The following is a 42,400-nucleotide window of genomic DNA, read 5'->3' as shown; positions in this document are numbered from 1 at the left end:
AAAATATGCAGCTATCTGTTCTCGACATTGTGATCATCCTCTCATACCTTTCGGCCACGGTGGTGATCGGACTGGTGATGAAGCGGCGTGCGCAGCAGGGCAAGGAGGCCTACCTGCTGGGAGGGAAAAAGCTTCCGTGGTATATGCTCGGACTGTCGAATGCCTCGGGCATGTTCGATATTTCGGGCACCATGCTCCTGGTGACATGGGCATTTGTATACGGGTTCAAGAGTATCTGGATACCATGGCTCTGGCCCACCTTTAACCAGGTGTTCCTGATGATATACCTTTCGATGTGGCTGCGCCGGTCGGGGGCGACTACAGGTGCCGAGTGGATAGGCACCCGTTTCGGGACGGGGCGGAGCGGACTGATGTCGCACAACATTGTGGTTGTCTATGCGCTGGTGTCATGCCTCGGGTTCCTTGCCTACGGGTTTATCGGACTGGGGAAGTTCATGATGCTGTTCATTCCGTGGGAGTACGTTTCGGTAATTGTGCCTTTTCATGTGCCTGAAGCCTACATACCTCATGTGTATGGTATCCTTTTCACACTGTTCGCCATGTTTTACACAGTGCTGGGCGGGATGAGCTCCATAGTGTGGGCCGATGTGCTGCAGTATATTATTATGACGGTATCGGCTGTTGCCGTTGGCATAATCGCGATGAATGCGCTGAGCGCAAATCCTCTCGTGGTGCCGGAAAGCTGGCACTCACCATGGTTCGGGTGGAGGCTTGACATGGACTGGAGCGGGATCATCGCGGGTGTTAATGAGCATATCAGGAGTGACGGCTACTCGCTTTTCAGCATATTCATGGGGATGGTGCTGTTCAAGGGGATACTGGTAAGCGCAGCGGGTCCTGCGCCCAATTACGATATGCAGAAGATACTGTCATCAAAGAGTCCGAAAGAGGCATCGCTGCTTAGCGGGTTTGTGTCGGTGGTGCTCTTCCCGGTACGCTATTTTATGGTTGTGGGGTTTGCCATACTCGGACTGCTCTATTATGATGAACTTAATCTTCTCGTGGGGGGAGTCGTTGATTTTGAGCAGATACTGCCGGCAGCCATCAGCAGCTTTGTGCCGGTCGGACTCCTGGGATTGCTTGTGGCGGGCTTGCTGGCCGCGTTCATGTCGACTTTCGCCGGAACGCTGAATGCCGCACAGGCCTACCTGGTAAACGACATATACCTGAAGTACGTTAAGCCTGATGCGTCCAACAGGACGGTGAGCAATGTCTCATACCTGTTCGGCATCCTGGTGGTCGTGATAAGCATCGGGTTCGGCATATTTGCAGAGAATGTGAATGCTATACTTCAGTGGATAGTGTCGGCGCTGTACGGCAGCTATGTGGCGCCAAACGTGGTGAAATGGTACTGGTGGCGGTTCAACGGCTACGGGTATTTCTGGGGTATGGTTTCGGGACTGCTGGCGGCCATGATAGTTCCCTTCTTCTTCCCGGGCGTGCTGCATCTCTACCTTTTCCCGATATTCCTGGCGGTTTCTGTCGCGGGATGTATCTGGGGTACCTATGCTCATCCGCCGACTGAGGAAAAGGTGCTGGTCGATTTCTACAGGAACGTCAGGCCATGGGGCTTCTGGAAGCCCGTACATGAGAAGGTCGTTGCAAGGGAGCCCGGTTTCAGGAAGAACAATGATTTTAGCAGGGATATGATAAACATAGTTGTTGCCACCACCGCGCAGGTATTGCTGGTGCTGATCCCGTTCTATATCATTCTTGGCAGGTACGGCTGGCTGGCTGCAGTCCTTGGCGGACTGGCGCTGTGCGGTTTGTTCCTGAAACGGTTCTGGTATGATAATATGGATAAGCACGAGGCTGAGTGGCAGAGGGAGAGGACCGAGGGCATCCACACGGGGAGGTAGGGCGCTGCATTGCCCCCTGCCCTGAAATACCGTGGTTTGCCGGATTGGAGTTGATGCGGCCGGCTGCCTTGAGTTGATGCGGCAGGCTGTCATTAGTTGGTGCGACCTGCTGCCTTGAGTTGATGCGGCAGGCTGTTATGGCATGCCGGGGCCGGCTGTAAACCGTTCGTATAATAATAAAACTACGTGATATGCAGGAAAAAGGTTTTGAAACGAGGCTTAAGGAGCTTTATGAGAGGTACAGAGAACTTGTTGAAAGGAAAAATGAACCTCTGGATGAGTATAACGGGCTTTTTACCAGGTACAGGTACCCGGTACTGACAGCCGGGCATATACCCGTATTCTGGAAATATGACCTGGACCCCGGGAGAAATCCCCTGCTGATACAGCGCTTCGGGATAAACAGTGTGTTTAATGCCGGTGCGATCAGGCATGAGGGTAAAGTGCTGCTTGTTGCAAGGGTCGAGGGATACGACCGGAAATCCTTCTTTGCTGTTGCTGAAAGCAGTGACGGGATAAACGGATTCAGGTTTTGGGACAGGCCGGTTGTTCTGCCCCCGGCACATCCTGACGAGACGAATGTTTACGATATGCGGCTTACCCGGCATGAGGACGGCTGGATCTACGGACTTTTCTGTGCCGAGAGAAAGGACCCTTCGGTGCCGGCCTCAGACACATCATCGGCGCTGGCTGCCTGCGGTATTGCACGCACCAGGGATCTTAAGGAATGGGAGCGTCTGCCTGACCTGGAAACAGCTTCGGCGCAGCAGCGGAATGTCGTTCTGCATCCGGAGTTTATTGATGGTAAATATGCCCTGTATACCCGGCCACAGGATTCCTTTATCGAAGCGGGCTCGGGAGGCGGCATAGGCTGGGCGCTGACTGAATCGATGGAAAGCGCCGGGATAGATGAGGAGAAGATAGTTGACGGGAGGGTTTACCATACTATAAAAGAATCGAAGAACGGACAGGGCCCCGCACCGATAAAGACAGACAAGGGATGGCTCCATCTGGCCCACGGGGTTCGGATGTGTGCTGCAGGGTTACGCTATGTGCTCTATGTTTTCATGACCGGCCTGAATGACCCGTCGGAGGTCACGCACCGTCCTGCCGGCTATTTTCTTGCTCCGGAGTACGAAGAGCGTGTAGGGGATGTTTCCAACGTTGTCTTTTCGAACGGCTGGGTAGAGATGGATGGCGGAAGGGTGCTGATATATTACGGATCGTCAGATACCAGGATGCATGTTGCTGAAACCACCGTGGACAGGCTGGTTGACTATGCGGTAAATACACCGGAGGACAGCCTGACTTCGGCTGGAAATGTTGAAATACTGAATGGGATAATTGACCGCAATATGACTGTTGTGTAAAAGCGCATACAGGTTGTGTTCCCGGGTGAACCACGGATATGCTGTGGAAGGGTTAAAAAATGTTAGAAGTAAATGGCTTTACACCGGTTTTTTTCATAAATTTACAGGTTGCAACATTGCTGAAGTTACTAACTTAAATATCTTAAAAACAAAAAACAGTATTATGAAAAGAATCACTTATTTATTCGGATTTATTCTGATAGCCTGCTTTATGGCTGCAGGCATGGTTTCGTGCGAAGCTCCCGCCGAGGAGAAGTTCATAGGGATACAGCTCTGGTCAGTGCGGGGCGATATGAATGCAGATCCTGAAGGAACTATCCAGGCGCTTGGCGAAATGGGATACAGCTTTGTTGAATCGGCCGGATATCAGAATGGCCAGTTTTACCGTATGTCTCCTGAAGATTTTGGTGCACTTGTCGAGGCCAACGGAATGAAACATCTCAGCACCCATGTATACCGTCCGCTTCCGCAGGAAGATGGATGGGATGAAGCAATGGAATGGTGGGATCAGGCCATTGAGGCCCATGTCAGGGGAGGAATTTCCTATATGATAGCTCCCACGATGGACCGCTCAGCTTTTGAAAGCCTTGAGAATCTCCGGAAATGGGTAGACTATTTCAACGAAATCGGCAGAAGGGCGAGCGAAAGGGGAGTTAAGTTCGGGTTCCACAACCATGCGATTGAATTCTCAGAAGTAGAGGGGGTTGTTGCAATGGATTATATGCTGGAGAACACCGATCCAGAATATGTATTCTTTCAGCTTGACCTTTACTGGATAGCTGAGGGCGGCAAGGACCCCGTTGATTATTTCAGGAGATACCCCGGCCGTTGGCTCATGTTCCATGTCAAAGACAGGGAAGAGATAGGAGCAAGCGGTACAATGGACTTCAGGCCTGCATATGAGAATGCCGAACTTGCAGGTATGAGATACCACGTCGTAGAGGTTGAACAGTACAACTACGAGCCCATCGAGAGCGTAAGGATCAGCCTTGAGTACCTGCTGAACGCCGACTATGTAAAGGCAGACTACAGGTAATACAATGTTTCACCGGCGGCTTCTGGCCGCGGTCAGTCAGAGCCGGCTGTGAAAGTTAATTTCACAGCCGGTTTTTACAATTAACGGTACAAGTGAGTTTTAAACCCGGAATGCAGGGTTCTTTAGCGGGTCGGGAGTATTCAGGTAATTGAATTTTAAAAATTAGAATATGAAGCCAATAATATCATTTCGGACCCAGGGTATGAGATACCTGCTTCTTTTACTGTGCTTCCCGGTGGTTTCATGCAGCTATTCCGGAGACGAAGGCCAGGAAGCCGATATATTTGCCATGGATAACCTTGTTGCATGGTGCATAGTTCCATTTGACGCACTTGAGAGAACATCCGTTGAAAGGGCTGAAATGCTTAAGCGACTGGGTTTTGAGAAGATGGCGTGGGACTGGCGGATGGAGCATATTGAAACCCTGCCGGCAGAGATAGAGACCCTTGGGAATTATGGCATTGAGCTGACGGCAGTATGGTTCTGGATTGACCATGAAGTGGAAAACGGGTTTTTACCGCACCAGGAACGCATATTCGATGCGGTAAGGGACAGTGGTGCTGAAACCGACTTCTGGGTTAGTTTCAGGAGTGATTATTTTGACGGACTGGAAGACGAAGAGAAAGTCGCGCGTGCTGCCCGGGCGGTTCTGAAGGTGCACGACCGGGTCAGGGGCTATGGCTGCAGGGTTGCGCTGTATAATCACATGGACTGGTTCGGGGAGCCTGAAAACCAGGTGCGGATAATAGAACAAACCGGAAGGGACAGTATCGGCATAGTGTACAACTTCCACCATGCCCATCACCATATTGATGATTTTTCCGGGATGCTTGATGTTATGCTGCCGTATCTTTACACGGTCAATCTTAATGGTATGAGTAGGGACGGCCCGAAGATCCTTGATATCGGAAGCGGCGACCATGAAGCAGAAATGATGGAAGTGCTGGCCCGTTCAGGTTTTAATGGCACTGTCGGCATACTTGGGCATACCGAGGGTGAGGATATTGAAAAGGTGCTTGAGCGCAACCTGAGGGGACTCCGGATGCTGGTTGACAACCTGTAGGAAAAAGAGACTGTCTGGCATCATATTGCCCGAAAATAGTGGTGTTCAGGTGAGACAGGCCAGGTTTAAACAATTATTAATGTTTAGCTAACATCCTCTTAACCTACCCTAAGTAGTTTTGCAGAAAGATTTTTAACTGCTGAATGTAAAACTGCTTGTTGATGGTGTTTTTTAAAAAGTCTGTTCTTTTCCTGGTTTGTATTCTCGGATTTTCTTCATTTGATGTCAGTTCACAGGGTTATATTCTTTCCGGTACCGTTTCTGAAAGAGGAAATGGTGATCTTTTAACTGGTGCCACAGTAGTTGTTGAAGGTACCAACCTTCATGCTATCGCCGGACTTGACGGCAGTTACAGGGTAAGAGGCGTACCTGCAGGTAATTATTCAGTCCGGGTCTCCTTTATATCATATGAAACCCAGACAATCGAGGTAGTTATTGAAAACAACCTGAGAGTTGATTTCGAACTTGAGATATCAAGCCTTGATATTGCTGGTGTATCTATTATCGGGACAAGGATTGCCGGAACTGAGACAAGCGCAAGGGCCACTGAAAGATTGGCCCCGAATGTCAAGAATGTAATAGCACAGAGTACCATAGAGCTCTCACCTGATATCACAGTTGCAAATGTTGCACAGCGCATATCAGGGGTAGCCCTTGAAAGAAGCCCCACCGGTGACGGTCAGCATACTATTGTCCGCGGCATGGACAAAAGGTATAACTACACGCTGGTGAATGGTATAAAAATACCCAGCCCGGATAACAATAATCGATATGTTCCCCTTGACATATTTCCTGCCGACTTGCTGGAGCGGCTTGAAGTTACGAAATCGCTGACTCCGGATATGGAGGCCGATGCAATTGGAGGGGTGGTTGATATGAAACTCAAGGATGCACCTGAAACGCCGATGCTCAGTTTAAACCTGGGTAGCGGATTGAACAGCCTGTTTCTTGAAAGGGATTTTGCATCATTCGACAAGAGCAGTGTGAGCAAGAAATCACCCCGCATGAATAATGGAGATGATTATCAGAGCACGGAGGGAGATTTTCCCATCGAAAGCGCAAATCATACGGTTCATTCATCAATGCCATTGAACCATGTGTACGGGTTATCTGCCGGCAGGCGATTTGGCAGCAGCAGTCAACTTGGGGTTTTAGCCGCTTTTTCTCACCAGAATACAGTCAGGGGCTCAGAAAGTGATTTCTTCCATTTTTCAACCGACCGGGAAACCAATTTGCCCGTCCTTGACAATGCCATTACGGCTGACAGATCAACACGGCAAACCAGGTCAGGTGCACATGCAAAACTTGATTACCGCCTTGATCAGGACAACTACATCAGCTTCTATTCTTCACTGATGAGACTGGCCGAGGAAGAGACAAGGGTCATGGTCGATACAGCCTTGCAGCTTGCACGTTCAGGCCCCGGAACCGGCAGAATTGAAAAATGGATTAGGACGCGGCAAAGGATCAGTAATATAAATACAAACAACCTGCATGGGACCCACAGGATAACAGACCAACTGTCTGTCGACTGGTCAGCTGTTTATTCCAGGGCAACATATGAGGATCCCGACATGGCCGAGTTTATGGTCATATCTGAGAGAAGATTGCAACCTGACGGCACTTTCAGACAGGGCGACTGGGTTTACGACAATACAAACCACCGCGGTTTCTTCAGGCGCTGGATGGGTAATTCTGACCGCGATCTGGCTGCATACCTGAACATTCTTTATAATGCAGATTTGTTCGGACGAACTTTTGCCTTCAAGACCGGTGGGATGTTCAGGAATAAAGAGAGAGAGAATTATTTTGACCGATACAGGCTTGGTACCTCTCCCACATACCAGCTATACCAGGGTGATATAACCGAAAACACTTTCAGGGTGGCTATTAATGGGTCACCTTTGAATGCACTGAATTATCAGCTATCTGAAAATGTACTTGCGGGATACGCGATGGTAGATTTCAGGCTTCTCGATAAACTGAATGTTATGACCGGGATGCGCCTTGAAATGACTGAAATGAATTGGGATACAAAGGCACCGGGAGGTGTTGTCGGTTCTACTGGTACAACCGAATATACCGAATTGCTGCCACATCTGCATCTTAAGTATGAACTTGATGCGTCCCAGAATATCAGGACTTCGTACTATGAATCTATCAGCCGGCAGGGTTATTTTGAGATCATACCATACAATTTCTATGAAGAGGATCAGTTCAGGGAGGCCGGAAATCCTGATCTGAAACATGCTTACGCGAGGAATCTGGATTTCCGGTACGAGTATTTTCCAAATCCCCTTGATCAGTTTATGGTTGGTCTGTTTGCCAAGCAGATCGAAAACCCTATAGAGACTGCCGTGGTCAGACGGGAGGATCTTGCCAACCGGCTTTTTCTTACACCTCAGAATTTTGGCACCGCAACCAATATGGGAGTTGAGATCGATTTTATAAAGTACTTTAACCGTTTTGGCATAAGGAGTAACTACACCTTTACAAATTCCCGGATAACCTCTGATAAGATTGTCAATTACCGGGATGTTAACGGTAGCCTGGCAAGCCGGATTGAGCCCCAGACCAGGCCTCTTCAGGGACAGTCTGCTCATCTGGGCAACCTGTCTGTCCTGTACAAGAACCAGACGACAGGAACCGATGCCCAGATTGCGGCAGTATATACCGGCAGGAGGATCGCGTATATCTCAGCATACAAGGACAATGATCAGTGGCAACGCGCCATCACCCAGCTTGATTTCTCGTTTGATCAGCGAATTATCCCGGGTTTGATTGCCTATCTTAAGGTCAACAATATCCTTAACACTCCTTTTGAGCTGGAGATACCTGCATCAAATGAAGCTGCATTTGCAGCAGAACCACACCTGCAACCCGATTCGCACCGCGTGCTCTCAAGAAGCGACCTTTTCCACCGCACCGTGCTTTTGGGGTTAAGATACAGTATCAACTGACAATAATAATCATCATAACTATTTATAATTTAAAATCAATTATTATGAAAATTTGGAAAATAAGCATTTTTATTCTTGCGATTGTTGCAGTTATTGCAGCCTGCGACAAAGAAGATGATGAACCCGAAAACGGAGATCCGAACGGAGTGACCGGGCCTGTTGAAATAACAGATGAAACTAATGAGCTGTCGGGTGAGATGTTCGGCACGCTGAAGTCCGGCAGGACTTACTACCTTACCGGAGATCTGATTGTTCCTGAAGATATGGAGATTGTTATGGAAGCAGGCTCAAGGATAGAATCCCGTGCCAAAGGGGAAGATGGTAATGAGGCCTTTTCTTTTATTATTTATGGCAGCTTCTATTCGCTGGGCACTGAACAGAACCCCAACTGGATAACAACCATATCCGAGAACAGGAAGAAAGAAAACTGGAACCAGGGTTATATCGGCGGATTCATTGGTCTTGTGGGTGCCAGGGATATAGTTATTAAGTGGACACATATGGAATATTTCGGTGGCCGCATGAGAGGGGTTTCGTCTGTCTTTGATGAAGGGGAAACCATTTACGGGTTCTACACCGAGGATGAAGATACCCGCCTGATTATTGAGGATAGCTGGTTTCGTTATTTTCTCGATGATGCTATCAGGCCGGAAGGCGGCAAGATAGCAATCCTGAGGAACACGTTTGAGGGCAACGGTGAAGTTGAAGGTGAGGCCCTCAACGCCAAAAGCGGAACGGTTGGGGTTTTTGCCTACAATATGATAATTGGTCAGGCCACAAACGGTCCCAAAACAGGCTCAGGGGGAGGACTGCCTACCCAGAGCATAATCGATGTATATAACAATACTATTGTAGGCGGGGGTTACCGCAGGGTGGCTCCGGGTCGCGGAGGATCGATGAATGTTGAAAGTGGTGCCGGAGGTTACTGGTACAATAATGCGGTAATCAACTGCCGTTATGGTATGCGGGTAGTAAATAGCGCCGATTATACCAAAACCTTCATCGGACATACCCATTATTACGGACATGGAGTTTTCGATGATAATGAAGGTCCGCTCCTTGATAACTTTTATCCTGCCAACGGAACTATCGGGGGCGATTTTCCCTGGGAGCACATCGTTAACGACAATCTTGAAAATATAGATCCGATGTTTGTGAATTATGTTGCTGATCAGTTTGATCAGGCTGATTACCGGAATGTTCATGAAAATTCGTCGATAATGCCGCTCAACCTGAATTTTGTGGGAGACCAGGATTTCAGGCTCCAGGAAGGGTCACCGCTTGTGGGCGCCGGCAGCGCTGATGCCTTTACCCCGACTGCATCAATAACAGAAGTTGGGCCGAAAGCTCTTTCATATCCAGTCCCTCCGCCGAGCGCAGATATTGGTTGCTACCCGCTTGGTGGATTTAGCAACGGTGCAGGCAACCGGCATAATGTACGTGATTATTATGCGCCCTGATTAAATTTCCCGGGAGTATGAAAAGATTATTGATCATAGCTATAATTTGTACTGCAGTCAGTTTAAAGTCCTGCGGATCAAGGAATGCCGGCCCAGCCGGCACTCCTCCTGTCAGGATGCAGGTCTTCTGTCTTGATAACCCTCCACTGATAGGCGTTTTCAATGAGATGGAGATATTTGAGGGCGGGATCTCCGGGCTTGCATATATTCCCGGCACTGACCTGGAGTTTTATCTGGTAAACGACAGGGGCCCCAATCTGGTTGCTACAGCTCATCCATTAGCGGATGGAGAGAATGTGAAGATTTTCCCGTTTCCTGGATACGCCCCAAAAATATTCAGGGCAAGGTTGGAGAGTGACAGGTTCTTTATAATTGATGAAATGCCGCTTAGAAAACCAGACGGAGAGACCGTTACAGGGCTTCCCTTTCCGGGCAGCCTTGACATGAACCGTGAAATAGCCTGGAAGGACCTTGAAGCAACTCCTGCCGGTGAAGACACCTGGGGTATTGACGCAGAAGGTATTGCCATAGGGCATGATAATGATTTCTGGATAGCAGACGAATACAGAACTTCTATTTGGAATGTTGATGCCCGTACAGGGATCACACGTGCCATCTGGGGGCCTGAGCCTGTAAATGAATATTACAGGACAATTGATACCGTATTTAAGTACCGGAGGCCCAACCGCGGATTTGAGAGTGTTGCCATAACTCCGTCAGGACTTGTGTATGCAATACTGCAGTCGCCCATGTGGTTCCCGGGGCCTGAGGTGAGTGAAGAATCAAGACTGGTGCGGATGCTTGAACTTGATCCGGGTACTGGCCGGACCAGGATGTTTTTATATGAGCATGCCGATGCCAGCGATAATGTAAAGGTAAGGGACTGGAAAGTCGCCGATATGGTGGCAATAAATGATACAGAATTCCTGGTTATTGAGCATGCCACCCGTGGGAATTCACAGTTTATGGATGTTTACAGAATTGACATAAGCAAGGCCACTCCTTTGAAAGGTGAAGATTATGGAGGTTATACCCCGGAGCAGCTAAATGATGCACAGGGAGCAATGCAGCACGGTATCAGGGTGGTTGCTAAAACCCACCTCTTCGACATGATAGCTGCCGGTTATGACCCTGAACTTGATAAGCCGGAGGGGATTACCATCATAGATGAAAGGACCATCGCAATAATCAATGATAATGATTACGATATTGATGCACCTTATAACGACGCCCATATTATCAAGCCCGGGCACCAGACATGTCTTTATCTGTTCAGTCTTCCAGAACACCTGACTTTGGCCGGTGTTGTTGACTGATATTATGAATCTGGCCAGGACCCGGTAGAGGAAAGCAAATCTGATTTTGCTTTCCTTTTATCGGAATTCTATATAATTTAGCCGGTGCAACCAAGCACGGAAGAAGTGGATAATACAGATATCCTGATCAAGATAAGGAAGATAGTTCGTTCCATTAATCTGGAATCCAAAAAGATACTCAGGGAACACGGGGTGAGCATCCCCCAGGTGCTGTGTCTCAACTTCCTCAGGAATTCTCCCGATTTCAGGTCTACCCAGAAGGATATATGCAGTTTCCTCAACCTTAATCCCAGCACCGTTACCGGTATAATTAACCGGTTGGAGAGCAGGGGACTTATTGCAAGACTTCCGAAAAAGGATGATAAAAGGAAAACTACAATTGTGCTAACTTCAAAGTCCTCAGACCTCCTTGATTCGATACCCCCGCTTTTGCATGAGCGCCTGTCGGAGAATCTGAGGACTGTGTCACCCGGCGATGCGCAAACCATCAACAATGCACTTGACCTGCTGATCGACTACCTTGATATCCAGAGCATAGATGCAAGTCCGGTCATTACCTTCGAAGATGAGATAGTTACCGGACAGAAATAATCATGCTGGTCAGGAAATTGCATACTCGAAATATTACGGCATATAAGTTAACAGCAGGCCGGCACTGATTTACCGGGTTAACTTCCCCGGAAAGGCAATACTTTTTCTATTTGATGCTTCGGAACACTGTTTTCGGGGTAATAGTTTATATGACAGAGAACTAAGCGATATCCGTTAAAATGGTTTCTATAGAAACTAATATATTCCTGTTCTTGCAACGTTGTATTGAAAGGTTATATCTGTGAATGCGTGTATTTCACGGTTGTGTCTCCCGTATATATCACATATATAGCAGTAAAGGGTTGCAACCGGCCGTGGCCCCGCCATCCCCATACGGGCGCAGTGGTTATAGAATTATTTGCATCTCTCCCCGATTTTTCGTATTTTTGTCGTGCAGAAATTAATAGCTAATATTAAAGTCTATGTTACGATTCAAAATTTTCAATTCATCCAATCCGATTAGCGACGGAGAGAGAACAGAGATTATTGATTTTCTTCATACACATCTTGACCAGTTTCGCGACACCAAAGAGGCCATTGGCAGGGCCACTGCCTACGCGATGAGCGAGATTCCCGGTCCGGGCGGTTTTGTGCTTCAGGGTAAAGTCGATGATGATATTGTAGGTGTGGTGGTGATCAACAAGACAGGTATGGAGGGATATATTCCCGAAAACATACTGGTATATATTGCAGTTGACCAGAAGTTCAGAGGGAAAGGGTATGGCAAGGAACTCATGATCAAAGCCATAGATCTTGCAGAAGGCGATGTCAAGCTTCATGTGGAGCATGATAATCCTGCAAGGTTCCTGTACGAGAAGCTTGGCTTTACCAACAAGTACATGGAAATGAGGCTGTCCAAAAAGAAGTAATTTACCCACTTAAACGATTTATGCCCGAAATATCAGACCTGGAGTTAATTGTCAATTTACGGAAAGAGCTGCATAAATATCCCGAATTGTCAGGTAATGAAAAGGTCACATCACGAAGGATTATTCGCTTTCTGGAAGAGTTGCAGCCTGATGAGATTGTTTGTGGTATTGGTGGTTACGGGGTCGCAGCAAGGTTCAGCGGTGACAGTCATGGCAGGAGGTTGCTCATCAGGGCTGAGCTTGATGCCTTACCGGTTACCGAAATGAATAATTTTGATTACAGGTCTGTTAACACCGGAGTATCTCATGCCTGCGGGCATGACGGACATATGGCGGTTGCTGCAGGTGTGGCAAAGTTTTTTGCCTCTGAAAGACCTGAAAAGGGAGAGGTGGTAGTCCTTTTTCAACCCTCGGAAGAGAACGGTAAAGGTGCTGAGGCAGTACTGGGTGATCCGCGGTTTGAGAGGCTGATGCCCGATTTTGCCATAGCGATGCATAATCTTCCGGGGTACAAAAAAAATAGTGTTATCGTCAGGCCGGATGTGTTTGCAATGGCATCTGAAGGCATTATTATAAGGCTTGAGGGCAAAACATCGCATGCGGCTGAACCTGAAAACGGATTAAGTCCCGCCAGGGCGGTGTCGCGTTTGTTGGAGGTACTGCCGGGAATAGCCGGATCAGATATCTTTAAAAGCTTTGCACTGGTAACGGTAATACATGCAAGACTTGGTGAGGTTGCTTTCGGTACAAGTCCGGGTCATGCCCTGGTCATGGCAACTCTCCGGGCATGTGCCGATAATGAGATGGAGGAACTTTCCGGCAGGGCGGTTCAGCTTGCCCAAAGTATTGCCGGTGAAGAGGGCTTGAAGTGTTCAGTAAGCTTTACGGAGAGATTTCCGGCTACGGTTAATGATCCGGGCCTGGCACAAATGGCTTCAGACACAGCAAAGGAGCTGTCACTTGAAGTTTGTGACCCCGGGGATGCCTTCAGATGGTCGGAGGATTTTGGCTGGTTTACCAGGAAGACCCGTGGTCTGCTTTTCGGGATTGGTGCCGGGAAGGGGCACCCCGAGCTGCATAACCCGGACTATGATTTTCCTGACGATATAACATCAGCTGGTATTAATATGCTTACCAGGATGTCATTAAAGATTTTAGGATAAAGAGATGGCTGATACATCAATTATTGAGATAAGCAGAAAAGCTGTTGAGGGCAATATCGGGTTTTTGCGCCATCATCTTGGCGATAAGGTACAGATTACCTCGGTAGTGAAGTCAAATGCCTATGGACACGGAATGGAGCAATATGTCCCGGTGGCAGAGGGAACAGGGATTGATCACTTTTCTGTATTCAGCGCATGTGAGGCAAAAAGACTCAAAAAGATCACAAGTCCCGGTTCAAGGATCATGATCATGGGATGGCTTGATGATAATGATATTGAATGGGCCGTAAGAAACGAGGTGGAGTTTTTTGTTTTCGATCTTTACCGGCTGAAAAAGGTTGTGGAATTAAATGAACGCACCGGTAACCCGGCACTTGTGCACCTGGAGACGGAGACCGGCATGAACCGGACAGGAATGAAGCAGAGTGAGCTTAGGAAGGCAGCAGAGATAATATCAGGTGAGCGGCGCTCCTTTGAGCTGAAGGGTATTTGCACACATCTTGCCGGAGCCGAGAGCATAGCAAACCATGTCAGAATTCAGAAACAGATATCCCGGTTCACAAGAATTTGCAAGTGGTTTGCAGAACGTGGCCTTGTGCCCGAATACCGGCATGTAGCCAGCTCGGCTGCCGCCCTGACATATCCTTCAGCAAGGTTTGACATGGTGCGGATGGGAATTCTGCAATACGGATACTGGCCCAGTGCGGAAACGTTTATCCAGTATATTGGAAGAAGGAAGGACAAGGAAGACCCGCTGAACCGTGTTATTAGCTGGAAAAGCAGGATAATGAGCATCCAAAAGGTTAAAAGGGGCGAGTTCGTCAGTTACGGGACAATATACCTGGCACAGGAGGACAAGAAGATTGCAGTGATTCCCGTGGGTTATTCTCACGGTTACAACCGGTCGCTGAGTAATCAGGGGCGTGTTTTGATAAACAGTCAGCGCGTTGGTGTGATTGGGCTGGTAAATATGAACATGCTGATTGCCGATGTAACCCAGCTGCCGGATGTAAAAACCGGTGATGAGGTTGTGCTTATAGGAAGTCAGGGCGACCTGACTATTTCAGTTGCTTCGTTCAGTGAATTCAGTAACCAGCTTAACTATGAATTGCTTACCAGGTTGCCGGAAGCTATTCCCAGATTTATTGTAAACTAAAATACCATAGTATGGCATTTATGGAACTCCGCAGGGAGGTGCTTCAACATAACTACAACTATCTGGAAGGACTGTTCAGGGATAATAATATTGAATGGGGCATCGTTACAAAACTGTTATGCGGCAACAGGACCTACCTGAAAGAGGTGATAGGTCTGGGCGCAAAGCAATTGTGCGACTCCAGGGTCAGCAATCTGAAGACTATTAAGAGTCTGGCGCCGGAAGTTGAGACGGTATATATCAAACCCCCGGCCAAACGGGCAATAAGGTCGGTCGTGAAGTATGCCGATATCAGCCTGAACACCGAGCTTTATACCATAAAGCTCTTGAATGAGGAGGCCACAAGGCAGGGAACGGTGCATAAGATCATAATTATGATCGAAATGGGAGATCTTCGGGAAGGTGTTTTGGGAGACCAGTTGGTTGATTTCTACGGCAGTATTTTTAACCTTCCCAATATCGAGGTTATTGGTATCGGGACTAATCTGAACTGCCTTTACGGGATCATGCCCAGTCAGGATAAACTTATACAGCTGGGGCTTTACAAGCAGCTGATCGAAGCAAAATTCGGGAAAAAGATCCCTTATGTTTCAGGTGGATCTTCAGTCACGATACCATTGCTTGTAAAGCGTATCCTGCCGGTCACGGTTGATCATTTCAGGGTGGGGGAGAGCCTTTTTTTCGGCAAGGACCTTTTTACCGGCAAGCTTATTAAGGGAATGAGGAATGGAATATTCAAACTTCATGCAGAGATCATAGAACTGACTGAAAAACCGATCGTGCCTGTGGGAGAAATAGGCACCAATCTTACCGGCGACACTCCGGAGTTTGACGACAGCGAACTTGGAAAAACAACATACCGGGCAATCCTGGATATCGGGATACTGGATATAAGTGTTGATTATATTGAGCCTGCTGACAAAAAGATAAAGATATCAGGGGCAACGTCAGATATGATAGTCGTTGACCTTGGCACCAGGAAACCAAAGTACAGGGTAGGTGATACAATTGAACTCAAATTGAACTATATGGGTACTTTGCATATAATGAATTCAAATTATATTGATAAAAAGATTGTCTAACAAAAAAATGTTGGTATGCATGAACAAACCAGGGGCAATATTGTTGAAAAGTTGACCGTTATCAGGTCCCGGGAAATTTTGAATGATAAGGTGAAGATGGAAATACTCGAAATGCTGAAAAGGAAAGGTCCCTCTTCTTTCGGCGACATAGTCCGTGATCTGGGTGTTTCACAGCAATCGGCCACCAATCATATCCTGGAACTGAAACTTCTCGGATTGATCGAAAAGAAAACCGATCCGCCCAATTTCAATTTGAATGAAGAGAGGTACAGTACGCTGATCTCTTTAAGCAAGGATGACTGATTTTGAAATTTACAAAAAATAAGATATGAGGCAATTAAAGATTACAAAGTCGATCACAAACCGTGATTCGAACTCGATTGAGAAGTATTTGCAGGAGATAGGCAAGGAGGATCTTATTTCACCTGAAATGGAAGTGGAACTTGCCCAAAGGATTAAAAAGGGTGACCAGGTGGCGCTCGAGAAAATGGTCAAGGCAAATCTGCGTTTTGTTGTTTCGGTCGCCAAGCAATACCAGTTCCAGGGGTTGAGCCTGCCCGACCTCATCAATGAAGGTAACCTTGGGCTTATTAAGGCAGCAACCAAGTTTGACGAAACAAAAGGTTTCAAGTTCATTTCCTATGCAGTATGGTGGATCAGGCAGTCCATACTGCAGGCCATATCTGAGCAGGCAAGGGTCGTAAGGCTTCCCCTTAACCAGGTTGGTTCACTTGGCAAGATACACAAGATAAGCTCCCGTTTCGAGCAGGAGAATGAGCGTGATCCTTCTGATGAGGAACTTGCAGAGAAACTTGAAATGACAAGGGAGAAAGTTGCCGGAACACTTAAACTCAACGGACGACCGATGTCCTTTGATGCCCCGTTCGTCGACGGAGAGGACAACAGCCTTTTGGATGTAATGGAGAACAAGGACTCCCCCATTGCCGACTCTGAGCTGATGGTAGATTCTCTTCGCAAGGAGATATCCCGCACCCTAAGTATTCTGTCTGAAAAGGAGCGCAATGTGCTTGAATGCTATTTCGGACTTGGAAGGCAGGAGATGTCTCTTGAGGCCATAGGAGAGGAACTCGGACTTACCAAAGAAAGGACAAGACAGATAAAGGAGAAGGCGCTCAAGCGGCTTCGTCATAAATCCAAGAACAAACTCCTCAGAATGTATCTCGGTTAGCGGGGATTTATATCATGCAAAGGGTTACCCTTTGACCACTGCAAGAGGCTCAAGTACCGTATCGATCTCTACCAGATCGGACTGCAACTTCATAACCCGGTTTATGTCCTTGTAGGCACCTGAAGCTTCATCAAGGTCTCTGGTGCGGTATATACTGTGGATTATTCCCTTCTTTTCAAGCTTTTCCCTTTCGAAGTTCAGATCAAGTTTCCTTTGTGCCTCTTTCCTGCCCATCACCCTGCCTGCCCCGTGCGAACAGCTTTCAAAACTCTGTGGGTTGCCGCGCCCGATTGTTATATAGCTGTTACTTCCCTGGGAGCCCGGCACGATCCCGTATTCACCCTTACGGGCTGACGTGGCACCTTTACGGTGAATTACCATGGGCATTCCAAAGTGCTCTTCCCGGCTTGCATAGTTGTGGGCTATGTTGATAAACCGGGAGAATTCAACTCCTCTGCCGGCATGGCCGGCCACTACCGATGAAACCACATCCATCATCTGCTTCCTGTTGGCATATGCGAACCTGACGCAATAATCCATTTCACTCAGGTATTTGTCTCCCTCTTCGCTATCAAGAGGCAGGAATGAGAGCTGCTTAGGGGTTTTCAGGTTTCTGAAGCTCTTCTCGTTAAGAGTTACAGCCTTACGGTAATAGTAATCCGCTACCTGCTTTCCTATATTCCTGCTGCCCGAGTGGATCATTATCCAGATAAACCCGTCTGATCCCTTCTGGAGCTCGATAAAATGGTTCCCGCCCCCGAGTGTGCCAAGCTGATATGTTGCACTTTTGTACTCCCTTTCAACTACCGGCAGCCGCCCTTTTAGACCAGGCATCAGTCTGGTGTCGCGGGCTGATTTGTGATGTCTGAAACCGACAGGTATGTTTCTTCTTATTTCGTCTGCAATACCGGCAAGCCTGACGCGCGAGAGCTCCCTGAGAGATGTCCTCGTTGCGCACATTCCGCATCCGATATCAACTCCCACGGCATTGGGTATTACAACATCCCTTGTCCCGAGAACTCCGCCTATAGGCATGCCGAAACCCTGGTGGCAGTCGGGCATTATTGCAACATGGTGAACTGCATAGGGATGGTTTGCAATGTCCTTTGCCTGATCCATGGCACCGGGTTCAATATCGTCAATCCAGAGTTTGATGGGGATATTTTCGGTGGTTATGGTTCGTATCATATCTGCTGAATTTGATAATTGCCTTCCGTTATATAAACAAAATTACTCAATATACCTTAATATGCCGAAAATGGACGTGCAGTGATAGTTTTAAGAAGGGATGAATGAAAAGAGAGTGGGGCTGTACCATGATGGCAGCAACCCCACTCTCAGGTTTTCATTTTTACGGGTGGAAGACCGGATTCGAACCGGCGACCTTCAGAGCCACAATCTGACGCTCTAACCTACTGAGCTACGACCACCATTTTGCGAGTGCAAAGATAAATATTAATTTTTAAGTATAGACAACCACAATACCATTTATGGATCAGGAATATATTTTATCCATATATTTACCCACTAAAACAATATACAAGACTTGGTTTTTCTGAAGAAAATATCAAATGTGGGAAGCCTCCAGGCATTCCAGGTCCTGAGGTTTACCACATTTCTCCTGATAAGCGTGATCTTTGCACGTAGTTCGCTTTCAGTGGCCGAGATAGGTTATTATGAGCTTTCGCTTTTCATTGCAAGCGCGGTGAGTTTTTTCTGGGTTAACGGACTGATCCAGTCTCTTCTCCCGCTATACAACAGCAACAAGGCATTCAGGGTTGTATCTCTCAACAGGAAGTCGAAGTCACCCGAGCTTTTCAATGCGTTCCTCCTGCTTTCCGCATTCAGCTTTCTTGCATTCATTTTCTGTGTTCTTTTTCAGAGGGCCTTTCACCTTTTTGAGGGAGTAAGGGATATCACCTTCATGAATCTGGTGTTCGTATATGTACTTATAAGCAATCCCGGGCACCTAATTGAGTATATATACCTTCTTAAGAACCGTCCTGCCAACATGGTTATTTACGGTGTTGTTACATTCGCCGTTCAGCTTGCAATGGTAACACTGCCTGTTCTGGCCGGTTACCCTGTTGAATATGCTGTCTGGGGCCTGATAGGAATATCCGTCCTCAGGTTGCTCTGGCTTGGCGTGCTGCTCAAAAGACATGCCAAATGGAGGTTTTCACCCGGCTTCATGAAAGAACATATATCCCTGGGGATGCCGCTTATTATCAGTTCACTCCTGAGCGGCTCGGCACAGTATATTGACGGCGTGATCATAACGGCATTTTATGATTCGGCGAACTTTGCACTTTTCAGATTTGGTGCCAAGGAGATGCCGCTGGTAATATTGATGGCCAACGGCCTGAGCAATGCCATGCTGCCTGAGTTTTCTGATCCGGGCAGGATCAGGCCGGCACTTGTTAATATTAAAAAAAGGTCAGCCCGTCTGATGCACATACTCTTCCCTGTTTCCATATTACTGCTTTTCTTCAGCAAAGTGATTTATGTCAATCTTTTCAGTCCGGAGTTTTCACGCAGCGCCGATGTGTTCATGGTATATCTGCTGCTGATCACGAGCCGGTTGCTTTTCCCCCAGACAATACTGATAGGACTGAAGAAGACAAGGGTAGTGATGGGCGCATCACTGGTTGAGATAATTCTTAATGTGTCGCTGAGTATTTTTCTCATCGGGCACTATGGCCTTCTAGGGGTTGCCCTGGCAACCGCGATTGTTTTCTTTGTTGAGAAACTGATCCTCGTGTTATATAATTATTTCAGGCTTAAAATAAAGCCATGGGAGTATATTCCGGTAGGCATTTATCTCGGGTATTCCTTTCTTATCATAGTTGTATTTCTGCTAATCGCCATGAGGATCATAGAATTTTATTAATGAGGTCAATGCCGGGTGGTGTGTCACAAAACATGGTATTTATCACGTTTTTAAATGTTAAACGGGATTAAATTTGCAGGATGCCGGAGGTTGCAGATGCAAAGGCAGCCAGCTGTATATACTAAAGTATGAAAAAATGACCGAACTAGAGAAATATTTTACTCCGTTCAGACAGAGGATTGTAGGTGTGGATGCATCTTTTGAATCGCCTTTTGGACTTCAGAAGGTTATTTATGCTGACTGGATTGCGAGCGGCAGGCTTTACGCCGACATAGAAGCCAGGATGTCGGGCGTTTTCGGGCCCTTTGTGGGGAATACCCATACCGAAACGAGTCATAACGGCAGCCACACTACACACTGCTACCATCTGGCCCAGAAGATTATAAAAAAACATGTCAACGCCGGATCCAACGATGTGATAATTACTGCAGGCAGCGGTATGACAACTGTTGTAAACAAGCTTCAGAGGATACTGGGACTTAAGGGCTGCGGAAAGCTCATGAACAGGGAATGCCTCAGGGAAATTGACAGGCCAGTCGTGTTCCTTACCCATATGGAACATCACTCCAACCACACCTCATGGTATGAGACGATTGCCGATGTGGTGCTGATTGAACCTGATGAAAACCTTTTGGTGAACCTCGATTCGCTCAGGACCAAACTGAAGGATTACACCAACAGGAAATTTAAGATAGGGGCATTCACAGCCTGTTCAAATGTTACAGGTATAAAGACCCCTTACCGACAGCTTGCCAGGATAATGCATGAACATGGAGGGGTGTGTTTTGTCGACTTTGCCGCTTCCGCACCTTATGTCGATATTGATATGCATCCGCCTGATCCTATGGAGAAGCTTGATGCGATCTATTTTTCTCCTCACAAGTTCCTTGGAGGACCGGGATCATCGGGAGTGCTTATTTTTGATGCAAGCCTCTACAACAGTGAATCACCCGACGACTCAGGAGGAGGGACGGTGGATTGGACCAATCCCTGGGGCAAGTATAAATATGTTGATGATATCGAGGCACGGGAAGATGGAGGTACCCCTGGTTTTCTGCAGGCAATAAGGGCGGCACTGGCAATCGAATTGAAGGAGCTTATGGGTACATCAAATATCATTGAGAGGGAGGGGGAGATAGTGAACAGGGTGTTTAATGAACTGCGAAGCATTGAGGGCATTAAAATACTTGCCGACAATGTCGAGGACAGGCTTGCCGTGTTTTCGTTTTACCATTCCGATATTCACTACAACCTTTTTGTGAAGCTTCTCAACGACAAATTTGGCATTCAGGTTCGCGGGGGTTGTGCATGCGCAGGTACCTACGGACATTTTTTACTTGAGGTGAGCCATGAAAAGTCTCAGGAGATAACCGATATGATCAATCACGGCGACCTGTCATCCAAACCCGGCTGGGTAAGGATGTCCCTGCACCCCACAACGACTGACAAAGAGATTGGCTATATAATCGAAGCGGTAAGGGATATTACCCTCAATCATAAAACACTTGCGTCAGGGTACCGGCATGAGCTCAAAAAAAATGAGTTTGTACACAAAAGTTTTCCTGAACTGTCGGAAGAGAAGCTGGCACACCTGTTTGAGATAAGTACAGGCTTTTAGGCCCGCTGATATTGACTGATGTTTGAGTGGATTAAGCTGTAAAATATTTTGTAATTATAAATACAAAAATTATCTTTGCACTCCGATAAAAACTTTAAGATATGAAGAAAGAAACTCATCCTGAAAATTATCGCCTTGTGGTGTTCAAGGATATGTCCAATGATCAGTATTTTATTTCGAGGTCTACGGCTCCGACCAAGGAGACCATAAAACTTGATGACGGTAAGGAGTATCCGTTGTTCAAGCTTGAAATATCAAACACCTCACACCCCTTTTATACAGGCAAGATGAAACTGGTTGACACTGCCGGACGGGTTGATAAGTTCATGAACCGATACAAGAAACACATGGATAAGAAAAAGTGAGGCTAATAATCAGTGAAAACCTAAAATAAACCCTGCCAGTGCGGGGTTTTTTTGTGCGAACCAAAGCCGGATAATTTTGTTTATACTAATGACTGATTAAATTGTAAAATGAGGAAAAAACATACAGATCTATTATGGTCAGATATTCTGGGGGGTAATCCGGGAGATGAGGATGCTGACTATATTACGCTTATTTCGGAGGAAGATGAAGATATGCTCAGCCGTACCGAGGTGCCTGAAATTCTTCCACTGCTGCCCCTCAGGAACTCAGTGCTGTTCCCCGGGGTTATAATACCCATAACTGTCGGACGTGAGAAATCAATTAAGCTGGTACGCGATGCTTATAAGGGAAACAAGCTGGTAGGCGCCCTGGCACAAAAGGACATGGAGACCGACAATCCCTCCCTGGATGATCTGTACAAGGTCGGTACAGTTGCACAGATACTTAAGATACTTGAGATGCCTGACGGGGCCACGTCTGTTATAATACAGGGCAAAAAACGTTTTGAGGTTACAGGCCTGGTAACAGAGAAGCCTTATATTAAAGCCAGTGTGCGTGGACTTGATGATGTGGTACCAAAGCGAAAGGACAATAAGTTTCAGGCACTGATCGGGTCATTGAAGGATTTGTCGCTTAAGATAATAACACTATCTACCAATATTCCCCCTGAAGCATCTTTTGCAGTCAAGAATATTGAGAGTTCCACTTTTCTAATCAATTTCATCTGTTCCAATTCGGATGTTGACATTTCTGCAAAACAGAAATTACTGGAAATAGATCAGCTGTACAAAAGGGCCGAAATGCTCCTGGAGCATTTGAGCAGGGAAGTACAGATGCTGGAACTTAAAAAGGATATACAGTCAAAGGTTAAATCGGAGCTCGATCAGCAACAGAGGGAATACCTCCTGCACCAGCAGATGAAGACCATCCAGAATGAGCTTGGGGGTAATCCGATGGAGAAGGAGATAGCCGAGATGCGTGACAGGGCTTCGAAAAAGAAGTGGTCAAAGGAGACGGGCGAGGCCTTTGAGAAGGAGCTGGTAAAGCTGCAACGTCTTAATCCTGCCTCCGGGGAATATTCTGTACAGGTAAACTATGTGCATCTTCTCCTGGAGCTGCCCTGGAGAGAGTATTCAAAGGATAATTTTGACCTGAAAAGGGCACGGAGGATTCTTGACAGGGATCATAGCGGACTTGAGAGTGTTAAGGAGAGGATACTGGAACATCTGGCCGTGCTCAAACTTAAGGGCGACATGAAATCTCCGATAATTTGCCTTGTAGGTCCTCCGGGAGTAGGGAAAACATCGCTCGGAAAATCGGTCGCATCAGCAATCGGGAGGAAATTTTCAAGAATGTCGCTCGGGGGGCTGCATGATGAGTCTGAAATACGGGGTCACAGGAAAACTTATATTGGTGCAATGCCCGGAAGGATAATCCAGAACATCAAGAGGGTAAAAACATCAAACCCTGTCTTCATCCTTGATGAGATAGACAAGGTGGGACGTGATGTGCATGGCGATCCGGCTTCGGCTCTGCTGGAGGTGCTTGACCCTGAGCAGAACTTTGCTTTTCATGACAACTACCTGGAACTTGATTATGACTTATCGAGGGTAATGTTTATAGCAACCGCCAATACGGTAAATACAATTCATCCTGCGCTGAGGGACAGGATGGAGATCATTAACGTGAACGGGTACATTGTTGAAGAAAAAGTTGAGATTGCACGCCGGCATTTGGTTCCCAAACAACTTGAGAATCATGGAATGGGCGCCAAAGCTCTATCTTTTACCGCGAAAGTTCTTGAAGTGATAGTTGAAAACTATACCAGGGAATCAGGAGTAAGGGAACTTGACAAGAAGATTGCCAAGATTATCAGGGGTGTTGCCAAAATGGTCGCATTTGGTGAAGAGCCCGGCAGGAAGGTTTCAGCCGAACTTGTAAGGAAGTTGATGGGGCCGCCGGAATACAATAAGGATTTCTATCAGGGTAATGATCTTGCCGGGGTGGTTACAGGTCTTGCCGTAACTCCCTCGGGAGGCGAGATACTTTTTGTGGAGACCAGCCTTAGCAAAGGCAAAGGAAACCTTACTATTACCGGCAACCTGGGCGATGTGATGAAGGAATCTGCCCAGCTTGCCCACGAATACCTCAAATCTCACGCCGGATACATGAATCTTGACCCGGAAATATTTGAGAAGGTTAATGTCCATATTCATGTACCCGAAGGAGCGATACCAAAAGACGGCCCCTCAGCAGGCATAACAATGGTCACTTCGATGGCCTCTGCTTTTACGCGAAGGAAAATCAGGAAGGCAACCGCAATGACCGGTGAGATAACCCTTCGCGGCAGGGTGCTGCCGGTAGGCGGCATTAAAGAGAAGATACTGGCTGCGAAAAGGGCGAATATTACAAATGTTATCCTTTCGGAGGATAACAAAAAGGATATGGAGAAGATAAATGAAATATATCTCAGGGGAATTAACTTCCATTATGTTAAAACCATACTGGATGTGCTCGATATAGCTCTGCTGAAGGAGAAGGTCAGTGAGCCCGCATTCATGGAAGGCCTTTGATCATGTTTATGCAGATTGATAACCTGGCTTTTTGGGGCATATTCCTGGTGCTTTGCGGAGGTGTTTTGCTTGCCAGGGTTATATTCAACCTTAGGTTCCCTGTTTTGAGGACCATTTTTGGCCTCTTGGTGATACTTACCGGTATCAGGCTTCTGTCGGGCAACCCAATGCCATGGCCGGTAAAAACTGCCGGGAACGAGATATTTTTCAAAACAGAGACCATTCAGGCAGGGGATACGTTACCCGGCGACCTTCATATAGTCTTTTCAAAGGCAGTGGTTATTCTGGATAACCTGTCAGGGCTTAACACAAAAAAGGAGCTGAGAATCAATAACCTGTTTTCAGCCAGTACAATTTATCTGCCCGAAGGCATTCCTGTTTCTGTAACGGTTGATGCGATATTTGCAGGGGTTAAAATGCCGGGGGTCAACACTCCTGTTTTCGGAAGGGGAAGATTCTTGTCTGATGATTTTGAGTCCGACAAACCGCATCTTTTAATCAGTGCGAATTCAATATTTGGCAGTGTGACCTTTTCGTACGGCGATTAAATTACAACAGTAAACTCCGAAGTTTTATATTTCTTTGAACTACATTTGCATTAATGAGCTTTTGCCCTGATCCCAGTGCAGAATAAAAAAAAATACGATGCAGAATACAGCTATCTTTCCGGGCTCCTTTGACCCTTTTACCGTTGGACACGAATCGATAGTAAACAGAGCCCTCTCCATCTTTGACCGGATAATTGTTTCGGTTGGTTACAATTCGAGCAAACAGGGTTATTTCCCCCTGGAGACAAGATTGGAGTGGATCGGCAATGTTTTTAAAAATGAACCAAGGGTGGAGGTTACATGGTTCAGCGGACTTACTGTTGATTTTTGCCGGAAGAAGGATGCCCGGTTCATTTTGCGGGGCTTACGCACAGCGGCGGACTTTGAGTTTGAGAGAGCCATTGCCCAGGTAAACAAAGCCATGGATGATAGTATTGAGTCAGTTTTTTTGCTAACCAGGCCTGAACACACCCCGGTCAACTCGACAATTGTTCGTGATATAGTCAGACACGGAGGTGATGCCTCGAAGTTTGTTCCCCCTGGAGTGAAACTGGCTGAATTCAAACCCTGAGTATTTTGATAATGCAGATCCGGATTGTTTTTATACTTGTAGTTATGTTTGCCCTGGTCGGCACTTCCTCGGGGCACCCTGACAGCGTCAGGATTTCCGGTCATGCTCCCGGTTATGCCGGACATGATATTGTATTCCATTACCATAAAGACAACATAACTTTTACAGAGGAGGTTTTTGTCACAATCAGTGTTGACAGCACTGAAAGCTTCTCAGCAACTGCTGCTGCAAAGGATAATCCTTTATATGTATTTTCAAACTCGGGTGTTCATTATCTATATATGTACGTTGAATCAGGTAAGCATTACCAGGTTGTTCTGCCTGAAAAAACACCCAGGACACGCTGGGAATCCCTTAACCCCTATTTTGAAGGAACTCCCACCCATATTGCGGTTTTAAATCATGATGATGACGAATTAAACAACCTTATCAGTGAGTTTGACGGGTATTATGAAACCCTTTTCGGGGAACCCTTCTTAGCTCTTACTGCACAAAGGGATCAGCAAATACTTGACTCTGTCAGCCTGGAAAACGAAAGACTTTTTTCCGGTACCGGAAATGATTGGTTTGATGATTACAGGAGATACAGGATGGCCTTTTTCAGGATGATGGCCCGGGTGGAAGCATCACGCGGCATATCCGACAACTACTTCAGGGATGCCCCCGTACTTTATGACAATATTGCATACATGGAGCTTTTTAACCAGGTATACAATAACTACTTCCTGTTCCTGGCCAGAACGGCCAGGGGTAAAAGTATACATGATGATATAAACAAGTTTGCAAGTTATTCGAGATTAATGAATACGCTGCAGAACGACGACGTGCTTGGCGGTGACAGGCTGCTTGAGATGGTAATGCTGAAGGGGCTGCATGACTCATTCTATGGTTCGGACTTTTCCAGGTCTGCGCTGCTCAGGATCCTTGATTCGCTGGCTGTCAGTACAAACTATCCGGAACATGCTCATATAGCCCGGAATATAAGGGAGAAGACTACCCGGCTGATGACCGGTTTCAGACCACCTGAGATAAATATGAAAAACCGGGAGGGTGTCTTTGTAAACCTGTCAGATTATCACGGAGAGTATGTGTATCTCAATTTTTGCACAGCAGCAAGTTACAGCTGCCTTTCTGAATATGATCTGCTTCAGCGTCTTGATGAAAGGTTTGGCGAACATTTCAGGATTGTCACAATTTTCATTGCTGAGGAATTTGAAGCGATGACCGGCTTCCTGGAAAAAAATGATTACAACTGGGACTTCCTTTTTTACGGCGACCAGCCTTCGGTTCTGAAGGACTATGATATAAGGATGTTTCCAACCTGCTATTTTATCGGCCGTGACGGCAAACTTTTAATGTCCCCTGCACCGCTTCCATCTGAAGATTTTGAAAGATTTCTTGTACGGACCCTGCGGTCGGACGGACTAATCAGATAATGCCGGCTTCTTTCAGAAGGTCTATGATTGAAGGGTATGTATTCTTCCTTATCAGATTAAGGTCTTTTTCCTTACCCCAGATGATTTTGGTGATGAATTCCTCGGTCTGCGGCTTTGGTTTTTCATTCCCTTGATAACGCATACTGAACCACCTGGTTTTCTTCAGATGAGGGACTGCTTTTTCGAAGTAGGTGTGATAAGTAGGCGACAACTCCGATTCAATCTCCAGACCACTGATGCCGCATTCCTCTTCCACTTCCCTGATTGCTGTATCCTGCGCGGACTCATTGCCGTCGGACTTTCCCTTCGGCAAATCCCACTTGTCAAACCGGTTTATGAACAGCACCTCGTTACGATCGTTCCGTACCAGTCCCCCCCCGGCCTCAACGTACCTGAAGCAGGATTTGAACTCTTTCATGAGATTATCGACGTCGGGATGACAGACAAATAACTGATTTATCTTGTTGAGTGCAAGAAATACGAGGAGTAGCTCTTTAAGCTCACTTTTATCCCGGTATTTGTAGAATAGACCCTGATTTTCCTCGAAACTTTTAAGAAAATCAGGTGAAAGAAAGACTATTCGTTCGTTGAAAAAAACTTTATACATTTGCACGATGAAAGTAAACGGAACTGGAATTGCCCAGCAACTATTGCAAATTAAGGCAATAAAATTGGAACCAGCAAACCCATTTTTATGGTCCTCAGGCTGGCGATCACCTATATATTGCGATAACAGGCTCATCCTTTCCTTCCCTGAGGTTCGGACACTTGTGCGGGATGAATTCAGCCGGTTGACCGCCGAACTTTATCCTGACGCCAGCCTTGTTGCAGGTGTTGCCACAGGTGCCATAGCTCATGGAGTACTGGTAGCTGAAGCACTGGGCCTTCCATTCGCTTATGTGAGGCCGGAGCCCAAGGGACACGGTCTCGCAAACCGGATTGAGGGAAGGGTCTCTGAAGATGACAGGGTTGTGGTCATTGAGGATCTGGTTTCAACGGGACGCAGCTCATTGTCGGCTGTAGAGGCCCTCAGATCGGCTGGGTGCCATGTTGAGGGTATGCTTGCAATTTTTACTTACGGGTTTGCGGAGGCAGAACACAGTTTCAGGCAAATGCAATGTGAACTGCATTCTCTTACCAACTATACTGCGTTGATTGAAACTGCCAGGACAATGGATCTTGTTAGCGACAACCAGCTTGCAACTCTTGAGCAGTGGCGCATTGATCCTGCAGGATGGGGTATTCAAAACCAATGATAATGACAACCTTCGAGAGTACAGCAAAAACCATAAATGCACCCAGAAAGCCTGTACACGGCTTTCTTTCGGATATAGGCAATCTTGAGAAACTTGTGCCTGAGGGCCGGGTGAGGAACCTGGAAGTGCATCAGGATGTATGCCGTTTTACTGTAGACGGTATCGGGGAGATCGGTATTCGCAGACTTCCTTCCCGTGAAGAGGGGGTTATAAGATTTGAATCGGAGGGATCACAGCCTTTCTCTTTTGACCTGGCAATTGAACTTGATGAAACACCGGGTAATAACACTGTTCTCAGGCTGGTGCTCTCGGCGAAACTAAACGCAATGATGAGGATGATGGCAAGAAAACCTATACAGGAAGGAGTTGAGATTATTGCTTCCATGTTGTCGGAGGAGCTTAACAATAAGCAGCTTCAAGGTGGTTGACAGGTAGCCGGACTTTCAGTCTGCCGGCCTGATAAACTCAACTTCCTGCATGCTGTAACAGATCTTTTCGCCGTCAGTCTTTTCAAGCACAAGCCTCCCCATGTTGTCTACGCCTCTTAAAAAGGCACTGAAAACAGTTCCTTCTGACCGGTAGACGCCTTCACTGTCAAGCAGGTAGAGCCTTTCTTTGTACATCTGTTTTATAATTTCATCCCTGCCTTCACTGAGCATTGCATATAGCCGGTCAACTTTCAGCAATAAAAGATCAAGGCATTCATCAAGGTCAAATATGCTGCCGGTAAGTTGTCTGAGCGAGACGGCACCGGGCAGGTGACTGCCGGGTAATTCCTGGTTGATATTAAGACCAATGCCGACCACAGAGCTTTCAATCCGGTTATTCATTACCGAGTTCTCTATGAGGATCCCGGCAATTTTCTTATCGCCTGCAAATATGTCATTAGGCCATTTTATTCTAACCCCTGAAGTGTAAATGTCAAGAAAGCGACTGATCGCCAGTGATGCCAACATAGAAAGCATAAACTGGTTTGCCGGACTGAGGAATCGGGGGCGGAGGATGATTGAGAATGTGAGGTTTTCTCCTTTACCCCCATACCAGCTGTTATTGCCCTGTCCCCTTCCCTTCCTCTGTATAACAGCCCTGACAACTGTGCCCTCATTAACATCTTCGTTATCGAGGAGGCCCCGGCAAAAGTCATTTGTAGATTCAAGTACCGGATAGGTCTGTATGATCCAGTCAGTATTTCCAGGGTGCATATCTTACCAGTAGAGATTTTGATCTGCAATATGAGCATCAAAAGTACGTTTTAGGAATGAATTACAGGCATTGACAATCAATTATTTTCAGGGTAAAACCATGCAGCATGCATGGAACGGATGTCCCAAAATTTAATTAACTTTGCGGCAAAACTTTTTAATGGCAGACGGGATAAGGGAAATAAGCACGGAAGCATTGCTTGGCAATATCATTGAAGGTATCAGGAAGGTAAAAGGTAAGGATATTATCAACATTGACCTTGCAGATCTTGAACACCGGGTTTGCAGCCATTTTGTCATATGCCACGGCGACTCCAATATACATGTCAATTCTATTGCCAATTCAGTTGACAGGGAGGTTCGGCAGAAAACCGGAAGACACCTTATGCACAAGGAGGGACAGGATAATGCCCAATGGGTGCTGCTGGATTTTGGCAGCATTGTCGTGCATGTATTTCAGAAGGAATACCGGGAATTTTACCGTCTCGAGGAGCTATGGGGCGATGGAAAAATTGAGAAATTTGAATGAAAGCCCCATCAGACTTCGTCAGACAAAATAACATGAATAAAGCATGGGGGTTCCATGGGAATTGAAAAGCATTTTAACCGTTATGTGAATTTGTAACACATTGTTAAACAATTTGCTAACTATACTTTATACGAATGAAAGTTCATTATAAACCATAATATGTTTGATCAGAACAAGAATCAGGACAACCGCAACAATAAGGATGGGAAGCCTGATGATTCCGGCAGCAAAAAGCCTAAATTCAACCTCTACTGGGTTTACGGCATTATTGCGCTTGCATTTATCGGAATACAGATATTCGGCACCGGCAGCCAGCCTGTTGAGATAAATTTTCAGCAGTTTGAGAGGGAGATGCTCAGGAACCATGATGTTGAAAAGATCGAGATTGTCAACCGTGAGAAGGCCAGGATCTATATTAAACAGGAGAGGCTGGACCTTCCGAGACACGAGGGCCTGTTTGACCGCGGGTTATCATCAGCATCAAGGTCCGGGCCTCATTACTTTTTCACTATTGGCTCGGTTGAACTCTTTGAGGACAGGCTGCGTGAAGCACAGGAGGAATTTGCGCAGGATCAGGTAGTAAGTGTAAACTATGTGACTGAGAGAGATTATTTCTCAGATGTTCTTAGCTGGCTCCTTCCAATTTTCATACTGGTTGCAATCTGGCTTTTCATATTCCGCCGTATGAGCGGTGCCGCAGGGGGGGGAGGGCCCGGTGGAATATTCAACGTGGGTAAGTCCAAAGCCAAGATGTTTGACAGGGAGTCAAATGTAAAGACCGATTTCAAGGATGTGGCGGGACTAGAGGAGGCGAAGATGGAGGTTATGGAGGTGGTCGATTTCCTGAAGACCCCGCAGAAATATACACAGCTGGGCGGCAAGATCCCAAAGGGAGTGCTTCTTGTTGGTCCTCCGGGCACGGGAAAGACGTTGCTGGCTAAAGCTGTGGCAGGTGAGGCCAATGTCCCTTTCTTCTCAATATCAGGATCAGATTTTGTCGAGATGTTTGTTGGTGTCGGGGCATCAAGGGTAAGGGACCTGTTTAAACAGGCGAAGGACAAGGCTCCTTGTATTGTTTTTATTGATGAGATTGATGCAGTCGGGAGAGCCAGGGGAAAAAATCCCGGCTTCGGGGCAAATGATGAGCGGGAAAACACGCTCAACCAGCTGCTTACAGAAATGGATGGGTTTGAGCCAAACCTGGGCGTCATACTGCTGGCGGCGACAAACCGTGCCGACGTACTTGACCGCGCATTGCTCAGGGCCGGCAGGTTTGACAGGCAGATACATGTAGAATTGCCCGACCTTAATGAAAGGCTTGAGATATTCGAGGTGCATCTGCGCACAGTGAAACTTGAAGAAGATTTCGATATCAGTTTCCTTGCCAAGCAGACACCAGGCTTCTCCGGTGCAGATATAGCCAATGTTTGCAATGAGGCTGCACTTATTGCTGCCAGGCGCAATAAAAATTCGGTCGGCAAACAGGATTTTCTCGATGCTATTGACCGGATAATCGGAGGACTTGAACGGAAGAACAAGATCATATCAATGGAGGAGAAGCGCACCATAGCTTACCATGAAGCGGGCCATGCCACGCTCAGCTGGTTGCTCGAGCATGCAAACCCACTGGTCAAGGTGACCATCATACCAAGGGGCAGGACACTTGGGGCTGCCTGGTATCTCCCAGAGGAGAGGCAGATAACTACGACTGAACAGCTTAATGATGAGATGTGTGTTGCCCTTGGTGGCAGGGCCTCTGAAGAGATAAATTTTAAAAAGGTGTCGACCGGGGCGCTCAACGACCTTGAGAGGGTGACCAAGCAAGCCTATGCTATGGTAACCTATTTTGGTATGAGCAAGAAGATCGGTAATATCAGTTACTACGATTCCTCTGGTCAGAACGAGTACACATTCTCAAAGCCATACAGCGATACGACTGCCGAGCTGATTGATAAGGAGGTAAAGGATATTTTGGATAAAGCCTACAAAAGGGCAAAGGACCTGCTTACCCGGAACAGGGATGGGCTGAGCCGCCTTGCTGATTTGCTGCTGGAGAAGGAGGTGATATTCAGTGAAGACCTTGAGAAGATATTTGGCAAAAGAAAATTCAAAAAACCGGAGAAGGAACCCATGATCAGGCAGCAGCCGTCAAATAATAATGAAGGAGCAGCAGGGAAATCCACACCCGGCACCGGTGAGCCGGAAAAAGAGAAACCTGACGGGAAAAGTGACAAGTCTCTTCAAAAAGAAGGAGGCAGCCAGGAGGATCCCGGAAAAACGATAGATGCAGCAAGAGACATTGACGATATACCCGACAGGGAAAGAGCATAATAAACACCAGACCTATGGATAACGACTGGACAGTAGCATATACCACTGCAGAACAATACCGTGCCGAAATGGTAAGGCAGGCTCTGGAGACGAACGGGCTTGAGGCAGTCATAATGAACAAAAGGGATTCAGCATACGGTTTGTTCGGCCATATCGACATTATGGTAAGGAAGGCTGATGAGATTAAAGCCAGGGATCTGTTAAATAAATTGAACCTTGAGTGAGTTTTATAAACGTACTTTAACCGGTGTTGTATTCGGTGTTGTGATATACGGTTCACTTTTTGCCGGAAGTTTGGCTTTCGTGTTAGTTTATCCTGCCCTGATGGTTATTGCGCTTCTGGAGTTTCTTAACCTTGAAGGCACGGGAACAACCCCTGCCAGGAAGATAACAGCTGCCCTGGTCGCCCTGACTCTCTTTTTTCTCGTACATGGCTATGCTTCCGGCGGCATCGGTGCCGGATGGCTGACATTGCTTTTTCTTTTGCCTCCTTTGGTAATGATATCTGAACTTTACCTGGGCAGGGGAAAGCCTTTTGAGAAAGTCGGGATACAATTCCTGGGCATTATATATGTTGCTTTACCCCTGTCTCTTCTTAACCTCCTTGTGTATCCCGGAGCTGTTACCGGAGCCGGTTATTACCCGGGGATCCTGGCAGGAGTGCTGATCATGATAATGGTTAATGATACTGCAGCTTACCTGGTTGGGGTCTCGTTTGGACGGAACCGGCTTTTTGCCCGTATTTCACCAGGGAAGACATGGGAGGGTACCATTGGAGGTGCATTTTTTACACTTGGTGCAGCCTGGTTCATGACACATCTTTTCCCTGTCATGGATATGTACCAATGGATCCCCGCCGGGGCAATAGTCATTGTATTCGGCATCTACGGCGACCTTGTTGAATCAATGATCAAACGACAACTGGGGGTCAAGGATTCAGGCAGTATGCTTCCGGGACACGGTGGGGTGCTTGACCGTATTGATGCATGGCTTCTTGTTTTTCCTGCAATATTGGTTTATTTGAGATTGGTATTAAATTGACAGATAATGAAAATTCACAAAGAGGGATATAAAATTCTTATAACCTTACTTGGCATCCTGACGGCTGCAAATATCCTTATATGGTTGCTGCTGGAGCCCGGCAGCTTATTGCTGCGGGTATTTCTTGCAGTTTCTGTTGCTTTCCTTTTATTTGTACTTTGGTTCTTCAGGCTTCCAGGAAGGGATATGGAACTAAATGACAACCTTGTGATTGCCCCTGCCGACGGGAAAATTGTTGCTATCGAAGAGACAGATGAAAATGAGTTTTTTAACGATAAGCGTCTGCAGGTGTCAATATTCATGTCGCCGCTTAATGTACACGTTAATCTTTTTCCGATTACAGGTACTGTGAGTTATTTTAAATATCATCCGGGTAAGTACCTGGTTGCCTGGCACCCAAAGGCTTCATCTGCCAATGAACGCAGTTCAGTGGTGGTTGATAATGGCAGCCATGCCGTTCTTGTAAGGCAGATTGCGGGTGTACTTGCCCGCAGGATAGTATGCTACGCCAGGCCGGGAGAAAAGGTTGATCAGGGCCAGGAGCTCGGGTTTATCAAATTCGGATCAAGGGTTGATCTCTTTTTGCCGACCGATATTAAACTCAATGTTCAGATCGGTCAGAAGGTGAACGGCAAATCCTCTGTAATTGCTTCATTCAACTGACCTCCGGGTTGACCTGTTATTTATAACCAGTTTGTAACAGAATTTACAGTCTTTATCCATATATTTGGTCTAAATAAAAATAGGCCGCATCCGGCTATTATCTGTTAAACTAAAACACCGGAAATCATGAAAAGAATATCATCGTTTTTTGTTCTTGCGACAATTGCAGCAGCATTGACTTTCGCTGGTGTCACACCTGACAGGGACAAATCAGAAAAGGAAGCGAAGAAAAGCAACAACACCGAATGTGTAACCGCTGTAGCTCAGACAGGTTGTGAAGGTGATGAAGTGGTTCTGACTGCCGGCCAGGAGAAGGCTGCCGGTTGTGAAGGCAGTGCCGCAACACTGACTGCCGGCCAGGAGAAGGCTGCCGGTTGTGAGGGCAGCGCCGCAACACTGACTGCCGGCCAGGAGAAGGCTGCCGGTTGTGAAGGCAGCGCCGCAACACTGACTGCCGGCCAGAACAGCGCTGAAGCCTGCTGCAAAAGTCAGACTTCCACGGCAACTGCCGGAAACTCCGGATGCAGTGAAGAGAGTACTGGAAAAACAACTGTTGCCGAGAGAAACTAGTTTAAAAGGAGCCATAAAGGCCCGGTAATTTTACCGGGAAATCTTAATCAATTAAGGTCCCTCTTTCGGGGGACTTTTTTTTTGCGTGCTAATTATTAATTTTGTATTTCCGTAAATATTTTATACGCCTCATGGCTACAAGAGCCCTGGGTGCAGATTAATTAAAAACCCTGGCAATGAAGGATAATAAAGTACTTGATGTAACACCCGATGTGAAGTGGATGGGAATCCTTGACCGCGATATCGTCACTTTCGATATTGTAATGGAAACAAAATATGGCACTACCTATAACTCCTATTTCATCAACGCTGAAAAGAAGGCGGTTGTGGAAACCACCAAGGAAAAATTCTGGGATACCTGGCTTTATAAGATCCAGCAGGTTACCGACCCTGCTGAAATTGAATATATAATCCTGGATCATACTGAGCCTGATCATTCAGGGAACCTGGCAAACCTGCTTAAACTTGCCCCGGAAGCGACGGTGGTTGGCAGCGGAAATGCAATCAGGTATCTGCAGGATATTGTCCCTTTCCCTTTTAAAAGTATGAAAGTTAAGGATGGCGATGTGCTTGACCTTGGCAACAAAACACTAAGATTTATTTCGGCTCCCAATCTGCACTGGCCGGACTCGATATACACCTATCTTGTAGAGGACAAAGTGCTGTTCACCTGTGATTCATTCGGGGCACATTTCTGTACTGAAGAGATGTTCGATGACCTGGTACCCGACTACCTCGATTCCTTCAAATACTATTTTGATGTTATCCTCAAGCCATACAGCAAGTTCATGCTGAAGGCAATCGAAAAGATAAGGCCGCTCGATATAGCAGTTATCGCTACAGGTCACGGACCCATACTGAGATCAGACTGGAGGAAATACGTCGACCTTTCAGAGCAGTACGCATCGGAGTACCTTGCATCATCGCAGCAGGAAGGAGTGAATGTACTCCTTGCATATGTCTCTGCCTATGGTTATACAAAGCAGATGGCAGGCTTTATAGCGGAAGGGATAAGAGAGACAGGCGGCGATATCAGTATAGAGATGGCCGATATTGAGAATATGCCGCTCGGAGAGATAGATGCTCTGCTGACCAGCTGCAATGCTCTTCTGGTAGGCTCGCCGACAATAAACCAGAACACCCTCCTGCCTGTTTACAAGCTGTTTGCCCTTATTAACCCTATAAGGGACAAAGGCAAACTGGCCGCCTCATTCGGTTCATATGGCTGGAGTGGTGAGGCGGCGAAGATTGTTGAAGCTAACCTTAAAGGACTTAAACTTGATGTCATTGAGGGAGGCTTTTCTTCAAAATTCTTTCCGCATGCAGGTAAGGCAGAAGAGCTTAAAGAGTTTGGAAGGGAATTCGGCAGGCAACTGGTAAAGAGAACGGCCTGAAGTTTTGTGCAGGCTATCCCTGCCTTGCCTGGTAATACGGGCCGGGAATCATTGTAATTAAGTCCTGAATTTTTTTGCGGCTATTCTTGCCTGCAAATGCTGCTACAAAAAGAACAGTGCAACGCCGGCTATTGCCACGAATGCTCCAACCACTTCCCTGGGGGTTATTTTCTCCCTGAACATGAATATTGAGAAGGGAATGATCAGTACAGGAACGATGCTCATGATTGTGGCAGCAATTCCCGATGAAGTGTATTTTACGGCAAGCAGGGAAAAAGAGACTCCAAGGAAAGGCCCGAAAAATGCTCCGACAGAGACACGGGCCATGGCAGGCCCGTTCCGGAGTGCAGGCATAAGCCGGTACCAACGGCGCAGCATGGTGAATATAACCGTGAAACCGAAAAACCCGGTGATTACCCTGATCTGGGTAGCCGCAAATGCGTCATAGCCGTCCATTCCGTACTTGCTGAGGACCAGTCCCGTCGCCTGCCCGGCTGCCCCGCCGAACGCGAGAAGAATGCCCGCTGCAGGATAATTGAAGCGAATCTTTCTTCCGGGCATCCCGGGAAGGTCATCACTTTTCCTTGTCAAAACGACCAGGGCGATACCTGTAATTGTCACAAACATGCCTGCCAGGCTTCTCAGGGTCATGGTCTCACCCATAATAAGCCAACCCACTATTGCCGCTATCGGCGGTGCAAGTGACATGATGAGCATCGATACCCTGGCACCCACCACGACATATGCCCTGAAAAGGAAAAGGTCGCCCAGAACAAAACCGACAAATCCTGACAATGAGAGCCATATCCAGTTATGTGTGGTTGCACCAACCGGGAAAAACGTACCACTGCTGAAGAAGGTGAATATTCCCAGGAATATGAAGGCCATAAACAGCCGCACAAGATTTACGGTTATTGAACCTATCCTTTTGCCTGCTGATTCAAATGCCAGTGCGGTAAAAGTCCAGAAAATTGCCGCCATAAGTGCCGACAGTTCTCCTGCATGTGTCTCAATCATATGATACTGCAAATTTGGCTCACGAAGATAAGCAAACCTTCAGGAAAATACTCGCCATTTTAAAAAACGGGTTAGCTCTGTGAGCCAATTTGAAAGTTATTTTTGTATCTTACGCCTCCGGTGCAGGGTGTTTAGCCCGGCCGGAATCAATAAAGGGATGACCATTGGAAGCACAGACTGAAACCGGAAAGGGAGTTGTAAAGTATATTGCTCTTGTAATAGGAGTTGCAATAATACTTTGGATCCTTTGGTACCTTCGTGCAATAATTTTCTATATCCTGGTAAGCTTTGTGCTTTCTTTGATCGGACGACCGGTAGTGGAACTGCTTGACAGGGTAAAGTATCAACGCCTGAAAGTGCCCAGATGGATAAGCGCACTTCTTGGAGTTCTGTTGATTTGGGGTGCGGTTTTGCTTTTCTTCCGCGTTTTTGTCCCGATAATTGCCTATCAGGCCAGTGAGCTGGCAAATATTAATCCCGATGCCGTGGTGAATAATCTTGATGAGCCTATCAGGAGTATTGAGGCTTTCATGATGACACTTGAACTTGATGCATTCAGGGATATAAGCATACCGGAGTTTTTTTCCGAAAAGCTAAACTCGGTACTCAACATAGATTTCTTTACCAGCATATTCCGGTCGCTGGCCACCTTACTGGGGAATATTTTCATAGCCGCATTTGCCATAACCTTTATGACCTTTTTCTTTCTCAAGGATGACCGGTTGTTTCTCCAGGGGTTGCTGATTTTTGTGCCCACTCATCAGGAGAGTGCGGTCCTTCATGCCATGTCATCCATAAAATACCTGCTTATGAGGTATTTTATAGGCATCCTGCTCCAGATCACGTGTATTATAATTTTGATAACCGCCGGGATGCTTATCGTTGGCATCAGGTTCAACAATGCCCTGATGATCGGACTTCTCGTTGGTGTATTCAACGTTATTCCCTATATAGGACCCGTAATAGGGGCGACACTAGGGATATTCATAGGGGTTGTTACTCACCTGGAGCTTTCATTTTATACCGAGATGCTTCCGTTACTCGGACTTATGCTGATAGTTTTTGTAACTGTGCAGCTTATTGACAATATGGTTTTCCAGCCGCTGATATACGCCTCCAGCGTTCATGCACACCCTATGGAAATATTCCTTGTGCTCATGATTGGGGGAACGGCAGCGGGGATCATTGGGATGTTTCTTGCAATACCAACCTATACTGTCATCAGGGTATTTGCCAAGGAGTTCTTCAATAACTTCAAGGTTGTTAAACGGCTGACCGAAAAAATTTGATAAATTGCAGCACCTGGATTCGGGAGCCGGATGAAAAAACAGATTTGAAATGGATAACTACCTCAGGACACTGACACTCTTCTTCTTCCTTTCACCTGTCTCACTTTTAAATGCTCAGATTGAGTATGTCTCTGCAGGTTACCAGGTTGACGGAATATCCTCCTATCTTGTGACTTTTACCGCCTATTTTCATGAAGATGGAGGCCCCCCTGTGCGATTCGGCATGGATGACACCCTGCGCTACATTTTTGAATGGGATTTTGGCGACGGTAACACGGGTCACCGGCCGGTCGAGATGCACAGGTATTCTATCATGGGCACCTACAATGTCACGGTCACAGTCACTGACAGGAATGATCCTTTACAGATTTTCGTATCGGATGTGATGCCGGTTTCGCTTGAGGATGTCTTTGAGGTCCCGAATGTTTTCACTCCCGATGGTGACGGCATAAATGACTATTTCATAGTCAGGTCTGATGGGGTCACACCGCTTTCAATAACCGTATTTGACCGTACCGGTAATATTGTGTATAAACACACTTCTCCGGTTATCAGCTGGGATGGCAGAAATCCTTCAGGAACCAGGGTCAGCCCTGGTGTCTATTATTATATTATCACATCACAGGAAGACACATACAACAAGACCGGTTTTGTGCATGTCTTTTATGGCAGGTAGTTGCCTGGCCGGGAAGGATGTTGTGTTGCCACGAAAAATGAGATCCTGCAAATATGACTGATATAGATAAGATAAGGGAAGCAATTGATAAAACTGACACTGAGCTGATCGATCTGCTGGCCCGGCGTTTCAGCTTTTCAGAAATGATAGGTGAGATAAAAAGGGCAGAGGGTATACCGGTTATACAGTCAGAGAGGTTTGACCAGCTAAAGACCTCACGAAAGGAGCATGCACGGAAAGCAGGGCTTACCGAAGAATTTACCGAAGAATTTCTCAACCTTATACACAGGGAATCGGTTAGAATTCAGCAAGGATCCCGGAAAGAGGAATGACCCCGGATGCCGGGTATTCAGGTGTGTCCCGGGTCAGCCTGTTTACGGCAGGTAATTGCAATTATTGCGGAAAGAAATACGTACCAGCCGGTTATCAGGGGTATCGCCGCAATGCCCCACCAGATAAACAGGACGAGCGATGGTAACAGGAAAAGGTATCTCACCCTGTTGCCGGCCAGCCTGAAATGTCTGAATTTAATGCTGAACATCCGTATGGGTATCACCATTAGCACAGACACGATAATACCGGCTGATACAAGTGTGGCGGGGTTGAAAAAAAACTCCCTGACCAGGGTGAGTTCGGAGGTAACCAGGACGTAACCTGCAGAGGCTATGAATATTCCGGCGGCAGGCGATGGGAGTCCGCTGAAATCATCGCTTTCGCCCGTGCTGATATTATATTTCGCAAGCCTTATGGCTGCAAAAACAACTGGCAGGAATGCACTTGCCAGAATCAGGGTGTGCGGGACTGACAGGCTTTCATAACCGTGATGCGGGGCTGACATAACAAGAGAGGTATTGATAAGATGAAAAAGGATGAATGACGGGGCAGCTCCAAAGCTGATTATATCGGCAAGGGAATCGAGCTCTTTCCCGAACTCCGAATATGCATCCAGTAGCCGGGCTGCAAAACCGTCTGCAAAATCGAATATCCCTGCCAGAAGGATCAACAGGCCTGCAAGCGCAGGGTCACTGAAGCTTATAAGGATGGCCATGCATCCTGACAGAAGGTTAAACATTGTAAAGATGCTCGGGATGATCTTTTTTAGGGGAGAGAATGATAATTTTAACATGGCGCTGGTTGGTTTAGCCCGGAAGCAGATTCGGGGTTGCTGCAATAATATGTTGCAAAAATAAGTTAAAAATGATAGTTTGCACTCCTGATTTCAGGTTTTGTCTGTTATGGTAAGAATGATAATATACAGGGTATTAATTCCGGTTCTGGCAATATTTGCCTGGTTACATGACCTTTCAGCCCAGCCGGCAAAATATTCCAATGAATTTCTGAATGTTGGGATAGGGGCACGTTCACTGGGAATGGGCAGGGCTTTTGTTGCCGGGGCATCGGATGTGACTGCGGCATACTGGAACCCTGCTGGAATGCTAGGGTTAGCCGGAAAGCATGAGGCGTCTCTGATGCATGCCCAGTATTTTGCCGGAATTGCAAAGTTTGATTATATCGGTGTGGGCAGCCGCCCCGATGAGAGAAGTGCTGTTGGGGTCTCTCTCTTGCGGTATGGGGTTGATGACATACCTAATACGATTGACCTGATGGACGGTGACGGTAATATTGACTATGACCGGATAAGCCGGTTTTCGGTGGCGGATTATGCCCTGTTGATTACCTATGCGCGTAGCACCGCTATTGAGGGACTCGATGTTGGAGGAAACCTGAAGATCATAAGGAGGGTGGTTGGTGAGTTTGCCTCTGCATGGGGGTTTGGTGCAGATATTGCTGCAAGGTACAGGCACAGTAACTGGATCTTCGGAGCTGTGCTCAGGGATGCCACAAGTACATTCAATGCATGGCAGTTCAATGAGGAGAAGCTGGTAATCGAGGTAGCCGATTCATTGTTCAATGTTCCTCCGGAGAACTCTCTGGAACTGACACTTCCACGCCTTCATCTCGGGGTGGCAAGAAATTTCGTAATATCGGAAACGGTATCACTGCTTGCCGAGTTCAATGCTGCGGTATCTTTTGAAGGACGGACGGCAGCGGTATTGAGCAGCAGTCTTTTAGGCGCTGAACCTGTGCTCGGGGCCGAATTGAATTACAGCAACCTTGTCTATCTGAGGGCCGGAGTTGGGAATGTGCAACAGGTAACCGAATTCGGCGGAAATAAGAGACTGCTGGCTGATCCTTCGGCGGGAATCGGACTTCAGCTTGGCAGCCTCTATCTGGATTATGCTCTGGGCAATATCTCTCCGCAGACTATAACGCTCTACTCGCATATATTCTCGGTCAGGTATGTTTTTGGAGTGGAGTAAAATGATGACCCAAATGAAGATAGCAATTGATTTTGACGGGACCATAGTTGAGGATGAATACCCGGATATCGGCAAACCTATGCTTTTTGCCTTCGAGACTATGAGGGAACTGCAGAAACAGAAACATCAGCTTATTTTATGGACCTACCGTTCGGGGAGCGAACTTAATGAGGCTGTTGATTTTTGCAGACAGCACGGTGTTGAGTTTTATGCTGTGAACAGCAGTTATCCCGAGGAGGAGTACGAACCCGGAAGCAGCCGGAAAATTCACGCCCATATCTTTATTGACGACCGCAATATCGGAGGTTTCCCGGGATGGAGCAAGGTGTGGCAGATGCTGAATGGAGAGTCCGGAGGTGACGACGGTACTGATATGGCTATACAGCCAGTCAGGAGAAGTGGTTTATGGAGAAGACTTATGGGGAAATAAAATCTTTAAAAAATATGATGCATACCATTTTTGCACTCAGCACCCTTATGAAAGTCAGGCCTTTCGCTTTTTATGCAACAGCAGCTCTGCTCCTTGCTGCCAATCCTCTCTTGCACTCAGGGTGCTCTGAACAACCTGCCACCGGAAACGGAGCAGGGGAGACGAGGATTGAGGAAGAGGTGCCTGCCGCCCCTGTGACGGCAAGGGGCCGGATTGCCAGTCCGAATGACGGCGATGTTTTTATAATTGGTGACGATATTACTTTTAATGTTGTATTTGATGATGATCCAGGGGGGATAGCCGAAGTGAAAATGGCTGTTGATGGCAGGGATGCAGAATTCGAGGGTAGTATTCCGGGTACCATTACATGGGATTCGGATAACTGGCCGGCAGGAACCAGGCATATCAGGTTTTCAGTGGTATATGAAGACGGCAGCAGGGAGAATTTGCAATTGAGGGTTGTACTCTATTCTGATATTTCTCCGGTTCGTTATACATACAGGATTGTGAACAGTTACCCGCATGACATAAGGGCTTTTACACA

Annotated in this window: 39 protein-coding genes, 1 tRNA gene and 1 pseudogene; 35 read left to right on the top strand and 6 right to left on the bottom strand. The window is 46.9% G+C overall.

Translation table 11 applies throughout. The features are described 5' to 3' along the window. Positions 1–5: 5 nt before the first annotated feature. From EA408_09305 to EA408_09240, 14 genes are all read left to right on the top strand, one after another. Positions 6–1,880 carry a sodium:solute symporter gene (locus EA408_09305; GenBank protein TVR71528.1) on the top strand — a complete coding sequence of 625 codons (1,875 nt, stop codon included), beginning with the start codon at positions 6–8 and terminating at the stop codon, positions 1,878–1,880. A gap of 191 nt (positions 1,881–2,071) precedes the next feature. Continuing rightward, positions 2,072–3,250 (top strand): glycosidase, encoded by a 1,179-nt coding sequence (locus tag EA408_09300; GenBank protein ID TVR71527.1) that lies wholly within the window; start codon positions 2,072–2,074, stop codon positions 3,248–3,250. A 25-nt stretch (positions 3,251–3,275) separates the two neighbouring features. After that, positions 3,276–4,286 carry a sugar phosphate isomerase/epimerase gene (locus EA408_09295; GenBank protein ID TVR71526.1) on the top strand — a complete coding sequence of 337 codons (1,011 nt, stop codon included), beginning with the start codon at positions 3,276–3,278 and terminating at the stop codon, positions 4,284–4,286. 169 nt (positions 4,287–4,455) lie between these two features. After that, positions 4,456–5,349, top strand: coding sequence for an AP endonuclease (locus tag EA408_09290; GenBank protein ID TVR71525.1), 894 nt, complete (start codon positions 4,456–4,458; stop codon positions 5,347–5,349). A gap of 161 nt (positions 5,350–5,510) precedes the next feature. Further along, positions 5,511–8,309, top strand: a complete 2,799-nt coding sequence (locus EA408_09285; protein ID TVR71524.1) for a TonB-dependent receptor — start codon at positions 5,511–5,513, stop codon at positions 8,307–8,309. A gap of 44 nt (positions 8,310–8,353) precedes the next feature. Beyond that, positions 8,354–9,769, top strand: coding sequence for a hypothetical protein (locus tag EA408_09280; GenBank protein ID TVR71523.1), 1,416 nt, complete (start codon positions 8,354–8,356; stop codon positions 9,767–9,769). 17 nt (positions 9,770–9,786) lie between these two features. After that, a complete protein-coding gene (locus EA408_09275) occupies positions 9,787–11,085 on the top strand; it encodes an esterase-like activity of phytase family protein (protein ID TVR71522.1) in 1,299 nt (432 codons plus the stop codon). A gap of 105 nt (positions 11,086–11,190) precedes the next feature. Beyond that, positions 11,191–11,676 (top strand): MarR family transcriptional regulator, encoded by a 486-nt coding sequence (locus tag EA408_09270; GenBank protein TVR71521.1) that lies wholly within the window; start codon positions 11,191–11,193, stop codon positions 11,674–11,676. 422 nt (positions 11,677–12,098) lie between these two features. After that, positions 12,099–12,545 carry a GNAT family N-acetyltransferase gene (locus tag EA408_09265; GenBank protein ID TVR71520.1) on the top strand — a complete coding sequence of 149 codons (447 nt, stop codon included), beginning with the start codon at positions 12,099–12,101 and terminating at the stop codon, positions 12,543–12,545. Positions 12,546–12,565: 20 nt separating this feature from the next. Beyond that, the gene (locus EA408_09260; GenBank protein ID TVR71519.1) at positions 12,566–13,708 is read left to right on the top strand and encodes an amidohydrolase; all 1,143 of its coding nucleotides are present in this window, start codon (positions 12,566–12,568) and stop codon (positions 13,706–13,708) included. A gap of 4 nt (positions 13,709–13,712) precedes the next feature. After that, positions 13,713–14,864 (top strand): alanine racemase, encoded by a 1,152-nt coding sequence (gene alr / locus EA408_09255; protein ID TVR71518.1) that lies wholly within the window; start codon positions 13,713–13,715, stop codon positions 14,862–14,864. 11 nt (positions 14,865–14,875) lie between these two features. Continuing rightward, positions 14,876–15,946 (top strand): alanine/ornithine racemase family PLP-dependent enzyme, encoded by a 1,071-nt coding sequence (locus tag EA408_09250; protein TVR71517.1) that lies wholly within the window; start codon positions 14,876–14,878, stop codon positions 15,944–15,946. A gap of 15 nt (positions 15,947–15,961) precedes the next feature. Then, positions 15,962–16,249, top strand: a complete 288-nt coding sequence (locus EA408_09245) for an ArsR family transcriptional regulator (GenBank protein TVR71516.1) — start codon at positions 15,962–15,964, stop codon at positions 16,247–16,249. Positions 16,250–16,274: 25 nt separating this feature from the next. Beyond that, the gene (locus EA408_09240; GenBank protein TVR71515.1) at positions 16,275–17,135 is read left to right on the top strand and encodes an RNA polymerase sigma factor RpoD/SigA; all 861 of its coding nucleotides are present in this window, start codon (positions 16,275–16,277) and stop codon (positions 17,133–17,135) included. A gap of 24 nt (positions 17,136–17,159) precedes the next feature. Here EA408_09240 and EA408_09235 read toward each other — a convergent pair whose 3' ends face one another. Both EA408_09235 and EA408_09230 read right to left on the bottom strand, forming a co-directional pair. Then, the gene (locus tag EA408_09235; GenBank protein ID TVR71514.1) at positions 17,160–18,323 is read right to left on the bottom strand and encodes an RtcB family protein; all 1,164 of its coding nucleotides are present in this window, start codon (positions 18,321–18,323) and stop codon (positions 17,160–17,162) included. A 168-nt stretch (positions 18,324–18,491) separates the two neighbouring features. After that, positions 18,492–18,565: transfer RNA gene (locus tag EA408_09230), tRNA-His, on the bottom strand. A 116-nt stretch (positions 18,566–18,681) separates the two neighbouring features. Between EA408_09230 and EA408_09225 the strand changes: the two genes are divergently transcribed. From EA408_09225 to EA408_09195, 7 genes are all read left to right on the top strand, one after another. Next, positions 18,682–20,025, top strand: a complete 1,344-nt coding sequence (locus tag EA408_09225; GenBank protein TVR71513.1) for a hypothetical protein — start codon at positions 18,682–18,684, stop codon at positions 20,023–20,025. A 136-nt stretch (positions 20,026–20,161) separates the two neighbouring features. Next, complete coding sequence (locus EA408_09220) at positions 20,162–21,643, top strand: aminotransferase class V-fold PLP-dependent enzyme (GenBank protein ID TVR71536.1); 1,482 nt, start codon at positions 20,162–20,164, stop codon at positions 21,641–21,643. 101 nt (positions 21,644–21,744) lie between these two features. Then, positions 21,745–22,008, top strand: a complete 264-nt coding sequence (locus EA408_09215) for a type B 50S ribosomal protein L31 (protein ID TVR71512.1) — start codon at positions 21,745–21,747, stop codon at positions 22,006–22,008. Between the two features lie 108 nt (positions 22,009–22,116). Continuing rightward, a complete protein-coding gene (gene lon, locus EA408_09210) occupies positions 22,117–24,582 on the top strand; it encodes an endopeptidase La (protein ID TVR71511.1) in 2,466 nt (821 codons plus the stop codon). 2 nt (positions 24,583–24,584) lie between these two features. Next, complete coding sequence (locus EA408_09205; protein TVR71510.1) at positions 24,585–25,130, top strand: hypothetical protein; 546 nt, start codon at positions 24,585–24,587, stop codon at positions 25,128–25,130. Between the two features lie 97 nt (positions 25,131–25,227). Continuing rightward, the gene (locus tag EA408_09200) at positions 25,228–25,701 is read left to right on the top strand and encodes a pantetheine-phosphate adenylyltransferase (protein ID TVR71509.1); all 474 of its coding nucleotides are present in this window, start codon (positions 25,228–25,230) and stop codon (positions 25,699–25,701) included. Positions 25,702–25,706: 5 nt separating this feature from the next. Beyond that, positions 25,707–27,137 (top strand): TlpA family protein disulfide reductase, encoded by a 1,431-nt coding sequence (locus EA408_09195; protein TVR71508.1) that lies wholly within the window; start codon positions 25,707–25,709, stop codon positions 27,135–27,137. Here the strand turns inward: EA408_09195 and EA408_09190 are convergent. Then, positions 27,130–27,879 carry an NUDIX domain-containing protein gene (locus EA408_09190; protein TVR71507.1) on the bottom strand — a complete coding sequence of 250 codons (750 nt, stop codon included), beginning with the start codon at positions 27,877–27,879 and terminating at the stop codon, positions 27,130–27,132. The two genes, EA408_09195 and EA408_09190, sit on opposite strands and share 8 nt — an antisense overlap. Between EA408_09190 and EA408_09185 the strand changes: the two genes are divergently transcribed. Further along, positions 27,752–28,393: an orotate phosphoribosyltransferase gene (locus EA408_09185; GenBank protein ID TVR71535.1), complete on the top strand. Its 642-nt coding sequence runs from the start codon at positions 27,752–27,754 to the stop codon at positions 28,391–28,393. The two genes, EA408_09190 and EA408_09185, sit on opposite strands and share 128 nt — an antisense overlap. Further along, positions 28,390–28,821 carry a hypothetical protein gene (locus tag EA408_09180; GenBank protein ID TVR71506.1) on the top strand — a complete coding sequence of 144 codons (432 nt, stop codon included), beginning with the start codon at positions 28,390–28,392 and terminating at the stop codon, positions 28,819–28,821. The genes EA408_09185 and EA408_09180 overlap by 4 nt, the downstream gene beginning before the upstream one ends. A 15-nt stretch (positions 28,822–28,836) precedes the next feature. Here the strand turns inward: EA408_09180 and EA408_09175 are convergent, their stop codons facing one another. Then, positions 28,837–29,595 (bottom strand): biotin--[acetyl-CoA-carboxylase] ligase, encoded by a 759-nt coding sequence (locus tag EA408_09175; GenBank protein TVR71505.1) that lies wholly within the window; start codon positions 29,593–29,595, stop codon positions 28,837–28,839. A 160-nt stretch (positions 29,596–29,755) separates the two neighbouring features. On the opposite strand from EA408_09175, the gene rsfS reads away from it, so the two are divergent. From rsfS to EA408_09140, 7 genes are all read left to right on the top strand, one after another. Then, entirely contained in the window at positions 29,756–30,124 is a 369-nt protein-coding gene (gene rsfS, locus EA408_09170; GenBank protein ID TVR71504.1) for a ribosome silencing factor, read from the top strand. Between the two features lie 159 nt (positions 30,125–30,283). Continuing rightward, positions 30,284–32,455 carry an ATP-dependent metallopeptidase FtsH/Yme1/Tma family protein gene (locus tag EA408_09165; GenBank protein TVR71503.1) on the top strand — a complete coding sequence of 724 codons (2,172 nt, stop codon included), beginning with the start codon at positions 30,284–30,286 and terminating at the stop codon, positions 32,453–32,455. 14 nt (positions 32,456–32,469) lie between these two features. After that, complete coding sequence (locus EA408_09160) at positions 32,470–32,679, top strand: DUF2007 domain-containing protein (GenBank protein ID TVR71502.1); 210 nt, start codon at positions 32,470–32,472, stop codon at positions 32,677–32,679. After that, complete coding sequence (locus tag EA408_09155; GenBank protein TVR71501.1) at positions 32,672–33,496, top strand: phosphatidate cytidylyltransferase; 825 nt, start codon at positions 32,672–32,674, stop codon at positions 33,494–33,496. Before EA408_09160 ends, EA408_09155 begins: the two co-directional genes overlap by 8 nt. Positions 33,497–33,502: 6 nt before the next feature. Beyond that, on the top strand, positions 33,503–34,159 hold the full coding sequence (locus EA408_09150) for a phosphatidylserine decarboxylase family protein (protein ID TVR71500.1): 657 nt from the start codon (positions 33,503–33,505) through the stop codon (positions 34,157–34,159). A gap of 126 nt (positions 34,160–34,285) precedes the next feature. Beyond that, positions 34,286–34,729 (top strand): hypothetical protein, encoded by a 444-nt coding sequence (locus tag EA408_09145; protein TVR71499.1) that lies wholly within the window; start codon positions 34,286–34,288, stop codon positions 34,727–34,729. 176 nt (positions 34,730–34,905) lie between these two features. Further along, positions 34,906–36,123: an FprA family A-type flavoprotein gene (locus EA408_09140; GenBank protein TVR71498.1), complete on the top strand. Its 1,218-nt coding sequence runs from the start codon at positions 34,906–34,908 to the stop codon at positions 36,121–36,123. A 102-nt stretch (positions 36,124–36,225) separates the two neighbouring features. On the opposite strand, the gene EA408_09135 is transcribed toward EA408_09140, so the two are convergent. Further along, a complete protein-coding gene (locus EA408_09135) occupies positions 36,226–37,152 on the bottom strand; it encodes a DMT family transporter (protein ID TVR71497.1) in 927 nt (308 codons plus the stop codon). A 152-nt stretch (positions 37,153–37,304) separates the two neighbouring features. On the opposite strand from EA408_09135, the gene EA408_09130 reads away from it, so the two are divergent. The 3 genes from EA408_09130 to EA408_09120 are packed head-to-tail and all read left to right on the top strand — an operon-like array spanning position 37,305 to position 39,437. Further along, the gene (locus EA408_09130) at positions 37,305–38,429 is read left to right on the top strand and encodes an AI-2E family transporter (protein ID TVR71496.1); all 1,125 of its coding nucleotides are present in this window, start codon (positions 37,305–37,307) and stop codon (positions 38,427–38,429) included. Between the two features lie 49 nt (positions 38,430–38,478). Then, entirely contained in the window at positions 38,479–39,105 is a 627-nt protein-coding gene (locus EA408_09125; protein TVR71495.1) for a PKD domain-containing protein, read from the top strand. A 53-nt stretch (positions 39,106–39,158) separates the two neighbouring features. Beyond that, a complete protein-coding gene (locus tag EA408_09120; GenBank protein ID TVR71494.1) occupies positions 39,159–39,437 on the top strand; it encodes a hypothetical protein in 279 nt (92 codons plus the stop codon). Positions 39,438–39,454: 17 nt separating this feature from the next. Here EA408_09120 and EA408_09115 read toward each other — a convergent pair whose 3' ends face one another. Further along, positions 39,455–40,231, bottom strand: coding sequence for a CDP-diacylglycerol--serine O-phosphatidyltransferase (locus EA408_09115; GenBank protein TVR71493.1), 777 nt, complete (start codon positions 40,229–40,231; stop codon positions 39,455–39,457). A 154-nt stretch (positions 40,232–40,385) separates the two neighbouring features. On the opposite strand from EA408_09115, the gene EA408_09110 reads away from it, so the two are divergent. Both EA408_09110 and EA408_09105 read left to right on the top strand, forming a co-directional pair. Next, positions 40,386–41,426, top strand: a complete 1,041-nt coding sequence (locus tag EA408_09110) for a hypothetical protein (protein TVR71534.1) — start codon at positions 40,386–40,388, stop codon at positions 41,424–41,426. A 13-nt stretch (positions 41,427–41,439) separates the two neighbouring features. Beyond that, a pseudogene (locus EA408_09105) lies at positions 41,440–41,864 on the top strand (hydrolase). The last annotated feature ends 536 nt before the right edge of the window (positions 41,865–42,400 follow it).

Source organism: Marinilabiliales bacterium, from assembly GCA_007695015.1.
GTDB lineage: Bacteria > Bacteroidota > Bacteroidia > Bacteroidales > PUMT01 > PXAP01.
The sequence above is the reverse complement of the archived record's forward strand: the minus strand, read 5'-3'. Positions and strand labels throughout refer to the sequence as shown.

What these genes read in the sequence shown, in the direction of transcription:
- EA408_09305 (TVR71528.1), top strand. Translation starts at nt 6, where the DNA reads ATGCAGCTATCTGTTCTCGACATTGTGATCATCCTCTCATACCTTTCG.
- EA408_09300 (TVR71527.1), top strand. Translation starts at nt 2,072, where the DNA reads ATGCAGGAAAAAGGTTTTGAAACGAGGCTTAAGGAGCTTTATGAGAGG.
- EA408_09290 (TVR71525.1), top strand. Translation starts at nt 4,456, where the DNA reads ATGAAGCCAATAATATCATTTCGGACCCAGGGTATGAGATACCTGCTT.
- EA408_09285 (TVR71524.1), top strand. Translation starts at nt 5,511, where the DNA reads ATGGTGTTTTTTAAAAAGTCTGTTCTTTTCCTGGTTTGTATTCTCGGA.
- EA408_09280 (TVR71523.1), top strand. Translation starts at nt 8,354, where the DNA reads ATGAAAATTTGGAAAATAAGCATTTTTATTCTTGCGATTGTTGCAGTT.
- EA408_09275 (TVR71522.1), top strand. Translation starts at nt 9,787, where the DNA reads ATGAAAAGATTATTGATCATAGCTATAATTTGTACTGCAGTCAGTTTA.
- EA408_09265 (TVR71520.1), top strand. Translation starts at nt 12,099, where the DNA reads ATGTTACGATTCAAAATTTTCAATTCATCCAATCCGATTAGCGACGGA.
- EA408_09260 (TVR71519.1), top strand. Translation starts at nt 12,566, where the DNA reads ATGCCCGAAATATCAGACCTGGAGTTAATTGTCAATTTACGGAAAGAG.
- alr (TVR71518.1), top strand. Translation starts at nt 13,713, where the DNA reads ATGGCTGATACATCAATTATTGAGATAAGCAGAAAAGCTGTTGAGGGC.
- EA408_09250 (TVR71517.1), top strand. Translation starts at nt 14,876, where the DNA reads ATGGCATTTATGGAACTCCGCAGGGAGGTGCTTCAACATAACTACAAC.
- EA408_09245 (TVR71516.1), top strand. Translation starts at nt 15,962, where the DNA reads ATGCATGAACAAACCAGGGGCAATATTGTTGAAAAGTTGACCGTTATC.
- EA408_09240 (TVR71515.1), top strand. Translation starts at nt 16,275, where the DNA reads ATGAGGCAATTAAAGATTACAAAGTCGATCACAAACCGTGATTCGAAC.
- EA408_09235 (TVR71514.1), bottom strand. Translation starts at nt 18,323, where the DNA reads ATGATACGAACCATAACCACCGAAAATATCCCCATCAAACTCTGGATT.
- EA408_09220 (TVR71536.1), top strand. Translation starts at nt 20,162, where the DNA reads ATGACCGAACTAGAGAAATATTTTACTCCGTTCAGACAGAGGATTGTA.
- EA408_09215 (TVR71512.1), top strand. Translation starts at nt 21,745, where the DNA reads ATGAAGAAAGAAACTCATCCTGAAAATTATCGCCTTGTGGTGTTCAAG.
- lon (TVR71511.1), top strand. Translation starts at nt 22,117, where the DNA reads ATGAGGAAAAAACATACAGATCTATTATGGTCAGATATTCTGGGGGGT.
- EA408_09205 (TVR71510.1), top strand. Translation starts at nt 24,585, where the DNA reads ATGTTTATGCAGATTGATAACCTGGCTTTTTGGGGCATATTCCTGGTG.
- EA408_09200 (TVR71509.1), top strand. Translation starts at nt 25,228, where the DNA reads ATGCAGAATACAGCTATCTTTCCGGGCTCCTTTGACCCTTTTACCGTT.
- EA408_09185 (TVR71535.1), top strand. Translation starts at nt 27,752, where the DNA reads ATGAAAGTAAACGGAACTGGAATTGCCCAGCAACTATTGCAAATTAAG.
- EA408_09190 (TVR71507.1), bottom strand. Translation starts at nt 27,879, where the DNA reads ATGAGCCTGTTATCGCAATATATAGGTGATCGCCAGCCTGAGGACCAT.
- EA408_09180 (TVR71506.1), top strand. Translation starts at nt 28,390, where the DNA reads ATGATAATGACAACCTTCGAGAGTACAGCAAAAACCATAAATGCACCC.
- EA408_09175 (TVR71505.1), bottom strand. Translation starts at nt 29,595, where the DNA reads ATGCACCCTGGAAATACTGACTGGATCATACAGACCTATCCGGTACTT.
- rsfS (TVR71504.1), top strand. Translation starts at nt 29,756, where the DNA reads ATGGCAGACGGGATAAGGGAAATAAGCACGGAAGCATTGCTTGGCAAT.
- EA408_09165 (TVR71503.1), top strand. Translation starts at nt 30,284, where the DNA reads ATGTTTGATCAGAACAAGAATCAGGACAACCGCAACAATAAGGATGGG.
- EA408_09160 (TVR71502.1), top strand. Translation starts at nt 32,470, where the DNA reads ATGGATAACGACTGGACAGTAGCATATACCACTGCAGAACAATACCGT.
- EA408_09150 (TVR71500.1), top strand. Translation starts at nt 33,503, where the DNA reads ATGAAAATTCACAAAGAGGGATATAAAATTCTTATAACCTTACTTGGC.
- EA408_09145 (TVR71499.1), top strand. Translation starts at nt 34,286, where the DNA reads ATGAAAAGAATATCATCGTTTTTTGTTCTTGCGACAATTGCAGCAGCA.
- EA408_09140 (TVR71498.1), top strand. Translation starts at nt 34,906, where the DNA reads ATGAAGGATAATAAAGTACTTGATGTAACACCCGATGTGAAGTGGATG.
- EA408_09125 (TVR71495.1), top strand. Translation starts at nt 38,479, where the DNA reads ATGGATAACTACCTCAGGACACTGACACTCTTCTTCTTCCTTTCACCT.
- EA408_09120 (TVR71494.1), top strand. Translation starts at nt 39,159, where the DNA reads ATGACTGATATAGATAAGATAAGGGAAGCAATTGATAAAACTGACACT.
- EA408_09115 (TVR71493.1), bottom strand. Translation starts at nt 40,231, where the DNA reads ATGTTAAAATTATCATTCTCTCCCCTAAAAAAGATCATCCCGAGCATC.